The sequence below is a fragment of the Streptomyces rugosispiralis genome (assembly GCF_024505145.1).
GTDB lineage: Bacteria > Actinomycetota > Actinomycetes > Streptomycetales > Streptomycetaceae > Streptomyces > Streptomyces rugosispiralis.
On the sequence record NZ_JANIAA010000021.1, the window covers coordinates 1 to 57671 of the forward strand.

50 protein-coding genes are annotated in these 57671 nt (G+C 72.0%); 32 read left to right on the forward strand and 18 right to left on the reverse strand.

Annotation, left to right across the window (positions count from 1 at the left end; all coding sequences use genetic code 11):
* Positions 1-26: 26 nt before the first annotated feature.
* On the reverse strand, positions 27-524 hold the full coding sequence (locus NP777_RS27005) for a Dps family protein (RefSeq protein WP_256652791.1): 498 nt from the start codon (positions 522-524) through the stop codon (positions 27-29).
* A gap of 532 nt (positions 525-1056) precedes the next feature.
* On the opposite strand from NP777_RS27005, the gene NP777_RS27010 reads away from it, so the two are divergent.
* A complete protein-coding gene (locus tag NP777_RS27010; RefSeq protein WP_256652792.1) occupies positions 1057-2223 on the forward strand; it encodes a trypsin-like serine peptidase in 1167 nt (388 codons plus the stop codon).
* A 52-nt stretch (positions 2224-2275) separates the two neighbouring features.
* Here NP777_RS27010 and NP777_RS27015 read toward each other — a convergent pair whose 3' ends face one another.
* The gene (locus tag NP777_RS27015; protein ID WP_256652793.1) at positions 2276-2866 is read right to left on the reverse strand and encodes a GNAT family N-acetyltransferase; all 591 of its coding nucleotides are present in this window, start codon (positions 2864-2866) and stop codon (positions 2276-2278) included.
* Positions 2867-2929: 63 nt separating this feature from the next.
* Between NP777_RS27015 and NP777_RS27020 the strand changes: the two genes are divergently transcribed.
* A complete protein-coding gene (locus tag NP777_RS27020) occupies positions 2930-3733 on the forward strand; it encodes an exodeoxyribonuclease III (RefSeq protein ID WP_256652794.1) in 804 nt (267 codons plus the stop codon).
* A 112-nt stretch (positions 3734-3845) separates the two neighbouring features.
* On the opposite strand, the gene NP777_RS27025 is transcribed toward NP777_RS27020, so the two are convergent.
* Positions 3846-4550 carry a MerR family transcriptional regulator gene (locus NP777_RS27025; RefSeq protein ID WP_256652909.1) on the reverse strand — a complete coding sequence of 235 codons (705 nt, stop codon included), beginning with the start codon at positions 4548-4550 and terminating at the stop codon, positions 3846-3848.
* A 188-nt stretch (positions 4551-4738) separates the two neighbouring features.
* On the opposite strand from NP777_RS27025, the gene NP777_RS27030 reads away from it, so the two are divergent.
* From NP777_RS27030 to NP777_RS27045, 4 genes are all read left to right on the forward strand, one after another.
* Positions 4739-6268 (forward strand): flavin-containing monooxygenase, encoded by a 1530-nt coding sequence (locus NP777_RS27030; RefSeq protein ID WP_256652910.1) that lies wholly within the window; start codon positions 4739-4741, stop codon positions 6266-6268.
* Positions 6265-7416 (forward strand): alpha/beta fold hydrolase, encoded by a 1152-nt coding sequence (locus NP777_RS27035; RefSeq protein WP_256652795.1) that lies wholly within the window; start codon positions 6265-6267, stop codon positions 7414-7416. The genes NP777_RS27030 and NP777_RS27035 overlap by 4 nt, the downstream gene beginning before the upstream one ends.
* The gene (locus tag NP777_RS27040; protein ID WP_256652796.1) at positions 7413-8363 is read left to right on the forward strand and encodes an SDR family oxidoreductase; all 951 of its coding nucleotides are present in this window, start codon (positions 7413-7415) and stop codon (positions 8361-8363) included. The genes NP777_RS27035 and NP777_RS27040 overlap by 4 nt, the downstream gene beginning before the upstream one ends.
* A 119-nt stretch (positions 8364-8482) precedes the next feature.
* Entirely contained in the window at positions 8483-8788 is a 306-nt protein-coding gene (locus tag NP777_RS27045) for a hypothetical protein (protein WP_256652797.1), read from the forward strand.
* A 152-nt stretch (positions 8789-8940) separates the two neighbouring features.
* Here NP777_RS27045 and NP777_RS27050 read toward each other — a convergent pair whose 3' ends face one another.
* Positions 8941-12240: a S41 family peptidase gene (locus NP777_RS27050; RefSeq protein WP_256652798.1), complete on the reverse strand. Its 3300-nt coding sequence runs from the start codon at positions 12238-12240 to the stop codon at positions 8941-8943.
* A gap of 149 nt (positions 12241-12389) precedes the next feature.
* Between NP777_RS27050 and NP777_RS27055 the strand changes: the two genes are divergently transcribed.
* The 5 genes from NP777_RS27055 (at position 12390) to NP777_RS27075 (ending at position 18393) form a co-directional block, all read left to right on the forward strand.
* Positions 12390-13007, forward strand: a complete 618-nt coding sequence (locus tag NP777_RS27055; RefSeq protein WP_256652799.1) for a TetR/AcrR family transcriptional regulator — start codon at positions 12390-12392, stop codon at positions 13005-13007.
* A 135-nt stretch (positions 13008-13142) separates the two neighbouring features.
* Positions 13143-15401, forward strand: coding sequence for an MMPL family transporter (locus NP777_RS27060; protein ID WP_256652800.1), 2259 nt, complete (start codon positions 13143-13145; stop codon positions 15399-15401).
* A 237-nt stretch (positions 15402-15638) separates the two neighbouring features.
* On the forward strand, positions 15639-16859 hold the full coding sequence (locus tag NP777_RS27065) for an energy-coupling factor ABC transporter permease (RefSeq protein ID WP_256652801.1): 1221 nt from the start codon (positions 15639-15641) through the stop codon (positions 16857-16859).
* A gap of 2 nt (positions 16860-16861) precedes the next feature.
* Complete coding sequence (gene cbiQ / locus NP777_RS27070) at positions 16862-17626, forward strand: cobalt ECF transporter T component CbiQ (protein ID WP_256652802.1); 765 nt, start codon at positions 16862-16864, stop codon at positions 17624-17626.
* Positions 17623-18393 (forward strand): energy-coupling factor ABC transporter ATP-binding protein, encoded by a 771-nt coding sequence (locus tag NP777_RS27075; protein ID WP_256652803.1) that lies wholly within the window; start codon positions 17623-17625, stop codon positions 18391-18393. The genes cbiQ and NP777_RS27075 overlap by 4 nt, the downstream gene beginning before the upstream one ends.
* 128 nt (positions 18394-18521) lie before the next feature.
* Here NP777_RS27075 and NP777_RS27080 read toward each other — a convergent pair whose 3' ends face one another.
* A complete protein-coding gene (locus tag NP777_RS27080) occupies positions 18522-19832 on the reverse strand; it encodes a serine hydrolase domain-containing protein (RefSeq protein ID WP_256652804.1) in 1311 nt (436 codons plus the stop codon).
* Positions 19833-19991: 159 nt separating this feature from the next.
* Between NP777_RS27080 and NP777_RS27085 the strand changes: the two genes are divergently transcribed.
* Positions 19992-20798 (forward strand): SDR family NAD(P)-dependent oxidoreductase, encoded by an 807-nt coding sequence (locus tag NP777_RS27085; RefSeq protein ID WP_256652805.1) that lies wholly within the window; start codon positions 19992-19994, stop codon positions 20796-20798.
* A 304-nt stretch (positions 20799-21102) separates the two neighbouring features.
* On the opposite strand, the gene NP777_RS27090 is transcribed toward NP777_RS27085, so the two are convergent.
* The 3 genes from NP777_RS27090 to NP777_RS27100 all read right to left on the reverse strand — a co-directional run bounded on the left by NP777_RS27090 (position 21103) and on the right by NP777_RS27100 (position 23476).
* Complete coding sequence (locus tag NP777_RS27090; protein ID WP_256652806.1) at positions 21103-21990, reverse strand: EamA family transporter; 888 nt, start codon at positions 21988-21990, stop codon at positions 21103-21105.
* Positions 21987-22481, reverse strand: a complete 495-nt coding sequence (locus NP777_RS27095) for a YbaK/EbsC family protein (RefSeq protein ID WP_256652807.1) — start codon at positions 22479-22481, stop codon at positions 21987-21989. Before NP777_RS27095 ends, NP777_RS27090 begins: the two co-directional genes overlap by 4 nt.
* 155 nt (positions 22482-22636) lie before the next feature.
* Positions 22637-23476 carry a tetratricopeptide repeat protein gene (locus NP777_RS27100; RefSeq protein WP_256652808.1) on the reverse strand — a complete coding sequence of 280 codons (840 nt, stop codon included), beginning with the start codon at positions 23474-23476 and terminating at the stop codon, positions 22637-22639.
* 336 nt (positions 23477-23812) lie between these two features.
* Between NP777_RS27100 and NP777_RS27105 the strand changes: the two genes are divergently transcribed.
* Entirely contained in the window at positions 23813-24187 is a 375-nt protein-coding gene (locus tag NP777_RS27105) for a hypothetical protein (RefSeq protein ID WP_256652809.1), read from the forward strand.
* 73 nt (positions 24188-24260) lie between these two features.
* Here NP777_RS27105 and NP777_RS27110 read toward each other — a convergent pair whose 3' ends face one another.
* Positions 24261-25901 carry a penicillin-binding transpeptidase domain-containing protein gene (locus NP777_RS27110; RefSeq protein WP_256652810.1) on the reverse strand — a complete coding sequence of 547 codons (1641 nt, stop codon included), beginning with the start codon at positions 25899-25901 and terminating at the stop codon, positions 24261-24263.
* Positions 25902-26060: 159 nt separating this feature from the next.
* On the reverse strand, positions 26061-27839 hold the full coding sequence (locus tag NP777_RS27115; RefSeq protein WP_256652811.1) for a dolichyl-phosphate-mannose--protein mannosyltransferase: 1779 nt from the start codon (positions 27837-27839) through the stop codon (positions 26061-26063).
* Positions 27840-28080: 241 nt separating this feature from the next.
* Between NP777_RS27115 and rsmI the strand changes: the two genes are divergently transcribed.
* From rsmI to NP777_RS27160, 9 genes are all read left to right on the forward strand, one after another.
* Positions 28081-28956 (forward strand): 16S rRNA (cytidine(1402)-2'-O)-methyltransferase, encoded by an 876-nt coding sequence (gene rsmI / locus NP777_RS27120; protein ID WP_256652812.1) that lies wholly within the window; start codon positions 28081-28083, stop codon positions 28954-28956.
* Positions 28957-29142: 186 nt separating this feature from the next.
* On the forward strand, positions 29143-29619 hold the full coding sequence (locus NP777_RS27125; protein WP_256652813.1) for a hypothetical protein: 477 nt from the start codon (positions 29143-29145) through the stop codon (positions 29617-29619).
* A gap of 144 nt (positions 29620-29763) precedes the next feature.
* Entirely contained in the window at positions 29764-30684 is a 921-nt protein-coding gene (locus NP777_RS27130) for a TatD family hydrolase (protein WP_256652814.1), read from the forward strand.
* 109 nt (positions 30685-30793) lie between these two features.
* A complete protein-coding gene (locus tag NP777_RS27135) occupies positions 30794-31993 on the forward strand; it encodes a ubiquitin-like domain-containing protein (protein WP_256652815.1) in 1200 nt (399 codons plus the stop codon).
* A gap of 86 nt (positions 31994-32079) precedes the next feature.
* A complete protein-coding gene (gene rsmA, locus NP777_RS27140; protein ID WP_256652816.1) occupies positions 32080-32946 on the forward strand; it encodes a 16S rRNA (adenine(1518)-N(6)/adenine(1519)-N(6))-dimethyltransferase RsmA in 867 nt (288 codons plus the stop codon).
* 1039 nt (positions 32947-33985) lie between these two features.
* Positions 33986-34951 carry a 4-(cytidine 5'-diphospho)-2-C-methyl-D-erythritol kinase gene (locus NP777_RS27145; RefSeq protein WP_305890180.1) on the forward strand — a complete coding sequence of 322 codons (966 nt, stop codon included), beginning with the start codon at positions 33986-33988 and terminating at the stop codon, positions 34949-34951.
* A 226-nt stretch (positions 34952-35177) separates the two neighbouring features.
* Positions 35178-36998, forward strand: coding sequence for an ABC-F family ATP-binding cassette domain-containing protein (locus tag NP777_RS27150; RefSeq protein ID WP_256652818.1), 1821 nt, complete (start codon positions 35178-35180; stop codon positions 36996-36998).
* A gap of 364 nt (positions 36999-37362) precedes the next feature.
* Complete coding sequence (locus NP777_RS47805; protein WP_305890181.1) at positions 37363-39216, forward strand: hypothetical protein; 1854 nt, start codon at positions 37363-37365, stop codon at positions 39214-39216.
* A gap of 265 nt (positions 39217-39481) precedes the next feature.
* A complete protein-coding gene (locus tag NP777_RS27160; RefSeq protein WP_256652819.1) occupies positions 39482-40210 on the forward strand; it encodes a response regulator transcription factor in 729 nt (242 codons plus the stop codon).
* Between the two features lie 92 nt (positions 40211-40302).
* On the opposite strand, the gene NP777_RS27165 is transcribed toward NP777_RS27160, so the two are convergent.
* The gene (locus NP777_RS27165) at positions 40303-40689 is read right to left on the reverse strand and encodes a hypothetical protein (protein ID WP_256652820.1); all 387 of its coding nucleotides are present in this window, start codon (positions 40687-40689) and stop codon (positions 40303-40305) included.
* A 27-nt stretch (positions 40690-40716) separates the two neighbouring features.
* The gene (locus NP777_RS27170) at positions 40717-42387 is read right to left on the reverse strand and encodes a sodium:solute symporter family protein (RefSeq protein ID WP_256652821.1); all 1671 of its coding nucleotides are present in this window, start codon (positions 42385-42387) and stop codon (positions 40717-40719) included.
* A gap of 172 nt (positions 42388-42559) precedes the next feature.
* Here NP777_RS27170 and galT point away from each other — a divergent pair, with 172 nt between their 5' ends.
* The 4 genes from galT to NP777_RS27190 all read left to right on the forward strand — a co-directional run bounded on the left by galT (position 42560) and on the right by NP777_RS27190 (position 47103).
* Positions 42560-43603 carry a galactose-1-phosphate uridylyltransferase gene (galT, locus tag NP777_RS27175; RefSeq protein WP_256652822.1) on the forward strand — a complete coding sequence of 348 codons (1044 nt, stop codon included), beginning with the start codon at positions 42560-42562 and terminating at the stop codon, positions 43601-43603.
* Complete coding sequence (galE, locus tag NP777_RS27180; RefSeq protein ID WP_256652823.1) at positions 43600-44628, forward strand: UDP-glucose 4-epimerase GalE; 1029 nt, start codon at positions 43600-43602, stop codon at positions 44626-44628. The genes galT and galE overlap by 4 nt, the downstream gene beginning before the upstream one ends.
* Positions 44625-45827, forward strand: coding sequence for a galactokinase (galK, locus tag NP777_RS27185; RefSeq protein WP_256652824.1), 1203 nt, complete (start codon positions 44625-44627; stop codon positions 45825-45827). Before galE ends, galK begins: the two co-directional genes overlap by 4 nt.
* Positions 45828-46170: 343 nt before the next feature.
* On the forward strand, positions 46171-47103 hold the full coding sequence (locus tag NP777_RS27190; protein ID WP_256652825.1) for a LuxR C-terminal-related transcriptional regulator: 933 nt from the start codon (positions 46171-46173) through the stop codon (positions 47101-47103).
* On the opposite strand, the gene NP777_RS27195 is transcribed toward NP777_RS27190, so the two are convergent.
* Complete coding sequence (locus NP777_RS27195) at positions 47062-47559, reverse strand: MarR family winged helix-turn-helix transcriptional regulator (protein WP_198271285.1); 498 nt, start codon at positions 47557-47559, stop codon at positions 47062-47064. The two genes, NP777_RS27190 and NP777_RS27195, sit on opposite strands and share 42 nt — an antisense overlap.
* A gap of 134 nt (positions 47560-47693) precedes the next feature.
* Between NP777_RS27195 and NP777_RS27200 the strand changes: the two genes are divergently transcribed.
* From NP777_RS27200 to NP777_RS27210, 3 genes are all read left to right on the forward strand, one after another.
* Positions 47694-48518 (forward strand): trans-aconitate 2-methyltransferase, encoded by an 825-nt coding sequence (locus NP777_RS27200; protein WP_256652826.1) that lies wholly within the window; start codon positions 47694-47696, stop codon positions 48516-48518.
* Positions 48515-48877, forward strand: a complete 363-nt coding sequence (locus NP777_RS27205) for a glyoxalase (protein ID WP_256652827.1) — start codon at positions 48515-48517, stop codon at positions 48875-48877. Before NP777_RS27200 ends, NP777_RS27205 begins: the two co-directional genes overlap by 4 nt.
* A 125-nt stretch (positions 48878-49002) precedes the next feature.
* The gene (locus NP777_RS27210; RefSeq protein ID WP_256652828.1) at positions 49003-49647 is read left to right on the forward strand and encodes a Uma2 family endonuclease; all 645 of its coding nucleotides are present in this window, start codon (positions 49003-49005) and stop codon (positions 49645-49647) included.
* On the opposite strand, the gene NP777_RS27215 is transcribed toward NP777_RS27210, so the two are convergent.
* A complete protein-coding gene (locus NP777_RS27215) occupies positions 49572-50162 on the reverse strand; it encodes an ATP-binding protein (protein ID WP_256652829.1) in 591 nt (196 codons plus the stop codon). The genes NP777_RS27210 and NP777_RS27215 overlap by 76 nt on opposite strands.
* On the reverse strand, positions 50137-50652 hold the full coding sequence (locus tag NP777_RS27220) for a hypothetical protein (RefSeq protein WP_256652830.1): 516 nt from the start codon (positions 50650-50652) through the stop codon (positions 50137-50139). Before NP777_RS27220 ends, NP777_RS27215 begins: the two co-directional genes overlap by 26 nt.
* Positions 50653-50837: 185 nt before the next feature.
* Between NP777_RS27220 and NP777_RS27225 the strand changes: the two genes are divergently transcribed.
* Positions 50838-51710, forward strand: a complete 873-nt coding sequence (locus tag NP777_RS27225; protein ID WP_256652831.1) for a helix-turn-helix domain-containing protein — start codon at positions 50838-50840, stop codon at positions 51708-51710.
* On the forward strand, positions 51707-51925 hold the full coding sequence (locus NP777_RS27230; RefSeq protein WP_256652832.1) for a DUF397 domain-containing protein: 219 nt from the start codon (positions 51707-51709) through the stop codon (positions 51923-51925). Before NP777_RS27225 ends, NP777_RS27230 begins: the two co-directional genes overlap by 4 nt.
* 22 nt (positions 51926-51947) lie before the next feature.
* Here the strand turns inward: NP777_RS27230 and NP777_RS27235 are convergent, their stop codons facing one another.
* Together NP777_RS27235 and NP777_RS27240 are read right to left on the reverse strand one after the other, a co-directional pair.
* Complete coding sequence (locus NP777_RS27235; protein ID WP_166484450.1) at positions 51948-52658, reverse strand: TetR/AcrR family transcriptional regulator; 711 nt, start codon at positions 52656-52658, stop codon at positions 51948-51950.
* Complete coding sequence (locus NP777_RS27240; RefSeq protein WP_256652833.1) at positions 52655-53635, reverse strand: acyl-CoA desaturase; 981 nt, start codon at positions 53633-53635, stop codon at positions 52655-52657. The genes NP777_RS27235 and NP777_RS27240 overlap by 4 nt, the downstream gene beginning before the upstream one ends.
* Before the next feature lie 247 nt (positions 53636-53882).
* Here NP777_RS27240 and ppc point away from each other — a divergent pair, with 247 nt between their 5' ends.
* Positions 53883-56603, forward strand: coding sequence for a phosphoenolpyruvate carboxylase (ppc, locus tag NP777_RS27245; protein ID WP_256652834.1), 2721 nt, complete (start codon positions 53883-53885; stop codon positions 56601-56603).
* A 486-nt stretch (positions 56604-57089) separates the two neighbouring features.
* Here the strand turns inward: ppc and NP777_RS27250 are convergent, their stop codons facing one another.
* Positions 57090-57608, reverse strand: coding sequence for a hypothetical protein (locus NP777_RS27250; RefSeq protein ID WP_256652835.1), 519 nt, complete (start codon positions 57606-57608; stop codon positions 57090-57092).
* Positions 57609-57671 lie beyond the last annotated feature (63 nt).

Consider the following 57671-nt stretch of genomic DNA (forward strand, 5'->3'; position numbering starts at 1 on the left):
TTGGTGCCTGGTTGGTATGGCGGGGATCAGGCGGAGCGGTTTTCCGCGCTGACCATCCAGGCGTGCTTTTCCAGGGAGTCGATGATCGTGTGCAGGAGGTCGGCCGTGGCGGGGTCCTCGCTGTCGACCTGGTCGTGGAGGGTGCGGAGGGTGTCGACGGTCGCGCGCAGGCGGGCGGTGACGAGGTCGACGACGGTGCTCACGTTCGCCTCGCCCGCCGGGAACGCGGGGAGTGTGGTGGTCGCCGCCACGGTCTCGGAGCGGCCGTCCGGGACGCTGGCCAGGGCGCGCATGCGTTCGGCGATGGTGTCGGCCGACTCGCGGGCGTCGTCCACGATCTGATCCAGTTGAAGGTGCAGGTCGCGGAAGTTGTGGCCGACCACGTTCCAATGGGCCTGCTTGCCCTGGAGATGCAGTTCGACGAGGTCCACCACGATCTGCTGCAACGCCTGGGCGAGCTGCGGCGAGGCGGTGAATCCGGCGACATCGCTCTCCGAACGTCGGGAACCCCCGGAAGAGGCCATGGCGTGTCTCCTTCGAAAGCGCCGCGGAGCAGACCCCTGGCACAGGAGGCCCGTGTCCGTATGCGGTCAAGCCTTGAGGAGGCCTCTCGGCGCCGCCACCGCGCTTGATCCGCTCGGGTGAGCACCGAGGGGCGGATGGGGTGCGGTACCCAAGAGGAATGAGTACTTGACGCGATCCGCGGGCGGCCCGTGCGCGGTTGGGCGGAACGGTGCATGCGACGGCTTCCGCGGGAACGGGTGCCCACGAGGCGGCCGGCGCCGCGGCAGGGGGCCGCTCAGGTGACGATGGCGATGCTGCTGCTGGCCTCTCCCTGAGCGTTCGGAAGGCGCGGGGGAGGCGCGATGTCATGGAATCGTGCTTACCGCGTTCGTGTTTGGTGCGGGCCGGGGGACAGGTGATGGCGCAGGCCAGGGGCGCGGGCATAGTAGGTGCCCGGTCCTGTGGCTCCATGGCGTGAAAGCGCCGTAGGGCGTAGGGCGGCACAGCACATCACAGCACAACAACTGCACCACAACAGGGGGATAAGGCTCCATGCCACTCATACGCCACTCCACCGTGGCGGCCGCGGCCATGACCGCGCTGCTGGTGGTCTCCGCTTCGGCCTGCGGGCCCGGTGACGACGAGGCCACTTCCTCGTCGAACTCCTCGGCCGCGTCCACCGGGCAGCAGGCCAAGGACGGGATCAAGCTGCCCGATGGCGTCCCGACGAGTCTGGACGACCTGAAGAAGTGGAAGGAGGGCGGCTGGAAGGACTGGGACAAGTGGGCCCGCAAGGCATCGGATTTCGCCAATCCGATCATCAAGAACTTCTGGCAGCCGTCCAGGATGGCCAAGGCGAAGGATTCGTCGCACACCGTCTCCACGCAGAGCGCCGGTCAGGACCAGGCGGCCACCGATCCCGAGCCGCCCGCCGTGCCGGCCAAGCAGGTCTCGCGGCCGTACCACCAGAACATGGCGCCGGTCGGGAAGGTGTTCTTCGACAGTCCCGAGGGGCCGATGGTGTGCTCCGGGACGGTCATCGACGACCCGGCCCACCCGGGGAAGTCCAATCTGGTGTGGACCGCGGGCCACTGTGCGCACTCCGGCAAGCAGGGCGGCTGGATGCGCAACATCGTGTTCGTGCCCTCTTACAACGACAACGGACTGCCGGCCGAGCAGACCCAGTCGGCGGCGCAGAACGAGGTCAGCCCCTACGGCGTGTGGTGGGCGGACTGGTCGCAGACCTCGTCCGAGTGGATCGCGAACGGCGGTAAGACCGGCGGGGTGGGGTCGGCGTACGACTTCGCCGTGCTGCATGTGAAGCCCGAGAACGGCGGCGGCAAGTCGCTGCAGGAGACGGTCGGTGCCTCGGTGCCGGTGTGGTTCGGGGCGCCGTCGGCGGACCAGGTGAGCTCGATCGGCGCGTACGGCTATCCGCAGGCCCCGCCGTACGACGGGGCGAAGATGTTCAACTGCACCAGCAGGCCGGGCCGGCTGTCGTTCTCGCCCACCTCGCCGACGATGTACCGGATCGGCTGCTCGATGACCGGCGGTACCTCGGGCGGTGGCTGGTTCGTCAACCACGGCGGCAAGACGGTGCTGGTGTCCAACAGTTCGATCGGCTCGTACGGGCACACTTGGCTCGCCGGGCCGCATCTGGGGGCCGAGGCCAAGGGCGTGTTCGACGCCATCAGCAAGAAGTTCGCCGGTCAGGGCTGACCGGGGCGCAGAGGCGTCACGGGCCCGCTCCGCGTTCGGAGCGGGCCCTTCGTCATGGCCTTACGGATGGCTTCGCGGGCGCGCCCGTAAGCTCGTCCGTCGTGCTCGTCGTGCTCGTCGTGCTCGTCGTGCTCGTCGGGTCCGTCGCGTCCGTCGCGTCCGTCGCGTCCGTAAGGAGCTTGGCGTAGCAGCGGCTGCTCTCCTCGAAGCGGTAGAGCCCGAACTTCGTCACCGGTGCGTAGCCGGATGAGGTGTAGAGCGCGATGGCCTCGGGCTGCTCGGTGCCGGTCTCAAGGACCATCCGCACCCGCCCCGCCTCCCGCGCGCTGTCCTCAAGTGCCGCGAGGATCCGCCGGGCCAGCCCACGTCCGCGCGCCGCGCGCACCACGAACATCCGCTTGATCTCGGCGTCCCCGTCCTCGTAGCCCTCCTCGTTCCGCTCCTGGCTGCGCCAGCCGCCGCTCGCGACCGGAGTGCCGTCCGTGTCGTAGACGATGAGGTAGAGGCCGCGCGGCGGGTCGAAGTGGGCCGCGTCCATATGCGTCAGATCGCCCTCGCCGTAGCGCTCGGCGTACTCCACCTGCACTTCCGCGTCGAGTTTGCGGGCGTCAGGGTGATCGTAACCAATGACTCGAACGTCCATGCGATGGATCGTACTTCTATGCAGAGGAAGGAGCCGTTGGTTTTGTCGCGTATCGTGCCGGGCGTGCTCACCGTGACGACCGTAAATGTGAACGGGCTGCGCGCCGCCGCCAAGAAGGGCTTTGTCCCCTGGCTGGACGGTACCGCGGCCGACGTGGTGTGCCTCCAGGAGGTGCGCGCCGAGCCCAAGGAGCTGCCCGAGGCGGTCCGCGAACCCGACGGCTGGCATGTGGTGCACGCCCCAGCGGCGGCCAAGGGCCGGGCCGGGGTGTCGGTGTACGCCCGGCGCGAGCTGGAGGGCGTCCGGGTCGGCTTCGGGTCGTCCGAGTTCGACGGCAGCGGCCGCTATGTGGAGGTCGATCTGCCGGGCGTGACCGTCGGCAGCCTGTACCTCCCCTCGGGCGAGGTCGGCACGGACCGCCAGGACGAGAAGGAGCGCTTCATGGCGGAGTTCCTTCCGTATCTGAAGGAGCTGCGCGAGCGCGCGGCGGCCGGTGGGCGCGAGGCGCTGGTGTGCGGCGACTGGAACATCGCCCACCAGGAGGCCGACCTCAAGAACTGGAAGGCCAACCAGAAGAAGTCCGGCTTCCTGCCGGAGGAGCGCGCCTGGTTGACCAGTGTCTTCGAGGAGGCGGCGTACGTGGACGTGGTGCGCGCCCTGCACCCGGACGCCGCGGGGCCCTACTCCTGGTGGTCCTACCGTGGCCGGGCCTTTGACAACGACGCGGGCTGGCGCATCGACTACCAGATCGCCACCCCGGGGCTCGCCGGGCGCGCGGTCAAGGCGGTCGTGGAGCGTGCGGCCGCCTACGACCAGCGGTGGAGCGACCACGCCCCGGTGACGGTGGCCTACGGCCCGGCTCACTGAGGGTGTAGCTCCGGGGGTCGGCTCGCTGAGGGTGTAGCTCCGGGGGTCGGCTCGCTGAGGTCGTACCTCCGGGGGCTCGGCTCGCTGAGGTCGTAGCTCCCGCGAGCTGGGCTCACTGATTCCCGGTGCTGCCGCCCCCGGGCGGCATCTCGCCCAACTCCGCCCGCATCCTGTGGTTCATGGCCATCGTCAGCTCGGCGTCCACCACGCTCGTGGCCAGTGGCCGCAGCCGCTCCACGGTCTCGCCGACGTCCTCGCCGCGCTCCGCGGCTTCCGCCAGCACATGGGCGCGGAGCAGTGTGACGAAGGTCTCGGCGATCGCGTCCACATGCTCACGCACCTCGCGCGCCGCGCCGAGCACGGCGGCCAGCGGGACGCCCTGTTCGACCAGGGAGTGTGAGACGTCCAGCAGGCGGCGGCTGAGGTGGACGATCTCGTCGCCGTCGACGGCCAGATAGCCGAGGTCGAGTGAGGTGCTGAGGTTCTCCGGGGTGACCTCGCCCTGGAAGTAGTCCGCGAGCACCTCGGGCCTGAGCCGGACCGGGGTCTCCGCGGGCCAGGAGGCGGCGGCGCCGGGCAGTCCGAGCAGCTCGCCGACGTCCCGGCGGCCGCTTTCGAAGGCGGCGAGCAGCTCGGCGATCCCGCCGAGGGTGTGGCCGCGCTCCAGCAGTGCCGCGATCGTCCGCAGCCGGGCCAGATGGTGGTCGTTGTACCAGGCGATCCGGCCTTCGCGGCGCGGTGGCGGGAGCAGTTTGCGCTCCCGGTAGAAGCGCAGGGTGCGCACGGTGATCCCGGCCTTCTCGGCCAGTTCCGTCATGCGGTACTCGCGTACCTCGTCCGCTTCGTTCGTCGCCACGAGGGAAGCCTATGCCGCGGCCGGTCGGGTGCGACCGCCGGTAACTTCGTTATCCACAGCCCCTACCGCTTGGTAGATCCCTGTCCTACGCTCCCATCGTGCCAGTGATTGCTGGCACGGTCGTATTCGCGTTCGTGGAAGGCGGCGGCATGGCTGGGCTGACGCATGAGCATGTACGGGTGGCGGTGATCGGGGCCGGATTCGGCGGGCTGGGGGCGGCGGTGCGGCTGCGCCGCGCGGGCGTCACGGACTTCGTGGTGCTGGAGCGCGCGGACGCGGTCGGCGGCGCCTGGCGGGACAACACCTATCCGGGCTGTGCCTGCGATGTCCCGTCGCATCTGTACTCCTTCTCCTTCGCGCCCAACCCCGACTGGCCCCGGAACTTCTCCGGCCAGCCCCATATCCGCGCCTATCTGGAGCGGGTCGCCGACACCTTCGGGCTGCGGCCGCACTTGCGCTTCGGCGCCGAGGTGCGGTCTCTGCGCTGGGACGCCGAGGCGGTGCACTGGAAGGTGGAGACGGTACGGGGCTCGCTCACCGCCGATGTGGTGGTGAGCGCCACCGGTCCGCTCGCCGACCCCCGGATCCCGGACATCCCGGGGCTCGACGGCTTTCCCGGCGCCGTCTTCCACTCCGCGCGCTGGGACCACACCACCGATCTGCGCGGCAAGCGCGTGGCCATGATCGGCACCGGCGCCTCGGCCATCCAGATCGTCCCCGCCATCCAGCGCGAGGTCGGCCGGCTCACCCTCTTCCAGCGCACCCCGCCCTGGGTGCTGCCGCGGATGGACCGCCGGATCAGCGGCCTCGAGCGATGGCTGCACTCGAAGGTCCCGGCCACCCGGTCGCTGCGCCGCGGGGCGCTGTGGGCCATCCGGGAGCTGCAGGTCGGGGCCTTCACCAAGCGACCGGGCGAGATGCGGTTCGTGGAGCGGCTGGCCGCTGCCCATATGCGACGGGCCATCAAGGACCCGGGGCTGCGGGCGGCGCTGACCCCCGACTACCGGATCGGCTGCAAGCGCATCCTGCTCTCCAACGACTACTATCCGGCGCTCGCCCAGCCGCATGTGGACGTGGTCCCGACGGGATTGACGGAGGTGCGCGGCAGCACTCTGGTCGGTGCCGACGGCACCGAGACCGAGGCCGACGTGATCATCTTCGGCACCGGCTTCCATGTGACCGACGTCCCCATAGCCCAGCGGGTGACCGGGGCGCGCGGGACGACGCTCGCGGAGGAGTGGAAGGGCGGGATGGAGGCGCTGCGCGGCACCACCCCGGCGGGCTTCCCCAACTTCCTGACCATCATCGGGCCCAACACCGGCCTCGGGAACAGCTCGATGATCCTCGTCATCGAGGCGCAGCTGGCCTATATGGCCGACTATCTGCGCCAGTTGGACACCCTCGGTGGCAAGGTCGCGCTGGACGCCCGGCCGTCGGCGGTGCGCGCCTACACCGACATGATCCAGGAAAGGATGGAACGCACGGTGTGGAACACCGGAGGTTGCGACAGCTGGTACCTCGACAACGGCCGTAACACCACCCTGTGGCCCGGGACGACGTCCGAGCTGCGGAGGGTCACCCGGCGCGTGGATCTCGCCGAGTACACGGTGGTGCGGCCGCGCACCGGGCCGGTCAAGGCCACGGTGTCCACGGCAGGTGCGGGGAGGGGATCGCGGTGAGGCGGGCTCGCTCGCTGCCCTCGGGGTCGTACGTCCCGCCCGTGCCGGAGCGTGAGCTGACGGTCGTCTCGGCCGACGGGAGCCGGATCCACACGGAGCTGCACGGCCCCGAGGACGCCCCGGCCGTCGTGCTCGCGCACGGCTGGGTCTGCTCCACGGCCTTCTGGGCGCCGGTGCTGCGCGCCCTGTCGGCCGACCACCGGGTGATCCTCTACGACCAGCGCGGCCATGGCCGCAGTCCGGCCCCGGGGCCCGGCGGCTACAGCACCGAGGCCCTGGCCGACGACCTGGTGGCGGTGCTGGAAGCAACCCTTCCGCCCGGTCGGCGAGCCGTGCTTGCGGGCCACTCCATGGGTGCGATGACGCTGATCGCCGCCGCCGACCGTCCCCCGCTGCGCGAGCGCGCGGCCGCCGCGGTGCTGTGCAGCACCGGCGCCTCACGGCTGATGGAGCGGTCGCGGGTGGTGCCGCTGCGCTCCCCGCGGGCACGGTCGCGGGCGCACCGCCTGCTGCTCGGATCACGCGCCCCGCTGGGCCCGGTCACGCCGCTCTCCAGGCGGCTGGTGCGGTACGTCACGATGGGCCCCGGCACCGTCCCGGCCACGGTGGAGGTGGCCGCGCGGATCCTCCATGCCTGCCCCCGTGTCGTGCGCGCCGGATGGGGCCGGGTCCTGGCCGACCTCGAACTGGACGCGCGGGTCGGTCAACTGACCATGCCCACGGCCGTCATCGTCGGCACCGTCGACCGGCTCACCCCGATCGAGCACGCCCACGCCCTCACCGCCGCGCTGCCGCACTGCACCGGCCTGACCGAGCTTCCGGGGCTCGGCCATATGACCCCGCTGGAGGATCCCGAGGCGGTCACCGGGGTGATCCGCGGCCTGGTGGAGGAGTACGGGACATCCCGGGAAACCGATCTCACGACCTCTCAGGAGCCCGGCTCCCAGGAATCCCATCCCACCTCTCAGGAATCCCACTCTCAGGAATCCCACTCTCAGGAATCCCACTCTCAGGAACCCCACTCTCAGGAATCCCACTCTCAGCAACCCCACTCTCAGGAATCCCACTCTCAGAAATCCCATCCCACAACAGCGACGGAAGCCGGGCACACGGCAGCGGCAGTGGAAGCGAAGGAGCGGACGGCATGAGTGCGCGCAGGGGGCTCGAGGGCCAGGTCGCGGTGGTGACGGGCGCGGCACGGGGGGTCGGCGAGCTGCTCGCCCGCAAGCTCTCCGCACGCGGCGCGAAGATCGCGCTGGTGGGTCTGGAGCCCGAGGAGCTGAAGCGGGTCTCGGAGCGGCTGCCCACCGACTCCGCCTACTGGCACGCCGATGTCACCGACGCGGAGGCGATGGCGCGGGTGGCGGAGGAGGTCGTGGAGCGGTTCGGCGCGGTGGACATCGTCTGCGCCAACGCGGGCGTGGCCCAGGCCGGTCCGTTCCTCGACACCGACGAGACGGCCTGGCGGCGGGTGATCGAGGTCAATCTGCTGGGCAGCGCCACCACGGTCCGCGCCTTCCTGCCCGCGCTGACCGCCAGCCGCGGCTATCTGCTCCAGATCGCCTCGCTCGCCGCGATCGCGCCCGCGCCCATGATGACGGCGTACTGCGCGTCCAAGTCCGGGGTCGAGGCGTTCGCCCACAGTCTGCGGGCCGAGGTGGGCCACCGTGGGGTGCGGGTCGGCGTGGGCTATCTGAGCTGGACGGACACCGATATGGTGCGCGGCGCCGACCGCGACGAGGTGATGCGCGAGCTGCGGCAGCGGCTGCCCTGGCCCGCGGGCCGCACCTATCCGCTGGGCCCGGCGGTGGACCGGCTGGTGGCGGGCATCGAGCGCCGGTCGGCGCATGTGTACGCGCAGTGGTGGCTGCGCGGTATGCAGTCGATGCGCGGCTATCTGCCCGCCTTTATCCACGCCGTGGGGCGGCGCGAGATGCGCCGCGCCGAGCCGCGGCTGGCGGCGACCCGGGAGGCGCGGGGCGGTCTGGTGGGCGAGGGCGGCGCGGCCGACGAGAAGGCGCGCACGGCGGACACCGCGGGTACGGAGGGCACGGCGCGCACGGCGGGCACCGTGGGTACGGAGGGTCACCGGTAACGCTCCGTCAACCGCTCTGACCTGCGCTTATCTCGGTTCCTCCGGTCCGGAATGCGGAGAAAGTCGGCGCATGTAACTCTTGTCGGGCCCGACGCCATTCATCCGATGAGGAGTGACACATGGGCCCCAAGGACCAGTCGAACGAGAAGGCTCAGCAGGCCAGGCGGAAGCAGCAGGGCGGGCGGAGCCAGGAGCCGCGGCGCGGTCAGCAGTCGCAGTCCGGTGAGCGCATGCAGTCGGCCGAGCGCACGCAGCCCGGTGAGCGCGTGGAGGAGCGCTCCCGCCGGGAGCCGGGGCAGGAGCAGCGCCGTGGCCGGCAGGACCGGCCGGAGGCCCACGGGCAGTCCCAGCGGATGGACCGTGAGCGCCGTCAGCCGGGCATGGGCGACGAGATGACGGACCAGGAGCCCTTCGAAGAGATGTGACGCACCGAGGGCGGGAGGGGCGCATCCCCATGGCTGGGCCATGGGGATGCGCCCCTGCACCCCACCCGCGCCCGCCCCGCCCCCGTCCCCTGTACCCCACCCGCGTCCACCCGCCCCAGGGTCCCGCCCCCGGCCCCCCGCCCCCGCCGCGCTCAGTTCCCGTTGCGCGGTGGCAGTTGGGGGCGGCGCAGGTCGGGGACGCCCGAGTAGTCCGGCGGGGTCGCGGCCGGATGCCGCTCCAGCAGATCGAGCGCCGTACGGACGGCGACCCCCAGTTGCGGATGGCGGCCCTCCGCCCAGTCCACGGGGGAGCGCGGCGCCTCGATATCCGGCTCCACACCGTGGTTCTCCACGCCCCAGCGGTAGGCGTCGAACCACGCGGCGTTCATCGGCACCGTGATCGACGTGCCGTCGCCGAGACGGTGACGGCCGGTCATCCCGACCACCCCGCCCCAGGTGCGCAGCCCCACCACCGGCCCGATGCCCTGGATCTTGAAAGCCGCGGTGATCATGTCGCCGTCCGAGGAGGTCGCCTCGTCGGCGACCGCGACGATCGGCCCGCGCGGCGCGTTGCTGGAGTACGACACGGGTTGGGCGTTGCGGGTCAGGTCCCAGCCCATGACCTTGCGGGTGAGCTTCTCCACCACCAGCTCGCTGATGTTGCCCCCCGCGTTGCCCCGGACGTCCACGATCAGCGCGGGCAGCGACATCTCGCGGCGCAGATCGCGGTTGAACTGCGCCCAGCCGGAGCCGCCCATGTCGGGGATGTGCAGATAGCCGCACCGCCCGTCGCTCAACTCGCGCACCACGGACCGGCGCTGGGCGACCCAGTCCTGGTAGCGCAGCGGCCGGTCGTCGATCAGCGGCGAGACCGCGACCCGGCGCGGTGGCCCGTCGCCGTCCGGCGGCTCGAAGGTCAGCTCCACCGTTGTGCCGCCCGCGGCCGTCAGCAGCGGGTAGGGACCCGCCACCGGGTCCACCGGGCGCCCGTCGACATGGGTGAGCACGGCGCCGTCCCGGATGCCCAGACCGGCCAGCGGCGAGCGCGCCCGGGAGTCGGAGGACTCACCGGGCAGGATGCGGGCCACCGCCCACCGCCCGTCCTTGGGCAAGCGGGTGAGGTTGGCGCCGAGCAGCCCGATGGGGCGCTGGTAGTGGGACGGCCCCTCGTTGCGGCGCGCGGCGCTGACGTAGGCGTGCGAGGTGCCCAGCTCGCCGAGGGTCTCGCGGAGCAGATCGGCGAACTCGTCGGGCGAGGCGACCCGTTCGACCAGCGGACGGTACTGGTCGAGCACCCCGTCCCAGTCGACACCGCACATCCCCGGGTCCCAGTAGTAGTGGCGGGTGATGCGCCCGGCCTCGTCGTACGCCTGCCGCCACTCGGCCGCCGGATCGGCGGTGTGCTGGATCCGCCGCATGTCGAGGTGGACCGTGGAGTCGCTGTCGCCGGACTCGGTGGCGGGCATCGCGCGCAGCTCGCCGTCGTCGTACGCGACCAGCCGGGTGCCGTCGCCGCTGACCACGAACCAGTCCAGCTCACCGGTGAGTTCGGTGCGCTTGGCCTTCGCCAGGTCGAAGTGTTCCAGGGTGGGGCGGCTCGAGGTCTCGCCCGGGTTCGCGAACGTCTCGCCGAGCACGCCCGAGATCGGCCAGCGCAGCCACACCAGCCCGCCGCCGCTGACCGGGGACAGCGAGGAGTACTTGGACGCGGAGACGGGGAAGGCCGTGACCCGGCTGGCCAGCCCCTCCACCTCGACCGTCACCGTGCCGTCGCCGTCGCCCTCGCCCCCGCTGACGTCCGGGTCGAGACCGCCAGCCGCCGGGCGCCCCTCGGGGGACAGCGCGAAGGGCGAGGGGGTGGCGGAGGAAAGCGGTACGAGATAGGGGCGGCAGCCCAGCGGGAAGGACAGGTCGCCGGTGTGCACGTCGTAGACCGGGTCGAAGCCGCGCCAGGAGAGGAAGGCGAGATAGCGGCCGTCGCTGGTGAAGACCGGCTCCTCGTCCTCGAACCGCCCATTGGTCACATCCACGGTGGTCCGGTCGGCCAGCCGCGCGATCTTGATCGAGCGCAGAGTGCGCCCTATCCCGGGGTGGGACCAGGCGAGCCAGGCCGAGTCGGGGGCGAAGGCCAGGTCGCCCACCGGGCCGTTGTCCGACCGGATCAGCTCGGTGACCTCGCCGTCCCCGTCGGGGGAGGTGTCCACCAGCAGCAGCCGCCCGTCGCCCGCGGCGACCGCGAGCAGGTCGCCGTCCGGTGAGGGCTCCAGTTCGTGCACCCGGCCCAGCCGACCGGCGGCCAGCCGGCGCGGCTCGGTGGGACCGGCGGCCCGGGGCAGATGCGCTATCTCGATGGCGTCCTCGCCCTCCGCGTCGGTGAGGTACGCGACCCGGCCGGTCGAGCCCAGCATCACGGGCAGCCGCACCCGGACGCCCGGGGTGTCGGCGAGGGTGCGGGCGGGCCCGTCGCGGTGGGTGAGCCAGTACAGGCTGCCGCGGACGCACACCGCGCTGGCCCGGCCGGTGGTGTCCACCGACAGCGAGTCGATGTGCGAGGCGGCGGGCACCTGGTAGGGCCGCCGTCCGGTGCGCGCCCCGCCGAGCCGTACGTCCAGCTTGCGCGGCACGCCGTCCGGGCCCAGATCGTCCACCAGCCACAGCTCGCCCGCGCACTGGTAGACGACGCGGGAGCCGTCGGTCGAGGCGTGCCGGGCGTAGAAGTCGGCGTGGTCGGTGTGGCGGCGCAGATCGGTGCCGTCGGGCAGACAGGAGTAGAGGTTGCCGATGCCCTCGTGGTCGGAGAGGAAGGCGATCCGGCCGCCGACGAACATCGCCGCGTCCAGATGGCCGTTCAGCTTCTCCGCGAGCCGGGTGCCGTGCAGCCACAGCCGGCCCATCGCCCCGCCCCGGTAGCGCTTCCAGGTGGCGGGCTCGTGCGGCGGCTTGCCGGTGAGTAGCAGGGTGCGGCGCTCGCCCTCGAGGTCGGCCACCGCGATGTCGGCCACCGGCCCCCAGGGCAGCCGCCCGCCGGGGCTGCCGTCGATGGGCAGGCTGTACGCCCAGGAGAAGTGGGAGAACGGCTGCTCATGGGAGGAGACCGCGAGGATCTGGGAGGCGCCGTCCTGGTCCGGCGGGGTCCAGCCGCACACCGTGGCGTCCGTACTGCCCCAGTAGGTCAGCCGGCGGGCCGGGCCGCCGGCCGAGGGGACGAGATAGATCTCCGGGTCGAGGCTGCGCCAGGTGGTGAACGCGATCTGGGAGCCGTCGGGGGAGAAGCGGGGAGGTCCGACGCGGGTACGGTCCGCGGTCAGCCGCCACGCTCTCCCGGGTGGCCCACCCGGGGCGGTCAGCGGGGCGACCCACAGATCGTCCTCGGCCGCGAAGCACAGCAAGTCGCCGTGCAGATGCGGAAATCGCAGGTACGCCAGGTCGTCGTCGCATGCGTAAGGCTCCACCCCACCCATGTTTTCGAGCTACGCCATTCGGAGCAACTCGGTTGTGTGACCGAGACCACTAGCGAAACGGCGTAGTTTCGATAGGGCTGGGCTTATGCTGGAGGAGTACGAAACCGTTTCGTTCGGAGTTCGGAGGGAGGCGACACCCCATGCGGATCACGGATCAGCCGACGGAGGACCGCGACACCGCCCGGGTGCGCCGGAGCAGACTCTCCCCCGAGCGCGAGCGGGAGCTGTACGAGGCGGTGGTCGAGCTGCTGGGTGAGGTCGGGTACGACGGTCTGACGATGGACGCCGTCGCGGCCCGCACCCGATCGAGCAAGGCCACGCTCTACCGCCAGTGGAAAGGCAAGCCGCAGCTGGTCGCGACCGCGCTGCGGCACACCAAGCCCGTTCTGCTCCAAGGCGTCGACACCGGATCGCTCCGCGGGGACCTGCGGGAGATCGTGCGGTGTGCGGAGACCGCCCATGAGCGGGACGCCGCGCTGATGAGGGGACTCGCCCACGCAAGCCATGAAAACCCGGACCTTCACCAGGCCCTGCGAGAGTTGTTGATCTTCCCCGAGATCGACGCGCTCCACGCGCTGCTGAGGCGCGCCGTCGACCGCGGCGAAGTCGCCCCGGACCGGCCCGCCTTGAACTACGTCGTGCACATGATGTGCGGCGCGTTCATCACCCGAGCGCTCGTCGAGGACAAGCAGCCGGACCAGACGTATCTCCTGGAGTACATCGACGCCGTGATCCTCCCCGCGCTCGGCGCCGCATAGCCCTTCCTCCCACTTCCTCACTCCCCCCGATCTCCCCGCACAACCACATAGGACCCCGGCCGGCGCGCCGCTCTCGTCGCCGGTTCGGTCACCCATCCCTGCCCTGCCAGCCAACCGACGGGAGCACCCCTTCTCGTGGCCACCTTCCTCTATAAACTCGGCCGGTTCGCCTTCCGGCGACGCGGCTTCGTCGCCCTGATATGGGTGGCGCTGCTCGCGGTCGCGGGCGTCGGCGCCGCCACCGCGTCCCAGCCCGCCAACGACAGCTTCTCCATCCCGGGCACCGAGGCCCAGAAGGCATTCGACCTGCTGGAACAGCGGTTCCCCGGGGGTAACGCGGACGGCGCCACCGCCCGTGTGGTCTTCCGCGCCCCGAGCGGCGAGAAGATGACCGACCCGGCCAACAAGGCGGTGGTCACCAAGACCGTCGCCGAACTCAAGGCCAGCTCGCCGCAGGTCGCCTCGGTCGCCGACCCTTACCAGACTCAGGCCGTCAGCAAGGACGGCACCACGGCGTACATCCTGACCAGCTACAAGGTCAACGCCTTGGAGCTGAAGGACCCCGCCAAGGACGGTCTCAAGGAGGTGGGGGACAAGGCCGAGAAGTCGGGGCTGTCGGTGCAGATCGGCGGTGACGCGCTCCAGGAGATGCCGGAGACCGGCTCCACCGAGATCATCGGCATCGCGATCTCCGCGGTCGTCCTGGCCATCACCTTCGGCTCGCTGGTCGCGGCCGGACTGCCACTGCTGACCGCGCTCATCGGCGTCGGCATCGGCATCTCGTCGATCACCGCGCTCGCCACCACCCTGGGGCTGTCCACCACCACCTCCACCCTGGCGATGATGATCGGCCTCGCGGTCGGCATCGACTACGCGCTGTTCATCGTCTCCCGCTACCGCGCGGAGCTGGCCGAGGGACGGGACCGGGAGGAGGCCGCCGGACGGGCCGTGGGCACCGCGGGCTCCGCGGTCGTCTTCGCCGGCCTTACGGTCGTCATCGCGCTGGTCGGCCTCGCCGTCGTCAACATCCCGATGCTGACCAAGATGGGCTTCGCCGCGGCCGGTACGGTCGTCATCGCCGTCCTGATCGCGATCAGCCTCATCCCGGCGGTGCTGGGCTTCGCGGGCAAGCGGGTGTTCGGGCGCAAGGCGCGCCGGCGGATGGAGGAGCGTGCCGCGGCGGCCGCTGCGAGCGGCACGGACGCCCCCGAGGAGAAGCCCAACATGGGCACCCGCTGGGCCCGCTTCGTACTGCGCCGCCCGCTGATGGTGCTGCTGGTCGCGGTGCTCGGCCTGGGCGCGGCCGCACTGCCCGCCGCCAGCCTGGAGCTCGGTCTGCCGGACGACGGCTCGCAGCCGGTCAGCAGCCAGAAGCGCCAGGCGTACGACGCGATCTCCAAGGGCTTCGGCCCCGGCTACAACGGTCCGCTGATGGTGGTCGTCGACGCCAAGGGCAGCGATGACGCCAAGGGCGCGGCCCAGCAGATCCGTAAGACCATCACCGGTCTGGACGGGGTGGCGGGGGTCAGCCCGGCCGCGTTCAACAAGGCCGGTGACACCGCGACGCTCACCGTCATCTCCAAGTACAAGCCGAGCAGCATCGACACCGAGAACCTGGTCGGCGACATCCGGGACAAGGCGAGCGGCTTCAAGTCCGACACCGGCGCCGAGGTGCTGGTGACCGGTCAGACCGCGATGAACATCGACATCTCGCAGAAGCTCAACGACGCGCTGGTGCCCTATCTGGTGCTCGTCGTCGGACTGGCCTTCCTGCTGCTGATGGTGGTCTTCCGGTCCGTCCTGGTCCCGCTCAAGGCGGCGCTCGGCTTCCTGCTCTCCGTCGTCGCGGCGCTCGGCGCGGTGGTCGCGGTCTTCCAGTGGGGCTGGCTGGCGGATCTGTTCGGGGTCGAGGAGACCGGCCCGATCATGAGCATGATGCCGATCTTCATGATCGGTGTGGTGTTCGGTCTGGCGATGGACTACGAGGTCTTCCTGGTGACCCGGATGCGGGAGGCGTACGTCCACGGCGAGCGCCCCGGCCAGGCCGTCGTCACCGGCTTCCGGCACGGCGCCCGGGTGGTCACCGCGGCCGCGGTCATCATGATCAGCGTCTTCGCCGGATTCATCGGCTCGTCCGAGTCGATGATCAAGATGATCGGCTTCGGCCTCGCCACCGCCGTTCTCTTCGACGCCTTCGTGGTCCGTATGGCCATCGTCCCGGCGGTGCTGGCGCTGCTCGGCAAGGCGGCCTGGTGGCTGCCGCGCTGGCTGGACCGGGCGCTGCCCAACGTGGACGTGGAGGGCGAGGGTCTGCGCAAGCAGCTCGAGCAGTCCCCGGCGGCCCAGCAGCGCGACCGGGACTCCGACCCCGACGCCGAGCTGACCCGCGTCTGACCCGCGTCTGACTCGCGTCTGACCTGCGTCTGACCTGTGTCCGACCCACGTTCGACCCGCGGCTGAACATCTGGCGTCACGCCTCGGCCCGACGGCGGCCTTCCGAATCCCGGAAGGCCGCCGTCCGGCGTTTTCCGTGAGCCCGTGCGATCCCGCGATGTAGGCGCTCTTGCGAACGACTTGCAGGTACGGGCTACCATCGGGCCGATAGCTGCAGCTCAGGAGCGGAGTCCCGCCATGCATGTGCCCGACGGATTCATCGACGCACCGGTGTCGGTGGCGACCGGTGCGGTCGCGGCCGGGGCCGTCGCGGTCAGTTTGCGCGGTGCCCGGCGGGAGCTCGACGAGCGGACCGCGCCGCTGGCCGGGCTGGTCGCGGCGTTCATCTTCGCCGTGCAGATGCTGAACTTCCCCGTGGCCGCCGGGACCAGCGGCCATCTGCTGGGCGGGGCGCTGGCCGCGATACTCGTGGGGCCGTATACGGGGGTGCTGTGCGTCTCCGTGGTGCTGCTGATGCAGGGCGTCCTGTTCGCGGACGGCGGGCTCACCGCGCTCGGCGTCAACATCACGGACATGGCCCTGGTCACCACGGTCGTGGCGTACGCGCTCTTCCGCGCGATCGTGAAGCTGGCCCCGCATCGCCGCCGTACGGTCACCGTGGCGTCCTTCGTGGCCGCGCTGATCTCCGTACCGGCCGCGGCGGTGGCCTTCACGGCGATCTACGCGCTCGGCGGCACGGCCGATGTGGCGATCGGCAAGGTCTTCGCGGCGATGGTCGGTGTGCATGTGCTGATCGGCATCGGCGAGGCGGCGATCACCGCGCTGACGGTCGGCGCCGTCGTGGCCGTACGGCCGGATCTGGTGTACGGGGCGCGGGGGGTGACCGCGCGCCCGCTGGAGATCCGCAGCAGCCCGCTGGCCCCGGCCACCCCGGGGGCGGTGGCGCGGGCCGAGGGGCCGGCGGCCGAACCCGCGGCGGCGACCTCCGGGACCCCCGGGACCTCCGGGACCTCCGGGACCTCCGGGACCCCCGGGACCCCCGGGACCCCCGGGACCTCCGGGACCCCCGGGACCCCCGGGACCCCCGGGACCCCCGAGACCTCCGAGCCCGCCGGGGCCCCCGAGCCCGCCGCCGCGCCGCGGCGCTCGGCGCGGCGCGTGTGGTGGGCCGGGCTCGCGGCCGCGCTGCTGTGCGCCGGGGTCGTCAGCTTCTACGCCTCCGCCAGCCCCGACGGGCTGGAGAAGGTCGCCCATGACAAGGGGATCGACCAGAAGGAGGAGGACCACGCCGCCAAGGACTCCCCGCTCGCCGACTACGGCGTCAAGGACATCACCGACGCCCGGCTCTCCGGCGGGCTCGCCGGGGTGATCGGGGTCGGGGCCACGCTCGCCGTAGGCTCCGGGGTCTTCATCGTCATACGGCGGCGCAGGGCGACGGCCGAGAGCGAGCGGGGCTGACCGTGGGCGCTGGACACGCACACAAGCTCTACCGGGAGGGCCGGTCGCCCGTCCACGCCCTCCCCCCGCACTGCAAGATCGCCGCCGTCTTCTGCTTCGTGCTCGTCGTCGTCTCCACGCCCCGCGAGGCCGTCTGGGCCTTCGGGGCGTACGCGGTGCTGCTGGCCGGGGTGGCGGGCGCGGCCCGGATCCCGGCCGGGTACCTGCTGCGGCGGCTGCTGATCGAGATCCCGTTCGTGGCCTTCGCCGTGCTGATGCCGTTCATCGCGGAGGGCCCGCGGGTGGAGGTGCTGGGGATGTCGCTCAGCGAGTCCGGGCTGTGGAGCGCCTGGAACATCCTCGCCAAGGGCACCCTCGGCGTCGCCGCCTCCGTCCTCCTGGCGTCCACGACCGAACTGCGCGCCCTGCTGCTCGGGTTGCAGCGGCTGCGGATGCCCTCGCTGCTGGTGCAGATCGCCTCGTTCATGATCCGCTACGGGGACGTCATCTCCGATGAGATGCGCCGGATGCGGATCGCCCGCCAGTCGCGCGGCTTCGAGGCGCGCGGGGTGCGGCACTGGGGGGTGCTCGCCTCCTCGGCCGGGGCGCTGTTCATCCGCTCCTACGAACGGGGCGAGCGGGTCCATCTGGCGATGGTCAGCCGGGGCTATACGGGCACCATGCCGGTGATCGACGATGTGACGGCGTCCCGTGCCCAGTGGACGTACGCCGCCGCCCTCCCGCTGACCGCGCTGGCGGTCTGCCTGACCGGATGGATGCTGCCATGACCGACCCCGCCACCGCCCCGCCGTCCCTCCAGGTGTCCGGTCTGGCCTACGCCTACCCCGACGGCCATCAGGCCCTCTTCGGCGTCGAGCTGACCGTGGCCCGCGGTGAGCGGGTGGCGCTCCTCGGGCCCAACGGCGCGGGCAAGACCACGCTCGTACTGCACCTCAACGGCATCCTTACGGCGGGCGCTGGGACGGTCACGGTCGCGGGGCTGCCGGTGGGGAAGGCGCATCTGGCCGAGATCCGCCGCCGGGTGGGCATCGTCTTCCAGGACCCGGACGACCAGTTGTTCATGCCGACCGTACGGGAGGACGTGGCCTTCGGCCCGGCCGCGGCGGGGCTGCGCGGCGCGGAGCTGGAGGAGCGGGTGCGCCGCGCGCTGGAGCGGGTCGGGATGGCGGAGTTCGCCGACCGGCCGCCGCACCACCTCTCCTTCGGGCAGCGGCGGCGGGTGGCCGTGGCGACCGTACTGGCCATGGAGCCGGAGATCCTGGTCCTGGACGAGCCCTCGTCCAACCTCGACCCGGCCTCGCGCCGCGAACTCGCCGACATCCTGCGGTCCCTGGAGGTGACCGTGCTGATGGTCACCCACGATCTGCCGTACGCGCTGGAGCTGTGCCCGCGCTCGGTGGTGCTCAGCGGCGGGGTGATCGCGGCGGACGGCGGGACGCAGGAGCTGCTGTGCGACGAGGAGCTGATGCGCGAGCACCGGCTGGAACTCCCCTTCGGCTTCGACCCGCGCTCGGTGACGGTGCCGGTGAGGTGAGGATGCCGGTGTTTCCGGTGGGGTGAGGGTGCGGGCCAGCGCCGCCGGGCGCGCTCGGAGGCATACCAGGGGCGCGCGGCGCGTCCTCTTCCGCGCCGCCCCGCCGCACCTGCGGCCCCCTCGGGCCGTTACGCCTCCCGCGCCGCCAGGCTTGTCCGCACCGCGCGCACCAGCGCCTGCGCACGCGGATCGGCGGTGACGCCGCGCCGCATACCGTTGGTGACGTAGGCAAAGCCGATGCGCGCCTCCGGGTCGGCGAAGGCGAGGGAGCCACCCCGCCCCGGGTGGCCGAAGGAGCCCGGCCCCAGCAGCGGGCAGGCCGGGCCGTGCAGCATGTAGCCCAGGCCGAACCGGGTGCCGACGACCAGGACCCGGTCCGGACCCGCGGACTCCTCGGTACGGGCCATCGTCAGCGTCGCCGGGGCGAACAGCCTGCCTCCCGAGCGGGCCGTACGGGCCGAGGGCAGCGGGCCGATCAGCGCCGCGTAGAAGCGGGCCAGCGCCTCCGCGGTCGCCACCCCGCCCGAGGCGGGCAACTCGGCGGCCAGATACGCGGGGTCGTTCTCGTCCGGCAGCGGGGTGATCGCGGCGAACGCCCGCCGGGTCAGCGACTCGGGGTCCCGGTACGCCTCGGCGACCGACCGCTTGGGGCGCAGCCGCGGCCCCTGGGCGGCGGGCGCGGCGGGCGCCTCCACCGCCGCGATCCGGCCCACCCGGCCCCGCTGCGCCTCGGGCAGCCCGAGCCACAGGTCGAGCCCCAGCGGCCGGGCGATCTCCTCGGCGATCCAGCGCCCGATGGTCCGCCCGGTGACCCTGCGCACCAGCTCGCCCAGCAGCCAGCCGTACGTCTGGGCGTGGTAGCCGTGCGCCGTACCGGGCTCCCATACGGGCTCCTGGGCGGCGACGGCCCGCGGCCCGGATATGCCGTCGATGGCCTCGGCGGGGGTCAGCGGGGTGTCGAGCACGGGCACGCCGGTGCGGTGCGTGAGCAGATGGCGCACCAGCACCCGCTCCTTGCCGGCCGCCTTGAACTCCGGCCAGTAGGTGCTGACCCGGCCGTCCAGGTCCAGCTGGCCGCGCTGGTGCAGCAGCAGCGGCACGGCGGCGGCCACGCCCTTGGTGACCGACCGGACGACCTGGGCGGTGTCCTGGGCCCAGGGCTCGGGGCCGTCGTCCGATTCCCCGTGGCCCGCGGACTCCTTACGGTCGTCGGAGTCCTCGCCGCCCGCGGAGTCCTCGCCGCCCGCGGACTCCTTACCGTTGTCGGAGTCCTCGCCGCCGTCCGGGGTCTTCGTACCGCCCCACAGATCGACGACCTTCTCGCCCTCCCGATACAGGACCACGGCCGCGCCGCGCTCACCGTGCCGGGTGAAGTTCGCCGCGAAGGCGTCCCGGACCGGTTCGAAACCGTCTGCCACCGTGCCCTGGACGTCCACCACTGTCCGACTCCCGCCATGCCGACCCGAGCGTGTGTGCTGATTTTCTCTTATGGTGCAACGCCCCGCGCGGGAGGATCATGCCGGGGGCCGGGCATGATCCTGGCGGACCCGCCGCCGTGGGGCGGCGGCGGTCCCTGACCCGACGAGAAGGGGCACACAGTGCGGAGATTCGAGGGCTACGCGGTCATGCTCACCGGCGCGGGGCGCGGAATCGGGGAGGTGACGGCCCACCGGTTCGCCGACGAGGGCGCTCAAGTGCTGATCACCGACCAGGACGGCGAACGGGCCGCGAAGGCCGCCGCGTCCATACGGGCGGATGGCGGCGAGGCCGAGTCGCTGGGGTGCGACGTGGCCCGGCGGGCGGACGTCGAGGCGGCCGTGGCGCACGCCGTAAGGAGCTTCGGAAGGCTGGACGTCCTGGTCAACAGCGCCCACTCGTGCCACGTCGACACCCCGCTGTTCGAGGACCAGGCGGACGACGAGTGGCAGCAGGACATCGATGTCACCCTCGGCGGCGCCTTCCGCTGCTCCCGTGCCGCGCTGCCGCATCTGGCCGCCGCGGAGGGCCGGGGCGCGATCGTCAACGTCGGCTCGGTCAACGGCCTCCAGGACTTCGGCAACCACGCCTACAGCGCCGCCAAGGCGGGCCTGGGCAGCCTCACCCGCACCCTGGCCGCCCATGCCGCCGGGCGGGGCGTCCGCGTCAACCTCGTGGCCCCCGGCACGATCCGCACCCCCGGCTGGGACGGCCGGGAGGACACCCTGCGCCGCGCCGCCGAGGTCTACCCCCTCGGCCGGGTCGGCGAACCCACCGACATCGCCGCCGCCATCACCTTCCTCGCCTCCTCCGACGCCGCCTGGATCACCGGGATCACCCTCCCCGTGGACGGCGGCATCACGACCACGAACGTGGCGGTGCGCAGGGCCTTCGGTCACCCGGAGACGCCCAGCGAGACATCGTCGTAAGCGCCCTGCCAGGGGTCGCTCGTATAGACGTTGGTCGCATCCGCCGCCGTCGGATCCTTCAGCCGATCCCGGATCCGCGCCCCGCACGGAGCGGCCACCGTGAACGGGGCGGCGATCACTCTGAGAAGCGGCCCCGCTCACCCCGTCGAGCGACGCCCTGGCCAACCACGACCGACAACCGAATCAGCAGTTGGCAACCCGAGGGTCTCCCGACAGGGCCAACGGAACGCGGTGGCAACGGAGTTCTGGTACGGGAACGGAGGCAGGTGATCAGCCCGTACGCGGTATCAACCCGTACGCGGTGTCAGCCCGCGTGCAGCATCAGTCCGATGCCCGCCACCATCAGCCCCGCCGCCGCGATCCTCGGACCGCCGAACCGCTCCTTGAAGAACAGCGCCCCGATCGCCGCGCCCACGATGATCGACGATTCGCGCAGCGCGGCGATCGGGGCGAGTTCGGCCCGGGTCTGGGCCCATAGGACCAGGCCGTAGGCGGCGACCGACAGCAGCCCGCCGAGCAGTCCACGCCCCGCGACCGGCCGCAGCTGCCGAAGGAGCGCACCGCGCCGGATCGTCAGGGCGCAGACGGGGATGGCGAAGCCCTCGAGGATCATCAGCCAGGCGATGTAGGCGGGCGGGCTGCCGGAGGCGCGCACCCCCAGACCGTCCACGACGGTGTACGCGGCGATGGACAGACCGGTGGCGACGGCGGCCGTAAGGGCGAGCCACCGGGGCGCGCCCCCGCCGCTCTCCCCGTTCCCCTCGTGCTCGGCGTGCCGCGACCCCCTGATGCCCCACAGCGCCACGCCCACCAGCCCCGCCGAGGCCAGCGCGACCCCCGCCGCCTGCCAGCGGTCCGGCCGCTCGCCGACGAAGACCGCGGCGGCCACGGTCACCACCAGCGGGGCGGTGCCGCGCGCGATGGGGTACATCTGGCCGAAGTCGCCCAGGTGGAACGAGCGCATGAGCAGCAGCTGATAGACCACATGGATGGCCGCGGAGGCCAGCAGATACGGCCAGGCGTCCGCCGCGGGCAGCGGGGTGAACGGCAGCAGCGCCAGCCCGCACAGCGCACCGCCGCCGCCCACCAGGGTGAAGGCGACCAACTGGTCCCTGATGCCGTGCGCGATCGCGTTCCAACTGGCGTGGGTGACGGCCGCGATGAGCACGGCGGCCGCGACCGGCGGGGTCACGCGGGCCGCTCGCGCACATCCACCAGCGTGCCCTCGGCATGCGCGATCAGGGTCTTGGGATCGAGCGGGAAGACGGTGTGCGGAGTGCCCGCCGCGGCCCATACGGTCTCGTGGTCCAGCAGCCGGCGGTCGGCGAGGACGTGGGTACGGGTGCGGTGGCCGAAGGGCGGCACCCCGCCGATGGCGTAGCCGGTGGTCTCCCGCACCAGCGCCGCGCCCGCCCGGCGGACGCTCCCGGCGCCCAGTTCATGCCGTACGAGCTCGACATCGACCCGTGACGCCCCGTCCATCAGCACCACCACCGGCTGTCCGTCCGCCTCGAAGACCAGCGACTTGACGATCTGGCTCAGCTCACAGCCGATCGCCGCGGCGGCCTCGGCGGCGGTACGGGTGGCGTCGGGGAACCGGCGCACCTCGACGTCCAGGCCGAACTCGCGCAGGGCGTCGGCGAAGCGGGGGTGGGCGGCGCTGTCAGGGGTGGGGTCGACCATGGAACGACGCTATCGACGCCCCCGCGCCCCCGCCAGGACTTTTCCCGGCGCTTCCGGCCATGTCCCGGCTGCCCGCGCCGGGCACGCGCCCGGCCGACCCCCCCGTTCGCCCAAGGCACGCTCAGCCGGCGGGCCAGGCGGCCGTCAAGGCGCCCTCAGTCGACGGGCCAGGCGGCCGCGGCCGGGCGGTAGCCGGTCTCCGCGTGAAGGCGCCGTGCGTCGGCGATATGGCGCCCGGCGCGCTCCGGGCAGCCGAGGCGGCGGTAGAGGGCGGCCAGGGTGTGGTGGGTGCGGCATTCGACCAGCCGCAACCCGTGGTCGCGGGCGATGCCCCGGCCCAGCCACTCGCTCGCGCGGCGCATGTCGCCCAGGTCGTCGTAGAGGGTGGCCAGATTCATCAGCATCCCGGCCTCGCCCTCCGCGAACCCGGCCCGGCGATACCCCTCCAGCGCCGCCTGGTGGTGCTCCAGCGACGTCCGCACCTCGCCGGTCTGCCGGTAGAGGGTGGCCAGGCCGTGCCGCATCGCCGCCGCGCCCAATGGATCGGCGGCCCGTCGGGCGGCCCGCAGCCCGGCCTGGGCCGTGGTCTCCCACTCGGGCAGGTGCCGCCGCTGGTAGAGCCGGCCGCGCAGTTCGTCGGCGAGCCGCCAGGCGGTGCGGTGCCGGTCGGTCTCGGCGGCCCGTACGACGGCGGCGACGAGATTGGCGCGCTCGCTCTCCAGCCAGGCCAGCGCCGCGTCGCGCCCGTCGAAGAGGTCCCCCACGGGGCGGTCGCGCGCCACCCGGATCAGTGGCGGGTAGCCGAAGGCCGTGGCGGCGCCCGCGTGATCCAGGTAGAACTCCAGCAACCGGTCCAGGGCCTCCGCGCGCTCGGGCTCGGGGATCTCGGCCAGGGCCCGTTCGGCCGCGTACTCGCGCAGCAGATCGTGCGGGTGGTAGCGGCCCGGATGCGGCGACTCCACCAGATGCGCGGCGTCCAGGGCCCGCAGCAGCACCCGCGCCTCCTGCTCCGAGGAGCCAGCAGGGCGGCCGCGGCGGGCACGGTGACCTCCGGGCCCGGGGCCAGGCCCAGCAGCCGGAACAGCCGCCGCGGCCCGGGGGCCAGGGCGCGGTAGGAGAGGGTGAAGGCGCGCCGTACGGCCGACGCCGGGTCTCCGTCGAGCTCCAGCGCCCCCAGCCGGTCCCCGTCGTCCAGCTCGGCTGCCAGGTCCGCCACCCCCAGGCCGGGGTCGCAGACCAACTGCGCGGCGGCCACCCGTAAGGCCAGCGGCAGCGCGCCGCACAGCTCGCTCGGCCTTACCGGAAGTACGACGACTGAAGGAGCGAGTGACATGCGTGTACGTGGACGCCTGACGGGGGCCGGTCTCGCCATCGCAGCGGCGGCTGTGGTGTCGGGACTGGGCGCGACCGCGGCCGGCGCACAGCCCGCCGACGCCATCGGCACCGAGGCCGAGGCGGCGAACGTCCCGGTCCATATGACCACCGACGCCTACATCCGGTCGGCGCCGCAGACCACCGGCGCCGTCTGGGGCACGGTCCGGTTCGGCGAGGACTGGGACGCCATCTGCTTCACGGAGGGCGGTAACGCGAGCCTGAACGGCCGGACCAGCGACATCTGGGTCCAGCTCGACCAGTGGGGGCCGTCCAACGGCTATGTGACCGAGCCGGCGCTGCAGAACGGCCACGCCGGCCTGCCGCCCTGCTGACCGGCCGAACGCGAAGGAGCCGGGCGGGCGCTCGAAGCGCCCGCCCGGCTCCCGGGGCCGCACCCGCGGAGGGTCAGCCCGCGCGCAGCAGCGCGGCCACGATCGGGCCCGCCGTGTCGCCGCCGTGGCCGCCCTCGGGGACCACACCGGCGGCCGCGATGTCGTCGCGGTACGCGCTGAACCAGCCGTTCGGCTTCTCCTGGTTGTCCACCTCGGCCGAGCCGGTCTTGGCGCCGAAGTCACCGCTCATCCCGGCCATCGCCTCGGCGGCGGTGCCCGAGGTGGCGGTGAGCCTCATCAGCTTCTTCAGCTGGTCGTGGGTGGAGGACTTCATCGTCCGGCTCGCCTTGGCCAGCGTCCGGTCGTCCAGCGACGGCGAGACCAGGTACGGCTGGCGGAAGGTGCCGGTGGAGGCGGTGGCCGCGACCGACGCCATGTTGAGCGGGTTCATCCGCACGCCGCCCTGGCCGATCAGCGAGGCGGCCTTGGAGGCCCCGGACTGCACCGGCACCGAGCCGTCGAAGCTGGACACGCCGGTCTGCCAGTTGAGTCCGATGCCGAAGACGTCCCGGGCCTCCTTGCTCAGGTCGTCGTCCTTGAGCTTCCCCGCCTGGCTGATGAAGGCCGTGTTGCAGGAGCGGGCGAAGCTCTGCTCGAAGGTGCCGTTCTTGATCTCGAACTTCTTGTCGTTCTGGAACTTCCAGCCGCCGTAACTGAAGTACTTCGGGCACGGATGCGACTTGCCGTACGCCGCCAGACCCTTGTCCATCAGCGTCGTCGAGGTGATGATCTTCATCGTCGAGCCGGGTGCGTACGAGCCCTGGAAGGCGGTGTTGAAGCCGCTCGCGGGGGAGTTGGCCAGCGCGAGGACCTCACCGGTGCTGGGCTTGACCGCGACCACCGACGCCTTGGTGCGCTTGCTCACCTGCTGCTCGGCGGTGCGCTGCAGCGATGCGTCGATCGTGGTGCGCAGCGTGCCCGGGGTGCCCTTGGAGAGCACCTTGAGGGTCTTGTCGGGGGACTTGGAGCCCTTGGCGCGCTGGATCCAGGTCTCCACGCCCGCCTCGCCGCCCGCCTTCTTGCCGTACCGCTCGCGCAGCGCGGCCAGGACGGTCTTGAGGGTCGGGTGCTCGGAGGCGGTCAGCTCCTTGCCGTCGCGGTCCACCGCCTTGATCGGCGGCCCCTCGGACGCGCCGGTCTTGAGCGTGTCGCCCTCGGCGAGGTCGGGATGGACCACGGAGGGCTTCCAGGCGACGACCGGCTTGCCGGTCTCGGTGTCGCGGGTCACGGTCAGCGAGGATTCATACGTCCAGGGGACGCTCGCACCGCCGGAGGAGATCCGGGCGTTGACCGAGAACGGCACCTTGGCGCCGCTCGCCTGCCCCGCCTCCAGCGCCACCTTGGCCACCTTGACCTTCGTGCGGTAGCCGCCCAGCGCCGTGGTGGCCGCGCCGGTGTCGTCCGTAAGGGCGGCGGCCTTCGCCGTCTCGCCCGCCGACCAGGCCGCCAGGAACGCGTGGGCGGTGGTCTTGACCTCGGCCGCGCTGGGCGGGCCGGTCTTCACCTTCTTCAGGGACGGCTTGTCGTCACCCGAGCCGGCGCTCGCACCGTCCTTCGCGCCCGATGAATCGTCCTGGCCGCTGCCGCAACCGGCCACACCGACCATGGCGGCGAACACCGCACCGACGATCGCGGCTCTCGCGCCACTCCGCATTTCAGAACCCCCACACTGTGTTCTCGGTTCCCCCATCAGTCGATGGGGGCCGCGGTGCCCGGCACTCTACCGGCACCACGTGAAGCCCCCGCGCCCTCACCGTAGGGGGCGCGGGGGCCGTGGCCGGATCCATACGGTGGGCCCGGGGCCGAGCCGGGGTCAGATCCAGGTATCGAGCCACATCCGGGCCCGCCAGGCGTCCATGGGGATCGTCTGGCCGGTGTAGAGCGGGAAGAAGTAGATGAAGTTCCAGATGATCAGCAGGACGAGCGCGCCCGAGCCGACCGCGCCGATCACCCGGCGGGTCTCGCTCGCGCCCGGTGGCCCCAGCAGCGCGCCGATCATCATCGCCACCCCGAGGCACAGGAAGGGCACGAAGACGACGGCGTAGAAGGAGAAGATCGTCCGGTCCTGGTAGAGGAACCACGGCAGATAGCCCGCGGCGATCCCGCACAGGATCGCGCCCGCCCGCCAGTCGCGCCGCAGCGCCCAGCGGAAGAGCAGGTACAGCAGCGCGAAACAGGCCGTCCACCACAGCAGCGGGGTGCCGATGGCCAGCACCTCGCGGGCGCACTTCTCGGCGGCGTCCCTGGGGCAGCCCTCCTGGCCGGCCCGCGGGGACTCGTAGAAGTACGAGACCGGGCGGGACTGGACCAGCCAGCTCCACGGGTTGGACTGGTAGACATGCGGCGAGTCCAGGTTGACGTGGAACTTGTAGACCTCGGACTCGTAGTGCCACAGGCTGCGCAGCGGATTGAGCAGCCAGTCGAAGGCGCCGCCGGTGCCGTAGCCGCCGCCGTCCGGCTTGCCGGACTCGGCCCAGTGGCGGAAGTAGCCGCTGTGCCGCCAGCCGCGCCCCCGGTCGTAGCTGCCGCTCGCGGTGAACCAGCCCGACCAGGAGGCGATGTACGTGAGGATCGCCACAGGCACCAATGAGACGAACGCCCAGCCGAGATCGCGCCGCAGCACCGCCCGGTAAGGGCGGAGGGCGCCCGCGGTACGGCGGCTGCCCACGTCCCACAGGACGGTCATCAGGCCGAAGGCCGCCAGTACGTACAGCCCGTTCCACTTGGTGCCGATGGCCAGGCCCAGCAGCACCCCGGCCGCGATCCGCCACGGCCGCGCCCCCAGCTTCAGGCCCCGGGCGACCGCCGGGTCCGGCCGGGCCGCGCCGTCCTCACCGGCCGGCAGCGCCGCCGCCAGCCTGGCGCGGGCCCGGTCCCGGTCGACGAGCAGACAGCCGAAGGCGGCCAGCACGAAGAACATCACGACCAGGTCGAGCAGCGCCGTGCGGCTCATCACGTAGTGCAGCCCGTCCACGGCCATCAGCGCGCCCGCGAGGCAGCCGAGGAACGTCGACCGGAACAGCCGCCGCCCGATCCGGCACAGCATCAGCACCGAGAGGGTGCCGAGCACCGCGACCATGAACCGCCAGCCGAACGGGTGCAGCCCGAAGAACTGCTCGCCGAGCCCGATGACCCACTTGCCCACCGGCGGGTGCACCACATACGAGGCCGCGTCGCTGAGCGGGATGTGCTGCGGGGCGTCGAGAATCCGGTCGTTGGCGGATTTCGGCCAGGTGCCCTCGTAGCCGTACTCCCAGATCGACCAGGCGTCCTTGGCGTAGTACGTCTCGTCGAATATGACGTTGTCCGGGCTGCCCAGATGCCAGAAGCGGGTCAGCCCGGCGCACAGCGCGACCAGCAGCGGACCGCCCCAGCCGCTCCAGCGGGCGATTCTCGCCGCCGCCGAGGGGGTCGCGCCGAGGACCTCCCAGAGCCGGGTGCCCGGCTCCGCGTACGGCGGGACCAGCCGCTCCCGTACGCCGGGCCCGGTCCGGCCCCCGTATCCGAAACGGCGCAGCCGGCGCTGCCAGGCCGGCGGCTGCTGGCCGGTGGCTTTGCCCGGCTGGGCGTGGGTCGCGGTGTCACTGCTCACCGGGCCATCGTAGGGAAGCGGTCTGTGAGTGTGGCGGGGAAAGGCGGCGAACGGGGATTCGTGCCCGGTGCGGCGGGCTCGGGGCCGAGCCCGCGGCCGACCCACGTGGCCGGTCGTGGCCGGTCTCCGCCGACCCACGTGGCCGGTCTCCGCCGCCGCCGCCGTGGCCGGTCGTGGCCGGTCTCCGTCGTCGCCGTGGCCGGTCGCCTGGCCCGCCGCGCCCGGCTGCGAGGATGGGGGCGTGACTGGAACGCTCGTACTGGCAGGGACCCCCATCGGCGACACGGCGGACGCGCCTCCGAGGCTGGCCGCCGAGCTCATGGCCGCCGATGTGATCGCCGCCGAGGACACCCGGCGGCTGCGCCGGCTCACCCAGGCCCTGGAGGTGCGCCCGGCCGGCCGGGTGGTGTCCTACTTCGAGGGCAACGAGTCGGCCCGCACGCCCGAACTGGTCGAGTCGCTGGCCGGGGGCGCCCGGGTGCTGCTGGTCACCGACGCGGGCATGCCGTCGGTCTCCGACCCCGGCTACCGGCTGGTCGCCGCCGCCGTGGAGCGCGGGGTCACCGTCACCGCCGTGCCCGGCCCGTCCGCGGTGCTCACCGCGCTGGCCGTGTCCGGGCTGCCGGTGGACCGCTTCTGCTTCGAGGGGTTCCCGCCGCGCAAGGCGGGGGAGCGGCTGACGCGGCTGCGCGAGGTCGCCGACGAGCGCCGCACCCTGGTCTGGTTCGAGGCCCCGCACCGGCTGGACGACACCCTCGCGGCCATGGCCGAGGTGTTCGGCCCGGACCGCCGCGCCGCGGTGTGCCGGGAGCTGACCAAGACCTACGAGGAGGTGCGGCGCGGCCCGCTGGCCGAGCTGGCCGCCTGGGCGGCGGAGGGCGTGCGCGGCGAGATCACCATCGTGGTCGAGGGCGCCCCCGTGCCCGGCCCCGAGGAGGCGGGCCCCGCCGAGCTGGCCCGCCGGGTCGCGGTGCGCGAGGAGGCCGGTGAACGCCGTAAGGAGGCCATCGCGGCGGTGGCACAGGCGGCCGGGGTGCCCAAGCGGCAGGTGTTCGACGCGGTCGTGGCGGCGAAGAACGCGACGGGAAGCGCGCCACGCGAAGGTAAAGCCCCGTAACGAAAAGCAAAGCTCAGGTTAGTAGCCGGGCAGTTGCACGCCAGTTTCTCCATGGCCGTTGCCAAATCTCGCTCAAAGAGCGGGAAGAGGCCGTGCGGTGGCGCCGGGAAAGGCGTCCACTGGTTGTGGAAGACCTGGGGCGATCCCATCCCGGAAGACTTGTCCTGTGTGACAAGAGGAGCTGCCATGAGCGATATAGCGGGAACCTCGAGCGGTGCTCATCCGATTGCCGCCCGCACCTCCGCCGGCCAGTCCGGTGAGGTGGCCCACGAGGCGTACGCCTTCGCCTGCATGAAGTGCGGGCACGGCTGGGAGCGGTCGTACGACATCGAACACCACGTGGACGGCGAGGGCCGCGCCTTCGTCGTCTACTTCACCGGCGGCCGGCGCGTCCCGTCCCCGCTGACGAGCCCCGACTGCGTCAACTGCGGTGCGCATCTGGTGCGGATCATGCGCTCGGGTCAGGTCTCCTCCGTCCTGGAGAGTGCGCGGCGCGGGAGGCCGCACACCACCCGGGACCGCGAGGACGGCACCGGCGCGGCGGACACCGAGGCGGACGCCGCACCGGACCGCGCACCGGAAAACGAGGGCCCCGCGCGACGCCGTGGGCACCATTGGCACCTTCCGAATCTGCTGCATCCCTTTCAGCACCACCGCGACTGAGTACGATCCGGTTCATATGAGCAATTTCACATGAGCCGGTTCGGGCGGGTTCGTATGAGTCGGTTCACCTGAGCCGGGGGCGAGTCAACTGAGCGGCCGGACGCGATTCACCGCACATTCACCGGGATTCATAGAATCGCGCCCATGGCGAAAACAGCATCGACCCCCGGCGGCAGTGGCAAGACGAGCGGCGGGCAAAAGGAAAAGGACCTGCCCCCGCCGCCGCCGGAGCCCCTTCGGGTCCCGGTCGCCGATTCCCACACCCACCTGGACATGCAGTCGGGCACCGTCGAGGAGGCGCTGGCCAAGGCCGCCTCGGTCGGCGTCACGACCGTCGTCCAGGTGGGCTGTGACCTCGCCGGGTCAAGGTGGGCGGCCGAGACCGCGGCGGCGCACGAGAGCGTCTGGGCCACCGTGGCCCTGCACCCCAACGAGGCGCCGCGCATCGTCCTCGGCGACCCTGATGGCTGGTCCCGGCAGGGGGCCAGGGAGCCCGGCGGCGACGCCGCCCTGGACGCGGCGCTCGACCGGATAGCGGCCCTCGCCGCGCTGCCCCAGGTGCGGGGGGTGGGCGAGACCGGTCTGGACTACTTCCGCACCGGCCCGGAGGGCATGGCCGCCCAGGAGCGCTCGTTCCGCCGCCACATCGCCATCGCCAAGGAGCACGGCAAGGCGCTGGTCATCCACGACCGGGAGGCCCACGACGACGTCCTGCGGGTGCTCGCCGAGGAGGGCGCGCCCGACACCGTCGTCTTCCACTGCTACTCCGGTGACGCGGCCATGGCGAAGATCTGCGCCGAGCGCGGCTACTACATGTCGTTCGCGGGCAACGTCACGTTCAAGAACGCCCAGCCGCTGCGCGACGCCCTCGCCGTCGCCCCGCTCGACCTCGTCCTCGTCGAGACCGACGCGCCGTTCCTGACCCCCGTCCCCTACCGCGGACGGCCCAACGCCCCGTATCTGATTCCGCTCACCCTGCGGGCCATGGCCGAGGTCAAAGGCGTCCCCGAGGACACCCTGGCGACCGCCGTGGCGGCCAATACGGCACGCGTCTTCGGCTATTGAGGGGCGATGGCGATCCGAAGCGGGTGATCACACTGCGTGATGATCTTCCTTTGGAGAGTCACCCCCACTCCGCTACAGTCCCGGACCCAACGCCCTGACCAGTGGACTTGTGGAGTGTTACCGGAGTGTTGTCGTGAGCCGTAGGGCCAGCCACCGCGTCCCGGGCGGCCGTGCCGCCGCCCGCCGAGCCGCCCGGCGCGGCGCCACCGGCCGGACCGATCCGATGCGCCGGCTGCTGCCGCAGGCGATGGTGGTCGCCGCCCTGGCCGGCGGCACCTCCGCCTTTGTCGCCCAGGACAAGGCCGTACGGCTCAGCGTCGACGGCGACACGCGCACGTTGCACACCTACGCCGACGACGTGGGCGAGCTGCTGGCGGACCAGGACGTCCGCGTCGGCGCGCACGACATCGTCGCCCCGGCGCCCGGGGAGCGGCTCGGCGACGGCGACGAGATCGCCGTCCGCTACGGCCGTCCCGTCACCCTCACCCTCGACGGGGAGCGCCGCCGGGTGTGGACCACCGCCCGCACGGTTGACGGCGCACTGCGCCAACTGGGGGTACGTGCCGAGGGCGCGTATCTGTCCGCCTCCCGCTCCGCGGCCATCACCAGCCGCGGGCTGCTCCTGCACGTCCGCACCGAGCGCACCGTCACCTTCCTCGCCGACGGGCGCCCCCACGTCGTCCGTACGAACGCGGCCACCGTCGGCGAGGCGCTCGCCGCCGCCGGGCTCACCCTGCGCGGCCAGGACACCACCTCCGTCCCGCGGGACAGCTTCCCGCGCGACGGCCAGACGGTGACGGTGATGCGGATCACCGGCGGCAAGGAGGTCCGGGACCATCCGGTGCCCTTCACCACCGTCCGCCGCGCCGACCCCACCCTCCCCAAGGGCGCCGAGCTGGTGGCCCGGCCCGGCGAGCCGGGCACCCTGCGCATCACCTACCGGGTGCGCAGCGTCAACGGCGTACGGCAGCGGCCGCGGAAGATCGGCAGCGAGATCGTCAAGGCGCCCGTGGCCCGGATCGTCCGGGTCGGCACCAAGGCCGTGCCCGCCGGCGTCGGCGGCCCGGCGGACGGGCTCAACTGGCGGGCCATGGCCCGCTGCGAATCGGGCGGCCGGCCCGACGCGGTCGACGGCTCCGGCCGTTACGGCGGCCTCTACCAGCTCGACCAGGGCACCTGGCACGCCCTCGGCGGCCACGGCCGCCCCCAGGACGCGCCCCCGGCCGAGCAGACCTACCGCGCGAAGAAGCTCTACCAGCAACGTGGCACCGGTCCGTGGCCCAGCTGCGGGGCGAAGCTGCACCGGTGATGGGGCCCCGGTGGGTCCCCGGGGGCCACTCAAGGCGGTGGCTCGGCGAGGACCGAGCCCCGGAAAAGGGGGCCTAAACTTCCTGGGTGAGCTCCACCGACTCCGACGTTCTGCTCGGCCCCGCCGACGTCCGCGAACTCGCGGCGCGGCTCGGCGTACGTCCGACCAAGCAGCGCGGCCAGAACTTCGTCATCGACGCCAATACGGTTCGCCGGATCGTCCGGACCGCCGGGGTGCGCCCGGACGACGTGGTCGTCGAGGTCGGCCCCGGGCTCGGGTCGCTGACCCTCGCGCTGCTGGAGGCCGCCGACCGGGTCACCGCCGTCGAGATCGACGACGTCCTCGCCGAAGCCCTCCCCGCGACCGTCGAGGCCCGGCTGCCGCACCGCGCCGACCGCTTCACGCTGATGCACAGCGACGCCCTGCGGGTGACCGAGCTGCCGGGCCCCGCCCCGACCGCGCTGGTCGCCAACCTGCCGTACAACGTCGCGGTGCCCGTGCTGCTCAATATGCTCGGGCGGTTCCCGAGCATCGAGCGGACGCTGGTCATGGTGCAGTCCGAGGTCGCCGACCGGCTCGCCGCCCCGCCCGGCTCCAAGGTGTACGGCGTCCCGTCCGTGAAGGCCGCCTGGTACGCCCACGTCAAGCGGGCGGGCGCGATCGGCCGCAATGTCTTCTGGCCCGCCCCGAACGTCGACTCCGGCCTGGTCTCGCTGGTCCGCCGGGACGAGCCCCCGCGCACCACCGCCACCCGGGAAGAGGTCTTCGCGGTGGTGGACGCGGCGTTCGCCCAGCGCCGCAAGACCCTCCGGGCGGCGCTCGCGGGGTGGGCCGGTTCGGCGGGGGCCGCGGAGGAGGCTCTGAGGGCCGCCGGGGTCTCGCCGCAGGCGCGCGGCGAGTCGCTGACGGTGGAGGACTTCGCCGCGATCGCCGAGCACGGACCGGCGGCCTGACCACAGGCTCGTTCCCCACCCCGCCCCTCCCCACAACCGGCGCTCCGCCCCGGACCCCACCCCGGGCGCTCTGCCCCGGGCCCCACCCCGGCCGCTCCGCCCCGGGCCCCACCCCGGGCGCTCTGCCCCGGGCGCTCTGCCCCGGGCGCTCTGCCCCGGGCGCTCTGCCCCGGGCCCCACCCCGGGCGCTCTGCCCCGGGCGCTCTGCCCCGGGCGCTCTGCCCCGGGTTCTGCTCTGCCCCGGAGCCCCCGCCGGGGCTCTGCCCAGGCCCCCGCTGGGGCTCCGCCCCGAGCCCCGCTGGGGTTCTGCTCCCGAGCCCCGCTGGGGCTCCGCTGGGGTTCTGCTCCCGAGCCCCGTCGGGGTTCTGCTCCCGGGCCTCGGCCGGGGCTCTGCCCTCCGAGCCCCCGTCGGGGCTCCGCGCTTGACCTGTTGCCGGGGCTCCGCTTCCGAGCCTCCTGCCGGGGTTCCGTCTCCGAGTCCCCCGCTGGGGCTCTGCCCCGGAGCCCCCGTTGGGGGTCCGCGCTCGGCCTCTTGGCGGGCCTCCGCCTCCGAGCCTCCCGCCGGGGCGCCTCCGAGCCCGCGCCGTGGTTCCGCCTCCGAGTCCCCGTCGGGGCTCCGCCCCCGAACCCTGGCTGGGGCTTCGCCCCGGCGCCCGGCGGGGCTTCGCCCCAGGCCCCGCTTCGGTCGTACGACCGGCCGTGGGCCAGGGGGCGGAGCCGCGGACCGGGGCCCCGGAGGTTCGCCGGGCCGCGGGCGGGGTCCAGAGATGGAACCCCGGCGGGGGTGCGGGGGTGGAGAACCCCGGGAACGGGGTCCGGGGCGGAGCCCCGGTTGCGGGAAGGGGCGGGGTGGGGAACAAGCTCGCCGCAGGCGCACCCCCGCACGCGGGAGGGGGTGGGGGGAACAAGTCCGCCGCAGGCGCACCTCCGCGCGCGGGACGAGGGCCGGGGGCAAGCCTGCCGTGGGCGCACCCTCGCGCGCGGGACGGGGGTGGGGGGGGAACAAGCCCGCCGCGGGCACACCCCCGCACGCGGGACAATGGCCGCACCGAACACCCGAACCCCACCGAGGAGCCCCGTGAGCCGTCCCGTGACCGCCCGTGTGCCCGCCAAGGTCAACGTCCAGCTCGCGGTCGGCGGACTGCGGCCCGACGGCTTCCACGACCTGGCCAACGTCTTCCTCGCCGTCGGGCTCCACGACGAGGTCACCGCCACCCCCGCCGACGCCCTCCGGATCACCGTCGAGGGCGCGGACGCCGGTCAGGTGCCGCTGGATCGCACCAACCTCGCCGCCCGCGCCGCCCTCGCGCTCGCCGAGCGGTACGGCATCGAGCCCGGCGTGCACCTCCACATCGCCAAGGACATCCCCGTCGCGGGCGGCATGGCGGGCGGCAGCGCGGATGCCGCCGGGGCGTTGCTGGCGTGCGACGCGCTGTGGGGCACCCAGGCGTCCCGGGACGAACTCCTCGAGATCTGCGCCGAGTTGGGCAGCGACATCCCCTTCAGTCTCGTCGGCGGCGTGGCACTCGGCCGCGGCCGGGGCGAGCTGCTGACGCCGCTGGAGACCGGCGGCACCTTCCACTGGGTGTTCGCCGTGGCGGACGGCGGGCTGTCCACCCCCGCCGTCTACCGCGAATGCGACCGGCTGCGCGAGGCCTCCGGCGCGGGCGCGAGCGTCGCCGACGTGCCCGACCCCGAGCCCTCCCCGGCGCTGCTGGACGCGCTGCGCACCGGCGATGCCACCGCGCTCGCCGCCGCCGTCTCCAACGATCTCCAGCCCGCCGCGCTCTCGCTGCGCCCCGCGCTCGCCGAAACCCTGCGCGCCGGCGCGGACGCGGGCGCGCTCGCCTCCCTCGTCTCGGGCTCCGGCCCGACCTGCGCCTTCCTGGCCAAGGACACCGAGGCCGCGCAGGCGGTGGCGACCGGGCTGGCCGCCTCGGGCACCTGCCGCACGGTCCGGGTCACCTCCGGTCCGGTCCCCGGGGCGCGGCTGGTCGGCGCCTGAGCGAGTGGAGCAAGCGGGTGGAGCAATGGAGCCCGTGGTCGGCGCCCGAGCGGCCGGTCCGTGCCCGAGCGACTGTGGTCCGGGCCCGAGCGCCTGCTCCGGGCCTGAGCGGCCGGTCCGTGCCCGAGCGCGCGGGTCCGTGCCTGAGCCCGTGGTCGGCGCCTGAGCGAGGCGCCCCGCGCGGCGACTACCCTGGGATGCCGATCGATCCGCGTAATGGAGTGTGATGGCGACCAACCTGGTCAACGTTGAATCCGTCGGCAAGGTGTACGGCACCCGTGCCCTGCTGGACGGCGTCTCCCTCGGGGTGAACGAGGGCGACCGCATCGGCGTCGTCGGCCGTAACGGCGACGGCAAGACCACGCTCATCCGGATCCTCGCCAAGCTGGAGCCCGCCGACGACGGCCGCGTCACCCACGCCGGCGATCTGCGGCTCGGCGTGCTCACCCAGCACGACTCGCTCGACCCCGCGGCCACCATCCGCCATGAGGTGATCGGCGACCTCGCCGACCACGAGTGGGCCGGTAATGCCAAGATCCGGGACGTGCTCACCGGGCTGTTCGGCGGGCTGGACCTGTCCGGCTTCCCCCAGGGACTCGACACCGTCATCGGCCCGCTGTCCGGCGGTGAGCGCCGCCGTATCGCGCTCGCCCAGCTGCTGATCGCCGAGCCGGACCTGATCGTCCTGGACGAGCCCACCAACCACCTCGACGTCGAGGGCATCTCCTGGCTGGCCGGTCATCTGCGCGCCCGCCGCTCGGGTCTGGTGGTGGTCACCCATGACCGCTGGTTCCTGGACCAGGTCTGCACCCGGATGTGGGACGTCCAGCGCGGTGCCGTCCACGAGTACGAGGGCGGCTACAGCGACTACGTCTTCGCCCGCGCCGAGCGCGAGCGCATCGCCGCCAGCGAGGAGGCCAAGCGGCAGAACCTGATGCGCAAGGAGCTCGCCTGGCTGCGCCGCGGCGCCCCCGCCCGCACCAGCAAGCCCCGCTTCCGCATCGAGGCGGCGAACGCGCTGATCGAGGACGTCCCGCCGCCGCGCGACAACACCGAGCTGATGAAGTTCGCCAACTCCCGGCTCGGCAAGACCGTCTTCGACCTGGAGGACGTGACCGTCACCGCCGGGCCCAAGGTGCTGCTCAAGCATCTGACCTGGCAGCTGGGGCCAGGCGACCGGATCGGCCTGGTGGGGGTGAACGGCGCGGGCAAGACCTCGCTGTTGCGCGCCCTCGCCGAGGCCGCCCGCAGCGAGGGCGAACAGCAGCCCGCCGGGGGCCGGGTCGTGGTCGGCAAGACCGTAAGGCTCGCGTATCTGTCCCAGGAGGTCGCCGAACTCGACCGGAAGCTGCGGGTCCTGGAGGCCGTCGAGCAGATCCGGCAGCGCGTCGACCTCGGCAAGGGCCGGGAGATGACCGCCTCCCAGCTGTGCGAGAAGTTCGGGTTCACCAAGGAGAAGCAGTGGACCCCGGTCGGAGATCTCTCCGGCGGTGAGCGGCGCCGACTGCAGATCCTGCGGCTGCTGATGGACGAGCCCAATGTGCTCTTCCTGGACGAGCCCACCAACGACCTGGACATCGAGACCCTGACCCAGCTGGAGGACCTGCTCGACGGCTGGCCCGGCTCGCTCGTGGTCATCAGCCACGACCGCTACTTCATCGAGCGCACCACCGACCGGGTGCTCGCCCTGCTGGGCGACGCCACCCTGCGGATGCTGCCGCGCGGTGTGGACGAGTACCTGGAGCGGCGGCAGCGCGCCCTGGCCGCGGCCGCCCCGGCCGCCGCCGCGCCCGCCAAGCAGAAGACCGGCGAACAGGCCGCCCGGCAGCGGTCGGCGGCCGACCAGCGCGCCGCCAAGAAGGAACTGCAGCGCATCGAGCGGCGGCTGGACCGGATCAGCTCGCAGGAGTCCGAGCTGCACGCGCGGATCGCCGAGCACGCAACGGACTTCGCCAAGGTCGCCGAGCTGGACACCCAGCTGCGCGAGCTGACGGGCGAGCGGGACGAACTGGAGACCCGCTGGCTGGAGCTGGCCGACGACGCATGAGCCGACGACGCATGAGCCGACGACGCATGAGCCGACGGGGCACGAGCCGACGACGCATGTGGGTGGCCTGCGGCGCATGAGTCGACGACGCATGATGTGAGTGGCCTGAAAGCATCGTGTGAAGAGGTTGTGCGGCGGCGGCGCGTGCCCTGGCAACGGTCGCGTCACAGGCCGGTCTCAGCTGGTCCATGACCTGGACACCGATCCCTAATGCGCCCCTTACGGGTGATACAAAGAACTCCCGCCTTCCTTCCGCTCAATGGCGGGGTGCCCTGTCCGATTCGCTCCTTCCCGGAGGCTTTTGACCACCGGGATCGCGGGGGAGGCCGGTCGGACGATGGGTCCCGCACCTGAAGGATTTCGCATGTCACAGCCGCCTCCGCCGCCGAACCAGCCGCCGCAGGGCGGTTTCGGCGCGCCGCAGGAACCCGGTTACGGCTACCCACAGCAGCCGCCCACGCCGCCTCCGGGCGAGCAGGGCTACGGCTATCCGCAGGCCCCCGGCCAGCCGCCGCAGACTCCGCCTCCGCCGCCGTCGGCGCCGCCGCAGACGCCCCCGCCGGGCGCCGGCGGCTACGGCTACCCGGACCAGCCGGGGCACGGCCAGCCGCCCCAGGGCGGCCCGTCGCCGTACGGAACCGGCCAGCAGCCTTACGGTCAGCCGCAGTACGGACAGCAGCCTTACGGGCAGCAGCCTTACGGGCAGCCGCAATTCGGCCAGCCGCAGTACGGCCAGCCGTCGCAGGCCCAGTACCCCGGCGGTCCAGGCTCGGGCGGCCCCGGTGGCTCCGGCCAGTCCAAGCAGCGCATGGCGATCATCGTCAGCGCCGTGGTCGCGGTCGCGTTGATCGTCGTCGGCGGCATCTGGTTCGCCACCAAGGACGACGGCGGCGGCAGCGAGGCCAAGGGCAAGGACAAGGACAAGCAGTCCAGCCAGGGCGCCTCCAGCGGCACCACGGGCGGCGGGGACAAGCCCGCCAAGGCCGTGGACGCCAAGCTGCTCGACAAGGTCCCGATGCCCAAGGTCTCCGACCAGGTCACCGTCGAGGGCATGTGGACCACCGACGACACCTTCGTGAAGGCCGGTGTCTACAAGATCGTCGGCTATCCGCTGAGCGGCGGCGACGCCAAGTGGACGATCCCGCTGGACGGCGCGGTCTGCTGGTCCTCGGACCACCTCACCAAGGACGGGCTGACCACGGTCCTCTACCAGGAGGCCAAGCCGTCGGCCAAGGACAAGTACCCCAGCTGCACCGAGGTCGGGCTGCTGGACCTGAAGAACGGCAAGATGCTGTGGCACCGGAACGTCAAGGAGGGTGACGAGAAGGTCCGCTTCGACGAGGTCACCATCGGCGGCGGCACCGTGGCCGCGGGCGGCACCAGCGGCGGCGCCGCCTGGTCCAGCTCGGGCCAGGCCCTGTGGAAGCCCAAGTCGGGCGAGCAGTGCTCGGACGACGGCTACGCGGGCGGCGAGGACAAGCTGGTCGCGGTGCGCCGCTGCGGCGACTACGACAACCCGCAGATCCAGGTCCAGACGCTGAACCCGAAGACGGGCGCGGTGAAGTCGGCCTACAAGGTCTCGCAGGGCATCGACTACGTTCACGTCGCCTCCACCGATCCGCTGGTGATCGGCCTGGACGCCGGTGACTCCACCGGCTCGGCGGTCTCGGACTTCCTGTCCATCGACGACAGCGCCAAGACCGGCAAGGTGCTCGGCAAGATCGGCACCGAGAACGGCAAGTACGACGCCAAGTGCGAGTCGACCAACGTCGAGGGCTGCCGGAAGCTCGCCGTCTCCAAGTCGGCGAACGCCCTCTTCCTCGGCTCCGAGGACCGCACCGACTCCAGTGCGGCGACGGCCAACGAGGTCGTGGCCTTCGACCTGAAGAGCGGCAAGCCGATCGGGAAGACCGACGGGGTCAAGGGCGCCGCCCTCACCCCGCTCGGGCTGGACGAGGACGGCTCGGTCCTCGCCTACCAGGAGAGCACCTGGGAGACCGGCGGCGCGGTCTGGCGGATCGACCCCAAGTCGTACGCGAAGACCAAGCTGCTGCAGAACTCCGTCGCCAGCCATGAGCTGGAGCAGAAGTTCAGCCCCAGCTACTCGGAGATCATCTACTCCGGGGAGCACCTCTACATGGGCGACGTCTACGCCAGCAAGCCCTCGGGCACCTACGACCGGGACGACCCGCTGGCGATCATCTTCGGCGCGAGCTGACGCTCCGAAGTCCGCCCGGCCTCTCCACGGCGGCCCCGCCCGTACGACACCGTACGGGCGGGGCCGCCGCCGTGTGTGGCGGCGGAGCGCCGGGGTGCGCGCCCCCGGGGAACCCGGCCGCATCGATCGGATTGGGACGTCAATCGGATGTCAAGTAGGCACGAATGGCCGGGATTTCGGCATTCCGAGGGGCTTCTGCCCGGTAAGGGGCGCGCAACGTCGAACAAGCGTGTAGCTTTCCCCCCTGAGCGAATGGGGGGAGCTCATGGGCGTGCGACTCATGGTGGTCGACGATCACCGTCTGCTCGCGGAGGCGCTCGCCTCGGCGCTGAAGCTGCGCGGGCACCGGGTGCTCGCCGCGGCGGCGCCGAGCGCGGGCGCGGCGGACCTGGTGGTGAGCCGGGCACCCGAGGTGTGCCTGCTGGGCACGGCGGCACCCGCCGAGCCGGGGGTGTTCGACCCGGTGGTGCGGATCAAGAAGGAGCGGCCACAGGTCGCGGTCGTGGTGCTCGGCCCGGTGCCGAGCCCGCGCGGCATCGCCGCCGCCTTCGCCGCCGGGGCGTCCGGCTATGTGCGCCACGACGAGCGGATCGAGGGCGTAGAACGCGCCATGATGAAGGCGCGTGCGGGCGAGGCGGCGGTGGCGCCCCAACTGCTCCAGGGGGCGTTCGCGGAGCTGCTCAACCCCGCGGCCCAGCCCGACGACGAGGGCGCCCGGCTGCTGCGGATGCTGACCCCGCGTGAGGTGGAGGTGCTGGTGCGGGTCGCCGAGGGTGAGGACACCCGGCTGATCGCCGCGGGCATGGGGATCGCCCCCAGCACGGCCCGCACCCATGTGCAGCGGGTGCTGATGAAGCTCGGGGTGGGGTCGCGGCTGGAGGCGGCGGCCCTGGCGGCGCGTACGGGGCTGCTGGACCGCGCGGCGACGCGCCGGACCCCGCCGCCCCCGCCCCAGCCGCCTCCCGCGCCGCAGCCGCCCCCGTCGGCCCCGTAGGCCTCAAGCCGTGCCGAGCCGGGCCGGGCGCGGTGGCCGGGTGCGGTGGCCGGGCGCGGTGGGCGGGTGCGGTGGCCGGGCGCCCGCGTTTCTCAGCCCGTTCCGGACCCGGGCCCTCGGCTCCCGGGTCCCTGGCCACCGGGCTCGGCGGCCCCGGGCCCGGTCCCGGGGCCGCCCCCGGGCCGGGCGGGCTCCGGCTTGGGCTCGGCCCCCGGCGCGGACAGCGGCCTGAGCTTCATCCAGAGCAGGAAGAGCAGGCCGACCGCGAGCATGCACGACCCCGTCCAGAGGTTGATGTTGATGCCCGACGCCTTCCGCACATCCGCGTCCGAGGCGGTGAACCCGGCGATGAGGACGATGATCCCGTAGATCACGAACAGCCCGCCGATGATCCGCCGTACATCGAACAGCCGGGCCGCGGTCGCCGACTTCTGCTGCAGGTCCTCGACCTCGTGCCGGTATTCGTACTCCTCACTCATGGCGCACGCTCCTTAATCCCGGAAGGGTCACAGGGAGAACGGGATGTAGCACAGGGCCGCGAGGATCAGCGCGCTCCAGCCCAGCACGGCCGGACGGCGGTACCACGCCTCGTCGCCCGGCGCCGGCGGCTCGGCCACCCCGGGCGCGGTGGTGCCGTAGACCAGACCGGCCAGCGACTCCACCGGCTTGGGCTTGGTGAACGGGGTCACCGCGACCATCACCACCCCGCCGGCCACGAACGCCACGATGGCCGAGACGAAGTTGGCGCCCTGGTCGCTCGGGATGGAGATGACGTCCGCCTTGTAGAGCCAGAAATAGTTGATCATCGCGGCCACCGTGCCGCACAGCAGCCCCCAGAACCCGGCCGGGGCGGAGGCCCGCTTCCAGAACATCCCGATGATGAAGACGCAGAACAGCGGCACGTTGAAGAACGAGAACAGGGTCTGGAGGTAGTTCATGATGTTGCTGAACGAGGAGGCGATGAACGCCGTCCCCATACCGGCCAGCACCCCGATCGCCGTCACCACCCGCCCGGTCAGCAGGTAGTACCCGTCCGGCCGGCCCTTCCTGATGTACGCCCGCCAGATGTCGTTGGTGAAGACCGTGTTGAACGACGACACATTGGCCGCCATGCCCGCCATGAAGGCGGCCAGCAGCCCGGTCACCGCGAGCCCGAGCACCCCGTTCGGCAGCAACTCGCTCATCAGCAGCGGAATCGCGTCGTTGTACTGCAGCCCGCTCTTCTCGGAGCCGATGTCCGGCTGGAGGACCAGCGCGATCAGCCCGGGGACGACCACGATCAGCGGGATGAACATCTTGGGGAACGCGGCGATCAGCGGGGTGCGCTGGGCGGCCGAGAGGTTCTTGGCCGACAGGGCGCGCTGCACCTCGGCGAAGTTGGTCGTCCAGTAGCCGAAGCTCAGACAGAAGCCGAGACCCAGCACGATGGTCAGCCAGTTGGCCCCCAGCGGGTTGGCCGAGCCGATGCCGGTGCCGCCCCAGGCGGAGACGAAGTTCGGGCCGTGGGCGTCCGTGAGCGCGTCCTTGAGCCCGCCGAAGCCGCCGATCCGCCGGAGGCCGACGACGGTGAGCGGGATGAGGGCGGCCAGGATCACGAAGAACTGCAGCACCTCGTTGTAGATCGCCGAGGAGAGTCCGCCGAGGGTGATGTACGCGAGCACGAAGAGCCCCGCGACCACGATGGCCACCCACTGCGGCCAGCCCAGCAGCGCCTCCACCACGATCGCCATCGCGTAGAGGTTCACCCCCGCGATCAGCACGGACGCGACCGAGAAGATGATCGAGCTGAGCAGATGCGAGGACGGCCCGTAGCGGTGCAGCAGGAACTCGGGCACGGACCGTACCTTGGAACCGTAGTAGAACGGCATCATCACCAGGCCGAGGAAGACCATGGCCGGAATCGCCCCGACCCAGTACCAGTGCACCGTGTACACCCCGTACTGCGCGCCGTTGGCCGCCATTCCCAGGATCTCCAGGGCGCCCAGATTCGCGGCGACGAAGGCCAGACCGGTGACCCACGCGGGCAGCGACCGGCCGGAGAGAAAGAAGTCGAGGCTGGTCTTGACGCTCGCTCTGGCGGCGAAACCCACGCCGAGGACGACGACGAAATACAGGATCAGGATCGTGTAGTCGAGTGCGTTGGTGGGGAGCCGTAGCCCTTCGGCCAGATAGTGCATGGTCTCGCCTCATCGCCTGAACGGAATGCACCAGAAACGTTCGGTGAACGTATCCGAATTCTTGTGGTTTGTCCGAGCACCTTCCCCGTGCATTGACGGCACTGTTGGCTTGTGGTTCATTATGTTGAGTTGTGTTGGGTGGGTGCAGGTGCACATGACAGGAGCTGGCGGAGTGAAGAAGACGGCGACGCGGCTCGCGGACGGACGCGAGCTGATCTATTACGACGCGCGCGACGACGCGGTGCGCGACGCCGTCGACCAGCGGCCGCTCGACCCCATCGCGACCCGCTCGGAGATCCGGCACGACCGCCTGCTCGGCGACCGGGTGGCGATCGCCTCCCACCGCCAGGCGCGCACCTACCACCCGCCGGCCGACGAATGCCCGCTGTGCCCCTCCCGCGAGGGGCGGCACAGCGAGATCCCCGCCTCCGACTATGACGTCGTGGTCTTCGAGAACCGCTTCCCGTCGCTGGCCGGGGACTCGGGCCGGTGCGAGGTCGTGTGCTTCACCTCCGACCACGACGCCTCCTTCGCCGACCTCGACGCCGAACAGGCCGCTCTGGTGCTCGACGCCTGGACCGACCGCACCGCCGAGCTGGCCCAACACCCCGCCGTCGAGCAGGTCTTCTGCTTCGAGAACCGCGGCAAGGAGATCGGCGTCACCCTCGGCCATCCGCACGGCCAGATCTACGGGTATCCCTTTGTGACCCCTCGTACCCGGCTGATGATCCGTTCGCTCGGCGAGCACCGTGCGGCCACTGGTCGGAATCTGTTCGATGATGTGGTGGCCGATGAGCTGGCCGACGGGCGCCGGGTGGTGCTCGACGGCGAGCACTGGGTCGCGTTCGTCCCCTACGCCGCCCACTGGCCCTACGAGGTGCACCTCTACCCGAAGCGGCGGGTCCCGGACCTGCCGGCGCTGGACGAGGCCGCGCGCACAGAGTTTCCACAGATGTATCTGGAACTCTTGAAGCGCTTCGACCGGATTTTCGGCGAGGGTGAGTCGCCCACGCCCTACATCTCCGCCTGGCACCAGGCGCCGTACCGCATGACCGACCGCGGTGAATTCGCACTTCACCTCGAGCTTTTCACCATCCGCCGCACTTCCGGCAAGCTGAAGTTTCTCGCGGGTTCCGAATCCGGCATGAATGTGTTCATCAACGATGTGCCGCCGGAGGCCGCGGCCGAGCGACTGCGAGAGGTAGCGAGCAAGTGAGCAATGCGCAGCAGAAGAAGTACCTGGTCACCGGCGGCGCCGGCTATGTCGGCAGCGTGGTCGCGGCGCATCTGCTCGAAGCCGGACACCGGGTGACGGTGCTGGACGACCTTTCCACCGGCCACCGCGCCGGGGTTCCCGAGGGCGCGGAGTTCATCGAGGGCCGCATCCAGGACGCCGCCAAGTGGCTCGACCCCTCCTACGACGGCGTGCTGCACTTCGCGGCGTTCTCCCAGGTCGGCGAGTCCGTCGTGAACCCCGAGAAGTACTGGGTCAACAATGTGGGCGGCACCACCGAGCTGCTCGCCGCGATGCGCGACGCCGGGGTGCGCACCCTCGTCTTCTCCTCCACCGCCGCCACCTACGGCGAGCCCGACCAGGTCCCGATCACCGAGGACCTCCCCACCGCGCCCACCAACCCCTACGGGGCCAGCAAGCTCGCCGTCGACCACATGATCAGCGGTGAGTGCGCCGCCCACGGCCTGGCCGCGGTCTCCCTGCGCTACTTCAACGTCGCGGGCGCCTACGGGGCGTACGGCGAGCGCCATGACCCCGAGTCCCACCTCATCCCCCTGGTGCTCCAGGTCGCCCAGGGCCGCCGCGAGGCCATCTCCGTCTTCGGCGACGACTACGCCACCCCCGACGGCACCTGCGTCCGCGACTACATCCATGTCGCGGACCTCGCCGACGCCCATCTGCTCGCCCTCGGTGCCGCCCTCCCGTCTCCCACCACCACCCTCAACGGAGGCGCTGCGCGCCGCGGAGTCAATCCTGGCGAGCATCTGATCTGCAACCTCGGCAACGGGAACGGCTTCTCCGTCCGCGAGGTCATCGAGACGGTGCGCCAGGTCACCGGCCACCCCATCCCGGAGATCGCCGCCCCGCGCCGCGGCGGCGACCCGGCGGTCCTGGTGGCCTCCGCCGAGCGTGCCAAGGAGCGCCTGGGCTGGCGCCCGACCCGCGCCGACCTGGCCGGAATCGTCGCGGACGCATGGGAGTTCGCGCAGCGGAGGGAGAGTCAGTGACGGACGAGCACGGCCCCGAGCGGGTCACGGCGGAGTTCCGCGAGGTCTACGGCACCGAGCCCGGCGGCGTCTGGGCCGCGCCGGGCCGGGTCAATCTGATCGGCGAGCACACCGACTACAACGACGGCTTCGTGATGCCGCTCGCCCTGCCCCACACCTGCCTGGCCGCCGCCTCGCCGCGCACCGACGGGGTGCTGCGGCTGCACTCGGGCGACGTCCCGGGCGGGGTCGTCGAGCTGCGGGTCGAGGAGCTTGCGCCGGTCGCGGGCGGCTCGGGCGGCGGCGACCGCGGCGGCTGGGCGGCCTATCCGGCCGGAGTGGTCTGGGCGCTGCGCGAGGCGGGGCTGCTGACGGGCGCGGCCGGCGGTGCGGAGCTGCACTTCGCGTCCACCGTGCCCACCGGCGCCGGGTTGTCCTCGTCCGCCGCGCTTGAGGTGGTCACGGCCACCGCGCTCAACGATCTGTACGGGCTGGGGCTCACCCCGCCGCGCATCGCCCAGCTGTGCCAGCGCGCGGAGAACGCGTTCGTGGGCGTGCCCTGCGGGATCATGGACCAGATGGCGTCGGCGTGCTGCACCGAGGGGCACGCCCTCTTCCTCGACGCCCGTGATCTCAGCCAGCGCCAGGTGCCGTTCGACCTGGCGGCCGAGGGGCTGCGGCTGCTGGTCGTGGACACCCGGGTCAAGCACGAGCTCGGCGACGGCGCCTACGCGAGCCGGCGCGACGCGTGCGAGGCGGCCGCGCGGGCGCTCGGGGTACGGGCGCTGCGGGACGTGCCCTTCGAGGGGCTGGACGCGACGCTCGCCGAGCTGGAGCGGCTGGGCTGTGACGCGGCCACCCGGCGGCGGGTGCGCCATGTGGTGACCGAGGACCGGCGGGTGGAGGAGGTCATCGGGCGGCTCGACGCGGGGGACACCCGGTCCATCGGGCCGGTGCTGACCGCCGGGCACGCCTCCTGCCGCGACGACTTCGAGATCTCCTGTGAGGAGCTCGACCTCGTCGTGGAGACGGCGAACGCGGCGGGGGCGCTCGGATCGCGGATGACCGGGGGCGGCTTCGGCGGCTCGGCCATCGTGCTGGTGGCGGAGGGGGACGCGGAGGCGGTGAGCAAGGCGGTGACCGAGGCGTTCGGCGCGGCCGGGCACCGGGCGCCGCGGATCTTCCCGGCGGTGCCCAGTGCGGGGGCGCGACGGCTGTAGAGGGCCGTACCCACCGGCCCTTGGTCGCCTCTCGGTAAATTTTTGCCGCTCGTGGATCCCGTACTCCCCAAGAGCGAACAAGAAACCCACAGTGAACAGTCGAGAGCGGTCAGTTTCGCTAATCCGCTTCCTATATGAGACCACGGCCTTACTCTGAGTACAGCGTCGGTGGGGGCCGACGCTTATCAGGGGGCGAGACAGTCAGGTACGACGTCCGGGGTGGGGTAGCGATCACGGCACGGCGGCGGCCGTGCGGGTTGCGGTGACCTTGCGCCGGGCGCCGTACCCGCACTGTTTCTCGGTGTATCCGGGATCTTTCATCCGGCGACGTGGGGGGTTGTTCGTGGCGCGTATTCGGGTTCTCGTGGTCGACGACCATCGTATTTTCGCCGAGTCCTTAGCGGCCGCCCTCGCGGCGGAGCAGGACGTGGACGTGGCGGCGGCCGGAAGCGGTCCGGCGGCATTGCGCTGTCTGGAGCGCGCGGCGGCGGAGGGGCGCCGCTTCGACGTCCTGCTGGTCGATGCCGACTTGGGCACGGCCGCCGACGGTATGGGGCCACCGCTTCCGGTGCCGGCCGAGCTGCCGTACGGCGGGGCGAACGGCACGGCGCACAGCGGCATCCATGGCGGGGCGCGCGTCGGCGCGCACGGCGGGCCGAACGGCGGGCCGCACGGTGGAGCCCATGGCGGCCCTGGGGCTGGGGCCCATGGCGGCCCTGGGGTCAATGGCAGCCCCGCACGGGCGGTGAACGGCCGGGCGGCCGACGGCATATCGCTCGTCGGCGCGGTCCGCTCCGCCCAGCCGGGGGTGCGCACCGTGGTGCTGGCCGAGCGCGACGATCCGCGCCGCGCGGCGGCGGCGCTGCAGGCCGGGGCGTCCGGCTGGGTCGCCAAGGACTGCTCGCTGGTCCGGCTGCTCGCGGTCATCCGGGGGGTGCTGCGGGAGGAGACCCATCTGCCGCCCGCTCTGCTCACCGGCGTCCTGCGGGAGTTGACGGCCGCCCGTAAGCACCGCACCGAAAGTGAGCGTCTGGTCGAGTCGCTGACCCCGCGTGAGCGGGAGGTGCTGCGCTGCATGGTGGCCGGGCTCGGCCGTAAGGCCGTCGCCGAGCGGCTCTTCCTCTCCCCGCACACCGTCCGCACCCATATGCAGAATGTGCTGGGCAAGCTGGGCGTCCACTCCACGCTCGCGGCCGTGGCGCTGGCCCGCCGCGCCGGGGTGGGCCCGGTCGACCTAGCCGGGGAGATTGTCGAACGGGGCGGTCAGCTGGCGTAGCAGCGCGGCCAGTTCGGCGCGCTGGGCCTGGGAGAGCTCGGCCAGGATGGCGTGCTCATGGTGCAGCAGCCCCGCCAGTGCCTGATCGGCGCGGTCACGCCCTTCGGCGGTCAGCCGGACCAGCACACCGCGCCGGTCACTGGGGTCGGGCCCCCGCTCGACCAGGCCCTTCTTGGCGAGCCGGTCAATGCGGTTGGTCATGGTGCCCGAGGTGACCAGGGTCTGGGTCAGCAGCTGCCCGGGGGAGAGCTGATACGGGGGCCCGGCCCGGCGCAGCGAGGTCAGGACGTCGAACTCCCAGGGCTCCAGATTGTGCTCGGCGAAGGCGATCCGCCGTGCCCGGTCGAGATGGCGGGCGAGCCGGCTGACCCGGCTGAGCACTTCGAGCGGTTCCACATCGAGGTCGGGGCGTTCCCGCCGCCACGCCGCGACCAGCCGATCGACCTCGTCCTCCATGGCGATCAGTGTAGTGGGTCTGTCGACATGAAGTCTCTTGACATCAAGAGATAGCGTGGAGCACGGTAAAGCGCCGGGACGCGCGGAAGCGACCCCGGCGACTCGTACCGACCGTACCCGCAGGGGGACCGACCATGACCACCGCACCCAACTGGGACCCTCGGCAGTATCTCCGCCACGCCGGCCACCGCACCCGGCCCTTCCTGGATCTGCTGGCCCGCGTCCCCGAACTGCCCACCGACCCCGGCCGCCCGCCCCGCATCGCCGATCTGGGCTGCGGCGCTGGGAACGTCACCGCCCTGCTCTTCGACCGCTGGCCGGACGCCCAGGTCACCGGCCTGGACAGCTCCGCCGAGATGCTGGCCGAGGCCCAGTCCCTCGCGGGCCCCACCACCGGCGGCGGCCGCCTCGACCTCCGGCGGGCCGATGTGCGGAACTGGGCGCCGGACGAGCCCTACGACCTGATCGTCTCCAACGCCGCCCTCCAGTGGATTCCCGGCCACCCCGACGCCTTCCCCACCTGGCTGGCCGGACTGCGCCCCGGCGGCACCTTCGCCTTCCAGGTCCCCGGCAACTTCACCGCCCCCAGCCACACCCTGCTGCGCGACCTGTGCAACGCCCCCGAATGGCGCGACCGCCTCGCCGATCGCGTCCGCGACCCCGGTGGCGTCCTGGAGCCGACCGAATACCTGGCGCGCCTGGCCGCCCTCGGCTGCGAGGTCGACGCCTGGGAGACCACCTATGTGCAGATCCTGACCGGCCCCGACCCCGTCCTCGACTGGGTCAAGGGCACCGCCCTGCGCCCGGTCCTGACCGCCCTCGCCGACGACCCACCCGCCCGCGACAGCTTCCTCACCAGCTACGCCGCCCTCCTCCGCGACGCCTACCCCGCCGCCCCCCACGGCACGGCCTTCCCCTTCCGTCGCGTCTTCGTCGTCGCCCACCGGGCCGCCCGATGATCACGTCCCTCGACCACGTACAGCTCGCCGCTCCACCCGGCAGCGAAACTGCGCTGCGCGCTTACTGCGGCGGGGTGCTCGGCCTGGCGGAAGTCCCCAAACCGCCCGCCCTGGCGGCGAACGGCGGCCTGTGGTTCGCCCGCGGCCCGGTCCAGCTGCACCTGGGCATCGACCCGGACTTCCGCCCCTCCCGCAAGGCTCACCCGGGGCTCAGGGTCGTCGGCATAGAAGCCTTCGCCGCCCGCCTCGCCGGGCACGGTGCCGAGGCCGTCTGGGACGAGAAACTGCCGGGGCACCGCCGCTTCTACTCCGAGGACCCGGTCGGCAACCGGCTGGAGTTCCTGGAGCCGAGCGGCTGATATCACCCGATCGGATGATCAGTTCGATGTTTGCCGTGATTGAGCCCTCGCGGACGCATAGCGTCACGGTGTCGCTTGTGCCGCAGTGGCGTCGGCGCCCAAACTGATGGAGGAGGTGCTTCACGATGACCGCTCTCGCGCATGAGCCGTACCCCGCACTGGAGGAAGACGTGCCTTCGACCGCCGGGCATGAGGCCGTGTCCCTGGACGAGGTGCTGTGGCAGGCGTGGAAGGCCATGGAACTCCCCGAGGGCTACCGGGCCGAGATCATCGAGGAGTTCATCGAGGTGTCGCCCACAGGCCGTCGCCGTCACACCGTGATCATCAATCGTCTCCGCCGGGCCCTGGAGGCCCATCTAGCGGATGGCGACCACGCCGCCTACCAGGACGGCAATCTCATCCACCGCCGCAAGGTGTGGATCCCCGACCTCTTCATCGCCCCCGAGGACCTCGACGAGATCCCCGACGAGGAAGACCTCGGAGTGGACGCGAGCGGCGTCCAGGCCGTCTTCGAGGTGGTCTCGCCGGGCCGGGAAGCCCAGGCCCGCGACCGGAAGCGCAAGCGTCGTGCCTACGCCCGTGCGGGCATTCCGCTCTACGTCCTGATCGACGACTTCGACGGTGAAGGGACGGTCGTCATCCTCACGGCGCCCGACCCCGACAAGGCCGTCTACGCCGACGAGCACCGCGTCCCCTACGGCACCGACGCCGTCATCCCCGACGGCCCCGCCAAGGGCTTCGTCATCGGCGAGGCCATCGTCGGGCCGTGATGCTCAGCCGTTCCAGTCCGGGGTGAGCCGGGTGCCGGTACAGCCCCTTCCCGCGGAAGTCGCGTTTCCGTTTCCGTGGCGACCTCGGCCCATACGGTCAGTCCCGCACGGGAGCGTCGGCCGCCCCAGCGGTGCGCCAGTGCCGCGACCATGAACAGACCGCGCCCGTGCTCGTCGTCCCCCTCGGGCGGAGCGGTGACCGGGATGTCGCCCGCGCCCTCATCGGTCACGGTGACGATGGCCGAGCGCCCGGCCAGCGCGAGCGTGACCGCGACCGATCGGCTGGCGGTGTGTTCCAGCGCGTTGGCGGCGAGTTCGCCGATGACGGTCTCCAGCGCCTCGGTGGTCTCCCTGGGCAACCCCCATGAACGCGCCGTCCTGGCCACATGTCGACGGGCCGCGGCGGCGGAAGCGAGATCGTCGCCGGGGAGCGTCCACAGACTCAGTGCCTGCGGGCGTGTGGCGCTGCCGAGCGCGGCGCCGACCGCCTCAAGAGACGCGGCGCATTGGTCCACGACCGGCCCCCTTGGTACGGATGTCGGAGAGCCACACTCCGGCGAGATGGGCGAGCGCGGCGGCGACGGCCTCGCACAACTCGTCGCCGTCGGTGGTGAGCGGGCCCGCCGTGGCCGGTGCCACGATCCAGCGCCGCCCGCAGGCGGCCCGGCGACCGGCGCGGACATTCGCCTGGGGTGACGGCCAGCGCATGACGCCGGAGGCGACGCAGCGCGTGCCGGTCAGCGGCGGCCAGCTCGCGGAGCAGCCTGGCGGCGAGAGGAATTCGACTGTCGCCCGCAGCGGCACGTCCAGTACGAGCCCGAGGGCCGTGCCGCTCGCGCGCAGCCGGTGCAGGGCGACTGCCGCGATCGTGCGGGTCACTCGCGTGACGTCCCACGCCGTGCCGATGGGCACTTCCGCGGCTCGCCCGGTTCGCCAGGCCCGTTCGACGTCGGCTAACCGGGCTCCGGCGGCGACGGCCGGTGCGGTGGGGGTGTGCGGTGTCATGGGCAGCTCCCTTGAGGCGATTGGCATGCGCGTCTGAGACCTTCACGAGGAGCTTGCCATTGAATTCCAACAACTGGCCTTTACGTCAGTAGAGTTCACCAGTGTGGGTGACTGACTCCCTGGAGTCGTCAACTCGATGCGCATCACCGCATACGCTCGGCGGACTCGACGGGAGGGAGCGTGGGATGACCGCCACGATGACGGGACCGGCCGGACGCATGCAGATCGCGCGGGGGCTGATCGCGCTGCGTGAGCGTTGCGGCCTGACGCAGACTCAAGTTGCCGAGCGTGCGGGCGTGAGCAAGGCGACAGTGAGCCGATACGAGGCTTGGCAGGACCGTGCGCGTATTCGCTGGGCAACGGTCAAGGCACTGGCCGACGCCTGCGAGGCATCCGCAGAGGAGCGGGAAGCGCTGGTGCGCGTCGTCAAGTCGCAATCCGAGGGCTGGTGGGTCGGCAACAGCGCGGTACCGGAGTGGATCGATCCCCTGGTCTCGTTCGAGCATGAGGCGGAGTACGAGCACGTGTACGCGAACAACGTCGTACCCGGACTACTTCAGACCCGTGGCTATGCGACCGCGATCCACCGGGCGACTGAACTGCGCACCCCCAACGAGCAGGTCGAGCGCATGGTCGACGCCCGGATGCAGCGCCAGAGCATCCTTGACCGGCAAGTGCCCCTGCATCTGTGGGTAATCCTGGACGAAGCCGTACTCCGTCGCATCGTGGGTGACGAGGCGGTGATGGCCGAGCAGTTGGACCACCTCTACGACATGGCGCAGCGCCCGAACATCGATATCCAGCTACTCCCTTTCACGGCTGGAGCCCATGCCGCGGGGTCCGGGCACTTCGTCATCCTCGGCCGGGACGATGCACGAAACCCGCTCAACTCCATGGCCGTCGTGTACATCGAGATGCGGCGCAGGGGCTTGTACCTTGACGACGTGGACGCGGTGTCTTCCTATAAGTTGTCGTTCGATTACCTTCGTTCGCAGGCAGCCGACTCGACAGTTTCACTGCGGCTGCTGGGGACCGTGCGACAGGAGTTCTCTTCATGAGCGATCGCATATCCACCGTTGGCATGGCAGCCGCGATCTGGCGCAGAAGCAGTTACAGCGGCCCGGAGGGCAATGAGTGCGTCGAGGTCGCGGACCTCCGTACCCACATCGCCGTCCGCGACTCCAAGAACACGACCGGCCCCGTCCTGACCTTCCCCGCCGACGCCTTCGCCTCGTTCGTCGGCGAGGTGAAGGCGGGACGCCGGCGCGACTGAGGCTGTCCCTTGACTGCGCCCGTCAGTTCTTGCGGTGGCCTATCAGGCGGGGCTTCTGCTCCAGGCCGTCCAGGCCGTGCCAGGCCAGGTTCACCAGGTGGGCCGCGACCTCGGCCTTCTTGGGTTTGCGGACGTCGAGCCACCACTGGCCGGTCAGGGCGACCATGCCCACCAGGGCCTGGGCGTAGAGCGGGGCCAGTTTGGGGTCGAAGCCGCGGGCCTTGAATTCCAGGCCCAGGATGTCCTCCACCTGGGTGGCGATATCGCTGATCAGGGAGGCGAAGGTGCCCGTGGACTGCGCGACGGGGGAGTCGCGGACGAGGATGCGGAAGCCGTCCGTGTACTCCTCGATGTAGTCCAGGAGGGCGAAGGTGGCCTGCTCGCACAGCTCGCGCGGGTGGCCCGCGGTGAGGGATGTGGTCACCATGTCGAGCATTCGCCGCATCTCGCGGTCCACCACGACCGCGTACAGCCCCTCCTTGCCGCCGAAGTGCTCGTACACCACCGGCTTGGAGACCCCGGCCTTCGCCGCGATCTCCTCCACCGAGGTGCCCTCGAAGCCGCGCTCGGCGAAGAGCGTGCGACCGATGTCCAGCAGCTGCTCCCGGCGCTCCTTGCCGGTCATCCGGACCCGGCGGGGCCGCCGGGCTCCGGATCCGGAGGGTCGGCCGGCCCGGCGCGGCCGGTCCTTTTCACCGCTGGTATTACTGTCGGTCGCCACGCCCTCTATCATGCCGCTCCGACGGTCTCCTTCTGACGGCGGGCATCGATCCGGTCCTCGCTCGGCCACCGGACGTCATACGCCCAGCCCGCCTTCTCGAACCAGCGGATGATCCGGGCGCTGGAGTCCAGCTGGCCCCGCATCACCCCGTGCCGGGCGCAGGTCGGGTCCGCGTGGTGCAGGTTGTGCCAGGACTCGCCGCACGAGAGGACCGCGAGCCACCACACATTGCCGGAGCGGTCCCGCGACTTGAACGGGCGCTTGCCCACCGCGTGGCAGATCGAGTTGATCGACCAGGTCACATGGTGGAGCAAGGCCACCCGGACGAGTGACCCCCAGAAGAAGGCGGTCACCGCGCCCTGCCAGGACCAGGTCACCAGTCCGCCGATCACCGGCGGCACCATCAGGGAGACCACGGTCCACACCACGAACTGCCGGGAGACCGCCCGGATGGCGCCGTCCTTGATCAGATCCGGTGCGTACTTGGACTGCGGGGTCTGCTCCTCATCGAACATCCAGGCGATATGTGCCCACCACAACCCCTTCAGCAGGGCCGGAACGGTCTCGCCGTACCGCCACGGGGAGTGCGGGTCGCCCTCCGCGTCGGAGAACTTGTGGTGCTTGCGGTGATCGGCCACCCAGCGGACCAGCGGGCCCTCCACGGCCAGCGACCCCGCGATCGCCAGCGCGATCCGCAGCGGCCGCTTCGCCTTGAACGAGCCATGGGTGAAGTAGCGGTGGAAGCCGATCGTGATGCCGTGGCAGCCGATGTAGTACATCGACACCAGTAGCGCCAGATCCAGCCAGCTGACCCCCCAGCCCCAGGCCAGGGGAACCGCCGCGACGAGCGCGACGAAGGGGACGGTGATGAACAGGAGAAGGGTGATCTGTTCGATGGAGCGCTTGCTGTCCCCGCCGAGCGTGGCGGAGGGAAGCAGGGCCTCCTGGGCCTTCGGCGTGTCATTGACCACGTCGGGGCTTGCAGTCATGGGATCCCTCGTGGGGCTCGGGGGCATGGCTACGGATGCGTAACCTACGGCGTCGTAAGTATGGCAGGGCCGGGAAGCGGGGCAATAGGGCTCTGGTCTCACCCAGGGTCGTGCCGCCTATCCTGGGGAGCGTCGGACAGCGCGGTCCGCACATGGCCGAAAGCACCGGGTCAGCAGCCTGCGGCGCCCGCCGTGCACGCTCTGATGCCGCGCTTCGAACCCCGTTCACTGCAAGGAGCCCGCACCTGTGAGCAGTGCCGACCACACCAACGCCGCCCTGCGTGCCGATATCCGCCGTCTGGGCGACCTGCTCGGCGAGACCCTCGTCCGACAGGAGGGCCCCGACCTCCTCGAACTCGTCGAGCGCGTCCGTGCCCTCACCCGCAGTGACGGCGAGGCCGCGGCCGAGCTGCTCGGCTCCACCGACCTCGAGACCGCCGCCAAGCTGGTCCGCGCCTTCTCCACCTACTTCCACCTGGCCAACGTCACCGAGCAGGTGCACCGCGGCCGCGAGCTGCGCGCCCGCCGCGCCGCCGAGGGCGGGATCCTCGCCCGCACCGCCGACCAGCTCAAGGACGCCGACCCCGAGCACCTCCGGGAGACCGTCGCCAACCTCGGCGTACGCCCCGTCTTCACCGCCCATCCCACCGAGGCCGCCCGCCGCACCGTCCTCACCAAGCTCCGACGCATCGCCGAGCTGCTCGACACCCTCGCCGTCGGCGGCGACGCCCGCCGCGCCGACCTGCGGCTCGCCGAGAGCATCGACCTGCTCTGGCAGACCGACGAGCTGCGCGTCGCCCGCCCCGAGCCCGCCGACGAGGCCCGCAACGCCATCTACTACCTCGACGAGCTGCACGCCGGTGCCGTCGGCGACGTACTCGAGGACCTCACCGCGGAGCTCGAGCGCGTGGGCGTCGAGCTGCCCGCCACCACCCGCCCCCTCACCTTCGGCACCTGGATCGGCGGTGACCGCGACGGCAACCCCAACGTCACCCCCGAGGTCACCCGCGACGTCCTGATCCTCCAGCACGAGCACGGCATCACCGACGCGCTGGAGATCATCGACGAGCTGCGGGCCGCGCTCTCCAGCTCCATCCGCAACACCGGGGCCTCCGAGGAGCTTCTCGCCTCCCTCCAGCGCGACCTCGAACTGCTGCCCGAGATCAGCCCGCGCTACAAGCGGCTCAACGCCGAGGAGCCCTACCGGCTCAAGGCCACCTGTATGCGGCAGAAGCTCGTCAACACCCGCGAGCGGCTCGCCGGGGACACCCCCCACCAGCCCGGCCGCGACTACCTCGGCTCCGGCGAACTCCTCGCCGACCTCCACCTCGTCCAGGACTCGCTGCGCGCCCACCGCGGTCAGCTCATCGCCGACGGACGGCTCGAGCGGTCCATCCGCACCCTCGCCGCCTTCGGCCTCCAGCTCGCCACCATGGACGTCCGCGAGCACGCCGACGCCCATCACCACGCCCTCGGCCAGCTCTTCGACCGGCTCGGCGAGGAGTCCTGGCGCTACGCCGACATGCCGCGCGACTACCGGCGCAAGCTGCTCGCCAAGGAACTGCGCTCCCGGCGCCCCCTCGCCCCCACCCCGGCGCCGCTGGACGCCGCCGGTGCCAAGACCCTCGGCGTCTTCCACACCATCCGCGAGTCCTTCGAGCGCTTCGGCCCCGAGATCGTCGAGTCCTACATCATCTCCATGTGCCAGGGCTCCGACGACGTCTTCGCCGCCGCGGTCCTCGCGCGCGAGGCCGGGCTGATCGACCTCCACGCGGGCTGGGCCAAGGTCGGCATCGTTCCGCTGCTGGAGACCACCGAAGAGCTGAAGATCGCCGACAAGCTTCTCGACGAGATGCTCGCCGACCCCTCCTACCGGCGGCTCGTCGCACTCCGCGGCGATGTCCAGGAGGTCATGCTCGGCTACTCCGACTCCTCCAAGTTCGGCGGCATCACCACCTCGCAGTGGGAGATCCACCGCGCCCAGCGGCTGCTGCGCGACGTCGCCCACCGGCATGGCGTACGGCTGCGGCTCTTCCACGGCCGCGGCGGCACCGTCGGCCGCGGCGGCGGCCCCACCCATGACGCGATCCTCGCGCAGCCGTGGGGCACGCTCGAGGGCGAGATCAAGGTCACCGAGCAGGGCGAGGTCATCTCCGACAAGTACCTCGTGCCCTCGCTGGCCCGCGAGAACCTGGAGCTGACGGTGGCCGCCACGCTGCAGGCGTCCGCCCTGCACACCGCTCCGCGTCAGTCCGACGAGGCGCTCGCCCGCTGGGACGCGGCCATGGAAACCGTCTCCGAGGCCGCGCACGGCGCCTACCGCACGCTCGTCGACGACCCCGACCTGCCCGCGTACTTCTTCGCCTCCACGCCGGTGGACCAGCTCGCCGAACTCCACCTCGGCTCCCGGCCCTCCCGCCGCCCCGACTCCGGCGCCGGCCTCGACGGGCTGCGGGCCATTCCGTGGGTGTTCGGCTGGACCCAGTCCCGGCAGATCGTCCCCGGCTGGTTCGGCGTCGGCTCCGGCCTCAAGGCCGCCCGCGAGGCCGGGCTCGACGGCGTCCTCGACGAAATGCACCAGCACTGGCACTTCTTCCGCAACTTCCTGTCCAACGTCGAGATGACGCTGGCCAAGACGGATCTGCGGATCGCCCGGCACTACGTGGACACGCTGGTGCCGGATGAGCTGAAGCATGTCTTCGATGTGATCCAGGAGGAGCACGAGCTGACGGTGCGGGAGGTGCTGCGGATCACCGGTGGCCGGGAACTCCTGGACTCCAACCCGGTGCTGAAGCAGACGTTCCACGTCCGGGACGCGTACCTCGACCCGATCTCGTATCTGCAGGTGACCCTGCTCCACCGGCAGCGCACCGCGGCCGAGCGGGGCGAGGACCCCGACCCCCTGCTCGCCCGCGCGCTCCTCCTCACGGTCAACGGGGTGGCCGCGGGCCTCCGCAACACGGGCTGACGACGGCGTGACACGGGGCGGGGCCCCGCTCCCTTTGGGAGCGGGGCCCCGCCCCGTGTGTCGTGGGGTAATGAGTCTCCGGGGGCTCCGCCCCCGGCCCCCCACCAGGCAGCAGGCTCCGCCGCTGCCACCCCCGCAGCCCAGGGCCGCGCCCAATCGGCCCCTTCGAGGAGCGGCCCACTTCCCCCTCGGGGCCACTCGGGGCGGGGCTTCTGTGCCGGGTACGGCACCCCATCCCCGCCGCGATGGCGAGCACCTCAACGTCGGTGTCCGGCGGTGCCGAACTGTCCGCGTGTGCTCCGTCGCCGCCCGGCATGGCTTCTGGGTGCGCCGGGTACGGCACCTCATCCCCGCCGCGATGGCGAGCACCTCAACGTCGGTGTCCGGCGGTGCCGGACGGCCCGAGCCGCCGGGGCGGTCGTACCACGGTGGGACGGTCCCGGGACGAAGCGGCAGCCCAGACGCAGCAGGGGGACCCGGTGAACGCTACAGCGTAAGCGTGGCGAAGGAGGCCCCCAGCAGCGCCGCGCCCAGTAGGCCCATGGCCCAGCCTGTGCGGCGTAGGCCCAGGCCGCCCGCGACGATCAGGGAGGTGAGGAGGAGGGAGCCGCCGAAGGGGACCCAGGCGTGGAGGATGCCGGCGGGGCCGGTGCGGACGGCGTGGTCGGTGCCGGGTTTGAGGGCCACCGCCACCCGGTCGCCCGTCCCGTTCGTGACCGCCTCGTCGATCCGTACCCGGCCACGGGACTTGCCGCCCGCGGCGGCCGGGGCGAAGGAGCCGGTGCACCATTCGTCGCCGCAGTCGGAGACCGTGACGGTGCCGCGCTCAAGCCCCTTGGTCAGCATCGACGGCTTGGCGTCGCCCCAGGAGGACCACACCCCGGCGACCAGGATCAGCAGTGCGACGAGCACCATCGCCACGTTCTTCGCCAGCAACAGGAACCCGTACGCGCTCTCGCCCGCCCGCCGCGTACGGCTGCGCTTGGTCACACCGGTGGAAGCCATGGCGGCGATCCTCGCCATCCCCGGGCCGCCGGTCAACCTTCCGCCGAACAAACGGGCGAACGG

What these genes read in the sequence shown, in the direction of transcription:
- NP777_RS27005 (WP_256652791.1), bottom strand. Translation starts at nt 524, where the DNA reads ATGGCCTCTTCCGGGGGTTCCCGACGTTCGGAGAGCGATGTCGCCGGA.
- NP777_RS27010 (WP_256652792.1), top strand. Translation starts at nt 1,057, where the DNA reads ATGCCACTCATACGCCACTCCACCGTGGCGGCCGCGGCCATGACCGCG.
- NP777_RS27015 (WP_256652793.1), bottom strand. Translation starts at nt 2,866, where the DNA reads ATGGACGTTCGAGTCATTGGTTACGATCACCCTGACGCCCGCAAACTC.
- NP777_RS27025 (WP_256652909.1), bottom strand. Translation starts at nt 4,550, where the DNA reads ATGACGGAACTGGCCGAGAAGGCCGGGATCACCGTGCGCACCCTGCGC.
- NP777_RS27030 (WP_256652910.1), top strand. Translation starts at nt 4,739, where the DNA reads ATGGCTGGGCTGACGCATGAGCATGTACGGGTGGCGGTGATCGGGGCC.
- NP777_RS27040 (WP_256652796.1), top strand. Translation starts at nt 7,413, where the DNA reads ATGAGTGCGCGCAGGGGGCTCGAGGGCCAGGTCGCGGTGGTGACGGGC.
- NP777_RS27045 (WP_256652797.1), top strand. Translation starts at nt 8,483, where the DNA reads ATGGGCCCCAAGGACCAGTCGAACGAGAAGGCTCAGCAGGCCAGGCGG.
- NP777_RS27055 (WP_256652799.1), top strand. Translation starts at nt 12,390, where the DNA reads ATGCGGATCACGGATCAGCCGACGGAGGACCGCGACACCGCCCGGGTG.
- NP777_RS27065 (WP_256652801.1), top strand. Translation starts at nt 15,639, where the DNA reads ATGCATGTGCCCGACGGATTCATCGACGCACCGGTGTCGGTGGCGACC.
- NP777_RS27075 (WP_256652803.1), top strand. Translation starts at nt 17,623, where the DNA reads ATGACCGACCCCGCCACCGCCCCGCCGTCCCTCCAGGTGTCCGGTCTG.
- NP777_RS27095 (WP_256652807.1), bottom strand. Translation starts at nt 22,481, where the DNA reads ATGGTCGACCCCACCCCTGACAGCGCCGCCCACCCCCGCTTCGCCGAC.
- NP777_RS27105 (WP_256652809.1), top strand. Translation starts at nt 23,813, where the DNA reads ATGCGTGTACGTGGACGCCTGACGGGGGCCGGTCTCGCCATCGCAGCG.
- NP777_RS27110 (WP_256652810.1), bottom strand. Translation starts at nt 25,901, where the DNA reads ATGCGGAGTGGCGCGAGAGCCGCGATCGTCGGTGCGGTGTTCGCCGCC.
- NP777_RS27125 (WP_256652813.1), top strand. Translation starts at nt 29,143, where the DNA reads ATGAGCGATATAGCGGGAACCTCGAGCGGTGCTCATCCGATTGCCGCC.
- NP777_RS27130 (WP_256652814.1), top strand. Translation starts at nt 29,764, where the DNA reads ATGGCGAAAACAGCATCGACCCCCGGCGGCAGTGGCAAGACGAGCGGC.
- NP777_RS27145 (WP_305890180.1), top strand. Translation starts at nt 33,986, where the DNA reads ATGGCCGCACCGAACACCCGAACCCCACCGAGGAGCCCCGTGAGCCGT.
- NP777_RS27150 (WP_256652818.1), top strand. Translation starts at nt 35,178, where the DNA reads ATGGCGACCAACCTGGTCAACGTTGAATCCGTCGGCAAGGTGTACGGC.
- NP777_RS47805 (WP_305890181.1), top strand. Translation starts at nt 37,363, where the DNA reads ATGTCACAGCCGCCTCCGCCGCCGAACCAGCCGCCGCAGGGCGGTTTC.
- NP777_RS27160 (WP_256652819.1), top strand. Translation starts at nt 39,482, where the DNA reads ATGGGCGTGCGACTCATGGTGGTCGACGATCACCGTCTGCTCGCGGAG.
- NP777_RS27165 (WP_256652820.1), bottom strand. Translation starts at nt 40,689, where the DNA reads ATGAGTGAGGAGTACGAATACCGGCACGAGGTCGAGGACCTGCAGCAG.
- NP777_RS27170 (WP_256652821.1), bottom strand. Translation starts at nt 42,387, where the DNA reads ATGCACTATCTGGCCGAAGGGCTACGGCTCCCCACCAACGCACTCGAC.
- NP777_RS27195 (WP_198271285.1), bottom strand. Translation starts at nt 47,559, where the DNA reads ATGGAGGACGAGGTCGATCGGCTGGTCGCGGCGTGGCGGCGGGAACGC.
- NP777_RS27200 (WP_256652826.1), top strand. Translation starts at nt 47,694, where the DNA reads ATGACCACCGCACCCAACTGGGACCCTCGGCAGTATCTCCGCCACGCC.
- NP777_RS27205 (WP_256652827.1), top strand. Translation starts at nt 48,515, where the DNA reads ATGATCACGTCCCTCGACCACGTACAGCTCGCCGCTCCACCCGGCAGC.
- NP777_RS27210 (WP_256652828.1), top strand. Translation starts at nt 49,003, where the DNA reads ATGACCGCTCTCGCGCATGAGCCGTACCCCGCACTGGAGGAAGACGTG.
- NP777_RS27220 (WP_256652830.1), bottom strand. Translation starts at nt 50,652, where the DNA reads ATGACACCGCACACCCCCACCGCACCGGCCGTCGCCGCCGGAGCCCGG.
- NP777_RS27225 (WP_256652831.1), top strand. Translation starts at nt 50,838, where the DNA reads ATGACCGCCACGATGACGGGACCGGCCGGACGCATGCAGATCGCGCGG.
- NP777_RS27230 (WP_256652832.1), top strand. Translation starts at nt 51,707, where the DNA reads ATGAGCGATCGCATATCCACCGTTGGCATGGCAGCCGCGATCTGGCGC.
- NP777_RS27235 (WP_166484450.1), bottom strand. Translation starts at nt 52,658, where the DNA reads ATGATAGAGGGCGTGGCGACCGACAGTAATACCAGCGGTGAAAAGGAC.
- NP777_RS27240 (WP_256652833.1), bottom strand. Translation starts at nt 53,635, where the DNA reads ATGACTGCAAGCCCCGACGTGGTCAATGACACGCCGAAGGCCCAGGAG.
- NP777_RS27250 (WP_256652835.1), bottom strand. Translation starts at nt 57,608, where the DNA reads ATGGCTTCCACCGGTGTGACCAAGCGCAGCCGTACGCGGCGGGCGGGC.